Source organism: Herbaspirillum sp. VT-16-41, from assembly GCF_001994935.1.
Lineage (GTDB): Bacteria > Pseudomonadota > Gammaproteobacteria > Burkholderiales > Burkholderiaceae_D > Herbaspirillum > Herbaspirillum frisingense.
In genome coordinates, this window is sequence record NZ_MUXB01000163.1 from 1 (window position 1) to 56,277 (window position 56,277).

The window sequence follows — 56,277 nt, forward strand, 5'->3', positions numbered from 1 at the left end:
TAGTAGGACCAGTTGGTGCCGAACTGGAATTCCAGGGTGATGCCGGTGGCCACGCCCATGGCGAAGTTGATGCCGAACAGCTTGCCCCAGAAGCGGGTCATGTCCTTGTAGATCTGGTTGCCGGTCATGACGTAGACCGACTCCATGATGACCAGGATCCAGGACAGGCCTAGCGTGAGGGGAACGAACAGGAAGTGATAGAGCGCCGTGACGGCAAATTGCAGCCGTGACAGCGAGACGACTTCATCGATGGGGACCATGTTGGGTTACTCCGGTTGTTTTGTGGCTTCAGGTAATGCGGAATTGGCTGAACTTGAGGAACTGGCGGGAAGGGGGAGAGCGCCCGGCGCGGCAACCGGCGACGGGGCCAGCATGCGCTGCTCCACGCTTTGCAGCGGCATGCGCATGTGCTTGGCTTCGGGATGGGCGAAGAAGGTCTTGGCCAGGACCGTGATCAGGCCGATCTTGATGATCAGCAGGAGGGTGATCTCGACGCCCAGCGGCAGCTGGGTCAGGCGTGGCCATTGCCATTTGCGGGGTGTTTGCGTGACTTGCATGACGCTTATTCCTTCTCGTTGGCGCCGCCGACGCGGAACTTGTCGCGTACATCGAGCAGCTTCTTGACCTTGGAGCCCATCTTCATCAGTGATACCAGTGTTTCGGGCGACAGGCGCTGGACGTCGTCGAACCAGGAACTGGACAGTTCGATCAGTTCATACATCTCGCGCATGCGCTTCTGGACTTCCTTGTCGTCGCGTCCGCCGGGCGGCTCCAGCAGGGCGTCGCGCAGCATGGACAGGGTGGGTTCGATCTCGCGGCGGCGGCGTTCTTCCAGCAGCACCTTGAAGATGTCCCAGATATCGCCGGGCGGTTCGAAGTATTCACGCCGGTCGCCCGGCTTGTGCAGCAACTTCACCAGGCGCCAGGACTGCAGCTCCTTGAGGCCCATGCTGACGTTGGAGCGCGAAAAACTGAGGTACTCGGCAATCTCGTCGGCATTGAGTGCCCGCCCGCAGATGTAGAGCAGGGCGTAGATCTGGCCGACCGTACGATTGATGCCCCAGCGGCTGCCCATTTCGCCGAAATGGCTGATGAAGCGCTGCATGAGCAGGCTGAGTACGTTGTTTTCCATGTTCGTATATATCGAAATTTCAGTAATTACTGAAATTTAAAACAATTGCTTGTCCCATCGCAATGTCAGGCAGTTGCGTATTTCCTGATAACAGTCATCACGGATGAGAATGACCCGCTCCCGGCGCGGTTGTGCAGGGAGGTGGTGGTCTGCGGTGCTCGACGGGGGTGTGAACGAAACGTCACGAAAGCTTCGCGTCCTGTGGACTTCCCGGTTCCTCAAGACGCAGCCCAGTGTTGCGCTGCATGAAGTTATTTTCACGCTTTCCTACAGCTACTGAAGAATTTGGCTGATACGAAACCTGATGCGGATCAAATAAGGTGCATTTTCAGCTCATCCGTAGGACCGATGAGTCGTGCCGGGGCTGGTGCAGTCATTATGGCCAGAGGCGCAGCGTGTCGGCCGGGAGGGGTTCCATGCTGCACGGCTGTACGGCTGCATGGCCTTTCCATTTCCGAGGATGAATTTTATGCTGGGTTTCGATTTCCGCGTGGCCAGGATCGTCTGGACCGTCTTCCTGGTGGCGTTGTTGCTCTACGTCACCTACACCATTTCGGCCACCGTGCTGGTGCTGGTGTTCGCCGTCTTCTTCAGTTATCTGGTCTATCCGTTGGTGGAGCAGATCGAACGGGTGCGTCCGCCCAGGGTGCCGCGCACGGTGTCCATTGCCGTGGTGTTCGTGCTGGCCATCGGCATCGTGGCGGCGGTGGCGACCATTTTCGGTGCGCGTATCCAGGAGGAGGCGCTGCGCCTGTCCGAGCAGTTGCCGGCACTGCTGCGCTCCAATGACGCAGTGGCCAAGCTGCCCTTGCCGGGCTTCGCCGAGCCCTTGCGCGCCCGCATCCTGGGCTTCGTGCGCGACCAGTTGGCCAATGGGACCGACCAGGCCATGCCGCTGGCCAAGCAGTTCGGTGTGGGCGTCATGCACGCGGCCAGCAACCTGATCTATCTGGTGCTGGTGCCGGTGATCAGCTTCCTGTTGATCAAGGAGGCGCCGGCCATGCGCGACGAGATGCTGTCCTGGATGAACCGTTCCAACCGCAAGCTGTGGGACGGCATCATCAAGGACCTCGACGTGCTGCTCTCGCGCTACGTGCGGGCCTTGCTGTTCCTCTCCATTGCCACCTTCGTGGCCTATAGCATCGCCTTTTCGCTGATGGGCGTACCGTACGCGATGTTGCTGGCAGGTCTGGCGGCGGTGCTGGAATTCATTCCCTTCGCCGGGCCGCTGGCGGCCAGTGCGGCGGCGCTGGTGGTGGCCGGTTTCAGCGGTTATGACCACCTGCTGTGGTTGGTCGGCTTCATCGTGGCGTATCGGGTGTTCCAGGACTACGTGCTCAATCCCTACCTGATGAGCGAGGGGGTGGAAGTGAGTCCGCTGATGGTGATCCTGGGCCTGCTGGCCGGTGACCAGCTGGGTGGGGTGGCCGGTATCTTCCTGTCGGTGCCGGTGATGGCCGCGCTCAAGATCATCTTCACCCGTGCCTCGGCGGCGCAAAAGCTGCGACGTGCGGCCGAAGCCCATGAGGCCGAACTGGCGGCGCAGGCTGCGCAGGAGGCACTCAGCTCGCCACAGGCTGAAGAGGTGGTTGCAGTGGTGCCTGCGCCGCCGGCGCGAAGCTGAGGTTGAGGCGTATCCAGCCCGGTTGCGGGCTGGATACGGTGGCCGTGCCTCTGTGCAGGGCCATGATGGCCTTGACGATGGCCAGGCCCAGGCCGTTGGATTCGGTAAAGGCGCTGCGTGAGCGGTCGCCACGGTAGAAACGGTCGAACATGCGCGCCATCACCTGCGCAGTGACCGCATCGCTGCGGTTGTCCACCAGGATGCGGCTACCGTTGGCATCGCTCTCGGCGGCGATGCGGATGACGCTGTCGGCCTCGCCATAGCGCACCGCATTGATGACCAGATTGCTCACGGCGCGGCGCCACATGACCAGGTTGGCATGGCATATGCCCTGTGCCTGCAGTTCGAAGCGCATGCCGCGTTCATCGGCAATCCCTTCGAAGTAGTCCGTGATCTTGCCCAGTTCTTCCTGCAGGTCGAAGCTGGTGCAGTCCACCGCCAGGGTGGCATGGTCGGCCTGGGCCAGGAACAGGATGTTTTCGACGATGCGCGCCAGGCGCTGCAATTCTTCCACGTTCGATTCCAGCAGCTGCTCGTACTCTTCCGGCGTGCGGCGCTGGCCCAGGGCAACCTGGCTCTGGCCCATCAACACATTGATGGGGGTGCGGATTTCATGGGCCAGGTCGCCGGAGAACTGGGCCAGGTGGTCGTAGCCGGCTTCCAGCCGGTCCAGCATGGCATTGAGGGACAGGGCCACGCGCCGTAGTTCGGCTGGCATGCCGTGCTGCTCCAGCCGCGCCGACAGGTGGTCCGGGGTGATCTGGGCGGCGCGCTGGCTCATGGCTTCCAGTGGTTGCAGGCCGCGCCGCAGCAGCAGGAAGCCCAGCAGTGCGGTCAGCACGATCGCCCCGGTGGCGGCGCCGGCGATGCGCCAGCGGTAGCTGCGCATCATCTGGTCTTCCTGCACCATCACATAGGCGGCGACGATCTCGACCACTTCTCCATCCTTGCCATCCTTGCCGCCCTTGCCGACATCGGCCAGGGCCGAGACCCAGCGCACGCGCACGCCATCGGCGCGTTCACTGGTCAGCAGGCTGGCCGAGGTGACGGGCGTGCGCACCGGTAGCGGCGTCATGGTGGGCGGCGTGAGATGGTCGGGGTTGCTCTGGATGAAGGGGGCTTCACCCAGGCGCCGGAAGATGCGTACGTCCTGCTCATTGCCCATCATGCTTTCGAAGAGGGCGGGCCGTTGTTCCATCTGCTCGACGTTGTAGAGGTCGTGCATCAGGTTGCGGAAGTGTTCGACGCGACCGATCAGCGCCTGGTCGGCCCGCAGTGACAGGGCGTCGCTGGCGGCGCGGTCGAGGTAGAAACCCAGGCCGGTGACGACCAGGCTGGTCATCAGCGCGAACAAGGCGGTGACGCGGGCGGTCAGGGTCCAGCCACGGACCGGCGGCGACACCGGAGCGGCGGCGTTCATGGGTCCTCGGAGAACATGTAGCCGACGCTGCGCACGGTGTGGATCAGTTTCTTCTCGAAGGGCGCATCGATCTTGGCGCGCAGGCGCTTGATGGCGACGTCCACCACATTGGTATCGCTGTCGAAGTTCATGTCCCAGATCTGGGATGCGATCACGCTGCGCGACAAGGCTTCGCCCTGGCGCTTGATGAGCAGGTGCAGCAGCATGAATTCCTTGTTGGTGAGCGCGATGTGGATGCCCTGGCGCGTGACCTTGTGGCGTATGTGATCGAGTTGCAGGTCGGCGATCTCGTAGACTTCGGCTTCGCGGGTGACGCCACGTCGAAGCAGGGTGCGGATGCGCAGCACCAGTTCGGTGAAGGAGAAGGGTTTGACCAGGTAGTCGTCGGCGCCCAGTTGCAGGCCGCGGATACGGTCGTCGACATGGTCCTTGGCGGTCAGGAAGAGGACCGGCAGGTCGCGCCTGCTGCGCAGTGCGCTCATCACCTGCCAGCCGTCCAGGCCGGGCAGCATCACGTCCAGCACTACCAGGTCGTAATCCTGTTCCAGCGCCAGGTGCAGGCCGTCGGTGCCGGTGCGGGCCAGGTCGACAACATAGCCGGATTCGCGCAGGCCCTTGCGCAGGTAGTCTCCGGTCTTGGGGTCGTCTTCGATTACCAGGATGGCCATAGGGGGAATAGTGTACCGTGTACCGCTGCAAAGGCGGGCAAGATGCAGGAAAATGCTGTTGATTCTAGCAATGGCGGACTTTTTCTTCATGACAAAATTGTCATGAAATTGCCACCTGACTGTCACCGCCTGACTTTTACCATGGCTTCACATCGGCAAGGCCCAGACCTTGCCTCCACCCTTTTTTGCCGGAGCGCACCATGCTGATCAAGATTCGTCCCGACCAGATCGAGATTCCGACCGCATCCGAGATCACGCCCCAGGATGTCTATCTTTCGCGCCGCAGCTTCATGGCCCGCGTGGCGGCCGGTGCGGCGCTGGCCGGCGGCATGGGCGCGCTGCCGCAGGCTTTTGCCCAGCAGGGGCGCAAGCTGCCGGCCAAGCTCAATAACGCCTACGCGGTGATGGACAAGCAGACTGCCTACAAGGACGCCACCAGCTACAACAACTTCTACGAGTTCGGGACCGACAAGGCCGACCCGGCCAAGAACGCCGGCACCCTGAAGACGGCGCCCTGGACCATCGACATCGAAGGCGAGGTGAAGAAACCCTTCACCTTGGACCTTGATGCACTGACCAAACTGGCCCCGCTGGAAGAACGTATCTATCGCCTGCGCTGCGTCGAAGGCTGGTCGATGGTGATCCCCTGGATCGGCTATTCGCTCTCGGCCCTGATCAAGAAGGCCGAGCCGACCGGCAATGCCAAGTACGTCGAATTCGTCACCCTGGCCGACAAGAAGCAGATGCCCGGCATCAGCGATCCCATCCTGAACTGGCCCTACCGCGAAGGCCTGCGCATGGATGAAGCCAATCACCCGCTGACCCTGCTGACGCTGGGCATGTACGGGGAAGTGCTGCCCAACCAGAACGGTGCGCCGGTGCGCATCATCGTGCCGTGGAAGTATGGCTTCAAGTCGGCCAAGTCCATCGTCAAGATCCGTTTCGTCAAGGACGAGCCCAAGACTGCCTGGAACATGTATGCCCCCCAGGAATACGGCTTCTATTCGAACGTCAATCCGAACGTTGACCATCCACGATGGTCGCAGGCTTCCGAGCGCCGCATCGGCGAGGATGGCTTCTTCGCGCCCAAGCGCAAGACCCTGATGTTCAACGGCTATAACGACGTGGCCAGCCTCTACAGTGGCATGGACTTGCGCAAGTTCTTCTGATCCTGGACCGCCTATGCCGCTCGCTCCCGCCGTTCTCCGCAATCTGAAACCACGCAGCGTCACGCTGCTGTGGTGGGTATTCCTGGCGCTGACCCTGGTACCGCTGGCGCGGCTGGTGGTGTTCGGCTTTACCGGTGGGCTGGGGGCCAATCCGTTGGAATTCATCACCCATAGCACCGGCGACTGGACGCTATATCTGTTCTGCATCACCCTGGCCGTGACACCCCTGCGCAAGATCACCGGCCTGAACTGGCTGGTGCGCATGCGGCGCATGCTGGGGTTGATGGCCTTTTTCTACCTGTGCCTGCATTTCACGACCTTCGTCTGGTTCGATCACTTCTTCGACCTGGGCGAGATCTGGAAGGACATCGTCAAGCGGCCTTTCATTACCGTCGGCGTGCTGGCGCTGGTGTTGACGATTCCGCTGGCCATCACCAGCACCAATGGCATGGTGCGCCGTCTGGGCGGCAAGCGCTGGCAGGCGCTGCACCGGCTGGTGTACGTGATCGTGCCGCTGGGCGTGCTGCATTACTGGTGGGACAAGGCCGGCAAGAACCTGATCGCCCAGCCGCTGCTGTTTGCCGTGCTGGTCGCGCTGATGCTGGCCCTGCGTCTGTTCTGGCGCAAGGGCAGGGCGCCGGCCGGGCAGGCTTCTGCAAGTTCGCGTCCCTGAGCCGGCCTGGCTTGGGCGGCGCGGCTGCCTACAATTCTTTCTTGTCTGATCGACCGTACCGGAGATTCACCATGACCATCCTGAAACCTGCCGCCCTGGCTTCGGCCGCCTTGTGCCTGGCGCTGGCCTCGTTTGCTTGCCTTTCCAAAGCCCATGCCGCTGAGGCTGCCGTGGCAGTGCCGGCACCGGCTGGCAAGGCCGTGCTGGGCTCGACCGCCAGCAGTGAGACCGTGGTGCTTGCCGGTGGATGCTTCTGGGGCGTGCAGGGGGTGTTCCAGCATACCCAGGGCGTATTGAAGGCAGTTTCCGGCTATGCCGGCGGCAAGTCCGATACCGCCAGCTATTCCATGGTCAGCTCTGGCACCACCGGCCATGCGGAGGCGGTGCAGGTGACCTATGATCCGCGCAAGATTTCCTTCGGTCAGCTGCTGCAGATCTATTTCTCGGTGGCGCATGATCCTACCCAGCTCAATCGCCAGGGCCCGGATCAGGGCACGCAATATCGCTCGGCCATCTTCACCGCCAGTGACGAGCAGAAGCAGGCGGCCCAGGCCTACATTGCGCAGCTCAACGCGGCCAAGGTGTTTTCCGCACCGATCGTGACCCAGGTGGCGCCCCTGCAGGGCTTCTACCGCGCCGAGGATTACCATCAGGACTACGCCACCCTGCATCCCAACCAGCCCTACATCGCCTACAACGACCTGCCCAAGATCGGCAACCTGCAGAAGATGTATCCGGCCATCTACCGCGCCGATCCGGTGCTGGTGTTCAAACGCTGACATCGCCCCGCCAGCTGGCGTTCGCCCCCGTGGCGGGCAGGGATGAGACAATACGCCCGTTTGTCTCCCTTGCCCCGTCATGAATTCACACGCCACTCTCCAGCTCGCCCTCGACCATTTCGACCTGCAGGACTACGCTGCTGCCGAGCAATCGCTGTTTGCCCTGCTTGAACAGCATCCGCAGCACAAGGATGCGCTGCACCTGCTGGGCAGCGTGGCGGCGGCGCAAGGACGTTTCGAGGAGGCGGCGCTGGCCTGGCAGCAGGCGCTGCGGCTGGTCGAGCCGGACAGCGAGGAAGCACTGGCCCTGCGTTATCGCCTGGGCCGCGCCTTCTATGAACAGGGCCGCTTTGAAGATGCCTTCCTGCTCTATCGCGATCTGATCGAGGCGGGCCATCAGCAGGCCGAATTCTTCGTCGCCGCAGCGGCCGCTCTGCAGGCACTGTCACCTTCCGGCAAGAATGACCGGCAGGCGATGGCCTTGCTGGAGGAGGCCCTCCAGCGCAATCCCGAACAAGCCGACACCTGGCATCGCAAGGCATTGCTGCATGAGCGCGCCGCTCAATGGGAGGTGGCGCGCGACTGCATCCACCAGGCGCTGCGCCTGAACGATCAGTCTGCGCAGCTCTGGCTAGCCGCCGGACTGATCGAGCACGCCCTGGGCGCCTATGAGGAGGCGCTGCGCTACTACGATCAAGCCCTGATTCTGTCGCCGGAGCTGGTGGACGCCCACGTCAGCCGCGGTACCACGCTGGCCCGCCTGCGTGACCATGAGGAGGCCATCGACAGCTATCGCCGCGCCCTGCGCATCGATGCGGGAGATGCCGACGCCCACGTCAACCTGGCGCTCTCCCTGCTTGCCCTGGGCCGGCTGGAAGAGGCGCTGCCCTTGTACGAATGGCGCTGGGAAGGACGCGATGCCGACCCCTACCGGCATGCGACGATTCCGGCCTGGAACGGTGGCAGCAGCTTGCAAGGCAAGCGTCTCCTGCTGTGGGCCGAGCAGGGGCAGGGCGATACCATCCAGTTCAGCCGCTATGTGCTGCAGATGGTCGGGGCCGGTGCCGAAGTCGTGCTGGAGGTGCCGGCCAGTCTGCTGAGGCTGATGCACGGCTTGCCCTGCGCCGCAAGCATCCGCCTGGTGGCGATGGGACAGGCCTTGCCGGAGGTCGACTTCCAGTTGCCGTTGATGAGCCTGCCGCTGGTGTGCAATACCTCCCTGGCTTCTATCCCGGAAAGCTTTCCGGGTTCGTCCTACCTGGCGCCGGAGGCCGGCTTGTGCAGTCAATGGGAGACCCGCATCGCTGCGCTCGCTCCCCGTGCAGCCGGACGCGTGCGCGTCGGCGTGGTGTGTTCCGGCAACCCCGGCAACGTCAACGATGCACGTCGCTCTATCGCCCTCGAACGCTTTGCCACGCTGGAGCAGGCGCGTGGCGGACTGGATTTCTTCGTGCTCCAGCCTGACCTGCGCGACGCCGATGCCCAATGGCTGCGGCAGGCTGGTCCTCACTGGCATGAGCTTGGGGCTGACATCGGTGATTTCGCCGATACTGCCGCCGCCTTATCGTGCATGGATCTGCTGATCAGCGTCGATACTGCCGCCGCCCACCTGGCCGGTGCGCTCGGCCGGCCGGTGTGGGTCGCCTTGCCGCATGCGCCCGACTGGCGCTGGTTCCTGCAGCGACATGATTCCCCCTGGTATCCAACAGTCCGCCTGTTCCGTCAGCAGCAGGCCGGCGCCTGGGATGACGTGATCGGTATGCTGCGGGCCGCACTGGCGATCGAAAATTTCAAGGCTTGAGGATCGGCCCATGCCGGGAACGGCTGGTGTCCTTGATCCGGGCTTTCTCCGTGCGACCTGAACTTTCTTGGCATTTCTCGAAAAATTACGAGAGTGCGAGAACATTTCTGCCCCAATAGACAATTCGTCACTTCGCGCATTTCCGCGATCATCCAAGACCCATTCTTGTCCTTGTCGTCGCCCGCTACCGACCGGCTACAGTGAACCTCCGAGCGCGTTGTCGGAACCCGCTGGCCGGTCGCAATTTCCGCTTTACCGAGCGCCCGAGGCGCGCCGAGGAAGCGAACTGCGCGACATCCTGTGTGGACAAGACCAACAGGAAATGATCGCACATGAACGACCACACCAAGCAACGTGCCCCCCGCTCCCTGCAGACCGGCCCGACTACCCCGCGCAGCCGCATCACCCGACTGGCGGCCACAATCGCGCTGGCCTTTGCCGGCTGGACCAGCCAGGCCGACGCCACTACCCTGGGCGACCTGGTCAGGCAGGCAGCCTTCAACAATCCGTCCGCACTGGCACGCCAGCGGGCCGCCGAAGCGGCGGCTGACGCCGTCTCGTCAGCTCGCTGGCAATTCTTCCCTACACCTTCGCTCTCTGTGGAACGTGCCGGGATGACCAGTTCCCGTGATATCTCCTATAACGGCGACGACACCGTCGTCACGATGCGCCTGCAGCAGACCTTGTGGTCCGGTGGTCGCCTGTCCGGTCAGCTGGAGCAGGCCGGCCACAATCAGCAGTCGGCCGAAGAAGCCTTGCGCGAGCAACGTTTCCGCCTGGCCGAGCAGGTCATTTCGCAATACAGCCTATGGGTGCGCTCCGACCTGGCTGCGGCCGCCAACCAGAAGAACCTGAAAGCGCTGGAAGATTTTCTCGCACAAAGCCTGCGTCGGGAGAAGGAAGGCGCTGCCGCCCAGGTCGACGTCACGCTGGTCCGTGGTCGCCGCGACCAGGCCATCACCGATCTGCTGGGAGCCAAGTCCAGCCGCGTGTCGGCACGCCTGCAACTGGAGCAATTGGTCGGGCTACCCCTGAGCGACGAAGAACTGCGGGCCGACGTGGACAAGCAGATGATCAGTGAGGATCTGCCCCTGCTGACCGAAGCCATGCTCGACAGCAGCCCTGTGCTCAAGCGGCTGCGCGCCGATGCCAAGGTGCAGGAGGCCGCAATCAAGATCCGTAGCGCTTCCTACTGGCCGGAGGTCTATGCCCGGGTGGAGCATCAGCGCGGCAATTTCAGCGTGCGCAATCAGCCAAGCAACAATCGCGCGTTTGTCGGCATGCAGATGCAACTGGGTGCCGGCTTGTCGCTCGGGTCCGAAGTCGCAGCTGCCCAGGGGCGCTACCAGTCTGCCGTACTGGCGGTGGACGCAGCGCGGCTGGAGCTGATCGCGCAGATGGCCGCCATCTACACTGAATACCAGCAGGCCGTGGCACGGTCCAATAATCTGGATGACGTGGGATTGTCTGCCGAGGATGTGCTGGCTTCATATACCCGGCAATATCTCTCGGGCAGGCGTTCCTGGCTGGATGTGATGAATGCTGTGCGCGAGGTGGTTCAGACGGACCTGCAAAAGGCCGATGTGACCGCGCTGATCATCGCTGATGGTCGCAAGCTGCAACTCTGGGCGCACGGCCTGGAAGAGGTGCGCTGATCCTCGTTGACGCGCTCTGTCCAGGGCGCGTCGCAGGTTGTCGGCCGCCGGGGGAGACATGATCAATAAATCACAGCTGAAAAACGCGATCCGGCGCAAGGAATTCATCGTCGTCTATCAGCCCATCGTGGCCTTGGCGAGTGGCCGCTGCGCTGGTGCCGAAGTGCTGGTGCGATGGCAGCGTGAGGACGGCATGCTGCTCGCGCCAGATAGCTTCCTGCTCGCCGCGCAGCGACATGGCTGCCTGGATGCCATTACCGACCTGGTCGTCGATCAGGTGATCAACCAGACCGGTGCTTTGCTACGTGGCCATCCTGATCTGCATCTGGCCGTCAACATCCCGGCGCATGACATCAACAGCGGCAGGATACTGGACGTCATCGGACGAAAACTGGCCGGTACCGGCATTTCGCCAGCGCAGTTGTGGTTGGAGGTCACAGAGGGGCGCAGTATGGAATTGCCGTCCTGCCTGGCGAACCTGGCGCGCGCCCGAAGCGACGGCCACGTGATTGCGCTGGATGATTTCGGTACCGGTTATTCCTGCCTGCGCTACCTGCATGAATTGCCTTGTGATGTACTCAAACTGGACCGCTCCTTTGTTGCCAGCATTGGCGGCGACGCCAAGCCGCATCCGGTGACAGCCTGCATCATCGAGATGGCCAGGCAACTCAAACTCAGGATCGTCGCAGAAGGCGTGGAGACGGCGGCACAGGCACGCTATCTCAGACAGGCCGGCGTCCAGTATGCACAGGGATGGCTCTACGCTCGTGCCATGCTGGCGTCGGATTTTTTGGCGCATTGTGCATTTCCGGGGGCACTAATGCACGCGTCGCCAACAGAATCATGTTCACCGCTGGTGAAGCATGAATCAATCCCAGTGATGGGGAGCGACGGATCTTCATTGTCGCGTGATCTGTCTGGGCCGGGCGTCAGAGGCGCAGAGCGAGTGGCTGAGATTAAACATTAACGGATTGTCGCTGCAAAACAGCACTTGTTCTGCCCTAAGGAACAATTTCACAAAAAGCTATCAATCTATAAAGTTCGCTTTGCGCTGCTGTTCATGGTCATTCAGCAATGCTGTCACCAGCACCGACTCATTGTCAGTTCCACAGGTGACGAAGAGCGTCAGGCTCCCCTCGATTTCGGCAGAATTCGCGGGGAGTTTTTTTTGGGCGCGTTGAAGGAGAGAGATAGCGTCCTGATCACCAGCCTTGGGAATGCTCTCAACAATATATTTTTTCCGTTATTTGTCTCGCTCAGCGACGGGGAAAAGAATGCTTCTTCGATAGTGAAAATTCGAACAAATAGAAGCGTCATTTTTTAAGTAAATAGTGGTGAGTAAAAATATTTAATGCACTAAAAGACAATTAAATATTTATATATTTTCAAACATCATAGCCCTCAATTGACGAGCTGCCGCAGCGCAATGAAGGATGCGCTTTCATTCGGCAGTTGCCTGCATCCGCCGGCACGGCGATGCGCTATCGATAACCGGGAATCTTGATTTTTTGAGTCATCGCGGAATGCATCGTCGGAGGGACTTTCTTCCTGCTTCTGCTCTCTCTTCGATCAAACCGAGCTTGTCCTGATGACGCGTTGCGTTCCGCTCATTCCAATTAGTAAGCGGATCGTCGCGCCCGATACCACACCTAACGAATCGCCATGAGAAAGAACGCCCTTCGTCATCCTCGCCGCCGACAGCTTATGTCGCCCAGGCTGACTACACCGTCGCACGACATGTGTCGTCGAAATGTCCGCGACCCGCGAGTGCAGGGAGCCACGCAATGAGTGAACTTGCCTCCTCCCTGTCATGGGCACTGATGACCGTTGCGCGACGCCAGGGTGTCGTGATTGACAGTGTGCGACTCAATGCCGCCATCGCTGCGGCGATGAAGAAATCTGGCGGCACTGCCATTGACATCAACTCCCTATGTGGCGCGCTGAGTCTACCTAAGGCACAGCTTCTCAAAGCACCAGATCGCAGTCAGTTGCCCGTGCTGGGCGTTGTGCAGGAGCGTGGTTGGGGCATCATCGTCGATCAGCGTCCCGACGGTCGCTGGATCTTCATTAGCGAGGAAGGCCATGCACTGATCAGTGATGGCGATTTCGCTGAAGGTGTTTGCAAGATCGATTTTTCCGTTCTTGCTGCCAAAGGCGGGCAGAATGGATTCGAACGCGTCTTCAAGGAAGCCCTTGCCGAATTCCGGCCTGTTTTCCTTGAGGTCGTTCTCGCATCGGTCGTGATGAGCATCATCGCCCTGGGTGCTTCGATCTTTTCCATGCAGGTATATGACCGCGTCATTCCCACCCATGGTGTTGCCACTCTGATCGTGCTGGCCATTGGCGTCGGACTGGCCATTCTCTTCGAGCTGGGTATGAAGTTCGCCCGCTCGCACATCATGGATACCCTATCCGCTTTTTTCATCAATCCGGTACCTCTGTCCGGGGCGGTGAAATCCAAGTCTTGATGCCGAACGCTACCAGGCTGATGTTAGAGGGATTGGGCTCGTACTTGAACCCTAATATGGATCTCTACGTCCTGCAAGCTAACGAAAACCTGAGGACCCGAGGGCCAGACCTTGATGTCGGCAATATCCGCCTGTTCTATCAGGTGACGACCAACATCGAAAGTTCGGCGCCGACGATCAACGTGACCTACGACGGCACGAAGGCCAGCGAGGGTGACGCCATCGCGCTCTACGAGGGCGACAAGGAGCTGGTTCGCAGAACGTTGGGCAAAGGAGACGTCGGCAGAGCCGGGATCACGTTAGGGCTGACTGTCGAGAACAACCTGTCGTCCGGCAAGCACGTGATCACGGCCAAGTTCATCGATATGGCCGGCAATACGGTCAGCTCGAACGATGTGCCGGTCACGATTGCGGAGGGGCTGGCCGTGCCGGTGGTGACCAATCTGCGGATCACCGGTGAATCCGGAGTTCCCCAGGCCATCAATGACTCCCTGACCAAGTACGCAATGATCACTGAGCTACCGAGCACTTCCACCGGGAAAATCGCGCCGGAGCAGAATGTGATCTTCTCCGGCACGGTGGGCACGCCCGGAAGCAGCGGCGAAGAGTATGAGATTCAGGCCATCATGGGGAACAGGATCATGGCGTTCGGCAAGTTCAAGGCGGGTGATTTTTCGCTGAAGGCTCCTGCCAATACCCTCGAGCCGGGCCTTTACAAGGACGTGAGGTTCGTCGTCACCAATATTTCGGACGGCGTCAACAATGGGCAGACGCTTTGGATCAAGAACCATACCGCGGCCTGGTACTGGATCCCGCAAAGCCTAAGGGATTTGACCGGTGGGGCCGGCGATGACGTCATTCCGCTGGGTACCACCGAGAAGGGCCAGGGTACCAACATCCAGACAGGCGCCGGCAAGGACACCTTGATAGTCGGGGATTACCGTAATGCCACCGATAAGAGCAAGCTGGCCGCCACCATCACGGACTTCTACCTGGGCCAGGACAAGGTATCCATCTTCGGGCAGACGGTGACCAAGGCCAACCTCGACAGCTACGTCAAGGCATCGTCGTTTGGAGGTCTTTCCACCAAGCTGGCGATTGATCTGGATGGTGCCGGTCCCGGCACGACCATCTACAACCTGTACCTGCAGAACGTGCAGTACAACCCCAACAGCATCGCGACCATCTTTGGAGTGTGAATGTAGCAAGCATCGATAACAGGCAACCTCGCCAACGCATCGGATCGACCGGCGCGCTGGCCACACCACGGGACGGCCGCGACAGGGCAGCCGTCCACGGATTTCAATCAAGAACGTCAATCAAGACTTAGGAGAAAAAATGGCAGGCCATTCCACCGACGCAGATGATCAAAATTTCTGGCCCGGGTTCGTCGACTCGATGGTCAACATGGTCATGTACCTGCTCTTGCTGATCGCCATCCTCGCCATGGCGGTGATGTACTTCTCGATGAAGGCGCGCGACGAGGCCTACGAGAGCAAGACCGCCAAGATCGAGGCACAGGGCCAGGCTTCGGAGAAGCCGCATGCGGGTGACAAGGAAGAAAAACCGGTGGTGCCCAGCCCCGATGACCTGCATGCCCAGATCGAACGCTTGCGGCAGACACTCAACGAGAACGAAATCCGCTACAAGGCCGATGTCGCCGAACTGAAGGAAAAGCTGCGCGAGAGTGACATGCGCTTCAAGGCCAATGGCCTGTCCAAGGTCGAAAAGCCCAACCAGAAGGAACGTGGCAACAATCTCAAGTCCACCACCGAGGCCGACCTGGCCAAGGAAGGCGCCTCCGAGCGCATACTCGACGCCAGCGGTGCGGCGGGCAGCCTGGACAAGGGCGTGGAAGCGCTGGCCTTGCGTCCGAGCGTGCTGATCGTGCGTTTCCGCCCCGGTACCGTGGACCTGAACCCGCCGGAAGCCAAGCGCATGACCGATACCTTCCTCAGCCACTTCGACTGGAATGCACGTCCCGACCAGACCTTCGTCATCTCCTCCACCGCCGTGGAAGGCCTGTCGGAGTCCAACCGGATGGCCTTCTACCGGGTGGTCGCCGTGCGTAACCACCTGCTCTCCGTGGGGGTCCCGGCGGCCCGTATCCGCCAGCGCATCGAGCCGGTCCCGGCGGCGCGCCAGAGCGGCACAGAGGCGCTGGAAATCCGTATTCAGAAGGTTGAATGAGGATAGCCGATGTCAGATGCAGCAAGTTCCATCGAGGAAGCCCTGGTGGGCAAGACCACCTATACGATCGATGTGAGACAGGCCGGCACTGCGTTGCGCAAGATTCCGATCGAATCGATCAAGGATGTGCGCAGCCTCGGTATCGACCTGCTGCTGGTGCTGCGTGGCGGTGGCCAGATCCTGTTGCGGGAGGGGGCGCTGGATGCACTGGTGAACCCCAATCGCCGCATCGAATTCAGTGATGGGGTGTTGACCTTGCAGCAGATTTTCATGCAGAGCGAACACTTCGACTTTTTCAATTCGGGGTCCAGCATCGACGGCCACCTGCACTTCGTCGATGCCCACAACATGCATGCGCCCGATGCGGTGCATGCAATGTTCTACCCTTTCGGAGGATAAGAAGATGAAGCGAGAGATCGATATCGCACCCACCAAGTCCGTGACCGAAACCAAGGAAGCCATCGGTGAACGGCTCAAGGCGATCCGGTTGACCAGCGGCTTGAACCAGCGTGACTTCGCCAGTCGCCTGGGGACGTCCGGTGCGTATATCAGTTGTGTGGAGCTGGGACACAGCATGCCGGGTGGGCGCTTCCTGCGCACTTTGCATCGTGAGTTCGACGTCAACATCAACTGGCTGCTCAGTGGCATGGAAGCAGAATTGCCGCCGCGCCACGGCTTTCACGTCAAGGGTCTCATCAAGGACTATGTCCGCGCTACAGAACGCGGCAAGTCGCTGGTGATGATGGTGGCGAGTTTTCTGGTCGTCAAGCGCGGCTGAAATTAATGCCTGTGGTCTTGCCGGCGGCGTTGTCAGGCAGGCCCGGCGAGGGATACGGGCAGCGCGCATGGCCTGCCCGTATTGAGGAGAGGACATGTTCAGTGAAGAAATCGGCGGCCGCATCAAGGAGATCCGGCTCGCCAACGGCCTGAGCCAGCGTGAGCTGGGTCAGCGCCTCAATACATCCACCGGTCACATCAGCTGGCTGGAAGCCGGCAAGGCCATGCCCGGTGGCGAGTTGTTATTGCAGTTGCATCGCGAACTGGCGGTGGACCTCAACTGGCTGCTGACCGGCAGCGAGCCCGAGGTACTACCGCAGGAGGGAGACAAGGACGTACGGCTGCTGGTCGATCACTACTGCCGTTCGGACCTCCAGGGGCGGGAAATCATCCGCATCCTGGCCGGTTATGCAGGGCGGGACTGCGGCTGAAGCGTGCGGCCAGCCCCGCCGGGCGCGGTGGCGCTCAGCCACCTGCGCCCGGGGCCGCGGTCGTTGCCGTAGTCGCTGCGCTTGTAGCGGCTGCGCGCAACTGCACATCGCGGTTCAATCGCCACACCAGCAAGGAGGCCAGCAAGGTCGTGCCGACGATCACGAAACCGACCACATCGAAGTGGCGCAACTGCCCCTCAGGACCGAGCGTGACGATATGCCCGGCCACCACCGAGGCCAGACCGCCAGAGAGTTGCTGGATCGAAGCACTCACCGCATTGAACGAACCCCGCTGGGTGGGCGAAGGGATGGACGAGACCAGCGCCTGGAACGGAATCATGCGCGAGAAGATCCCCAGGAACAGCACCGCGTTGATCAGCACGATCATCGGCACCGTCACCGGCCCCAGGTGGGTATAGATCAACACCATGATGATGGACAGCACCGCCCCGAAACAGAACACGCGGAACTTGCCGACCTTGTCGGCGGCGCGCCCGATCAGCGGACCGAAAGCGATGGTGCACAGCCCGGTGACCAGATAGACCGTCGGCAGGTGGTGCAGATCGATGCCCAGGTTGCCGACCAGATAGGCACTGCTGAAGGGCATGAGCATGAAGCCACCTGTCATCAGCAAGGCCGTCGTGGCGAAGGCAATCAGGTAGCGCGGCTCGGTAATGGTGTGATACAGGTGCATCCATGCGCTGTGCTCCTGCTTGAGCTTCAGGTGACCGTCCACCGGTTGCATCTTCATGCTCACCACCAATCCCCCGATGGCGCCCAGCGCCGCCATGGCCAGGAAGGGGACATGCCAGTTCCAGGTATTGGACAGGTACAGCCCGATCGGGATGCCCAACACCTGGCTGGCCGCAAACGAGGTCTGGATGATCCCCATGACACGCCCGCGCAGATGCGGGGCGAACAGATCGGTGGCAATCGCCAGCGTGATGGAACCGATCACACCGCCGAAGAGGCCTGTCACGATGCGGGCCAGCAGCAGGCTCTCGAAGCTTTGCGCCAGCCCGCACCAGACGGTGCCGAGCACGAAGCCACCATAGAAGAACAGCAGCAGCCGCTTGCGGTCGAAGCGGTCCGCAAAGCCTGCCGTGAGCAGGCCCGAGGCCCCGGCGCTGAAGGCATAGGCTGACACCACCAGGCCGAACTGCTGCGGCGTGATCTGCATGGCCGGCATGATCACCGCGCCCAGCGGCGACATCAGCATGAAGTCCAGGATGACGGCAAATTGCAGGAAGGCCAGCAGGCCGGTCACGGTCTTCTGGTAGCGGGTGAAGCCCGCCGGGCTGGACGGAGTCGGTGGCGTAGGTGGCGTAGGTGGGCGGGCAGGGCGGTTGGCTTGGGGCTGACTCAAAAGGGGCTCCTTGGCGTATCGGTAGGGCAGTTCTGCCGTGTCTTCGCGTCCTGGCCCGCGTGAACGTGGCCTGATGCTGTGTCGTCGCTGACGGATGAGCGTGCGCGATATTGTCTCGCCGTGTCATGAACGGTGCCCATGGCAGGCGTATCGGTCGTGAGGCGGGCTTGCAAGAGTAGGCGCAAGCGGGAGCTTAGGCAAGCCTGGACCGGCCTTCTCTGCAAAGTTCGCACGATTGGTCAGGCTTTCGTCACATTCCGTATGGAAAATGTGAAGATAAAAAAGCGGAGAGGCCCGTCCTGCGGGCCTCTCCGTCCTTTTGTGCTTACAACACCGGTTAACCCTGGCTCAGGGGCCGATTTCCGTCATCTCATTGCTTGAGCAGGCTGCATTTGGATTCCGCCACGGTGGTGAAGGCCTGCTCGCCCGGGATGGTCTCCAGCAGTTTCAGGTAATCCCAGGGCTTCTTCGATTCGGCCGGCGACTTCACCTGGTACAGGTACATGTCATGGATGTTGCGGCCGTCGGCGCGGATGTAGCCCTTGTTGTAGAAGTCATCGATGCGGGTTTTCTTCAACTGTGCCATCACCTTGGTCGAATCATCGGTGCCAATCGCTTCCACCGCCTTCAGGTAGGTCATGGTGGCCGAATAGGCGGCCGCCTGGTGGGTACTGGGCATCTTCTTCATCTTCTGGAAGAAGCGCTCGGAGAACTTGCGCGAGGGCTCGTCCTTGTCCCAGTACCAGCTGTCGGTCATCATCAGGCCCTCGGCGTTGGCCAGGCCCAGGGCGTGGATGTCGTTGATCACCATCAGCAGGCCGACCAGCTTCATGGTCTTGGTGACGCCGAATTCCTTGGCGGCCTTGATCGAATTGACGGTGTCCTCGCCGGCATTGGCCAGGCCCAGGATCTGCGCCTTGGAGGCCTGGGCCTGCAGCAGGAAGGACGACAGGTCCGAGGATTGCGGCGGATGCTTGATCGAGCCCACCACCGTGCCGCCACTGGCCTTGACCACGGCACTGGTGTCGTTGGCCAGCGAATGGCCGAAGGCATAGTCGGCCACCAGGAAGAACCAGGACTTGCCGCCCTGCTTGATCACCGCGCTGGCCGTACCCTTGGCCAGGGCCACGGTGTCGTATTCGTAGTGGACGGTATAGGGCGTGCATTCCTCGTTGGTCAGGCGTGCAGTACCGGCTCCGATGTTGATGTAGACCCGCTTCTTCTCGGCCATCACCTTGTTCATGGACAGGGCCGTGGCCGAGTTCACGCCGCCGATCAACATGTCCAGCCCGCGCTCGTCGGCCCATTCGCGGGCACGGGTGGCGGCGATGTCGGCCTTGTTCTGGTGGTCCGCCGAGATCACCTCGATGGGTTTGCCCAGCACCTTGCCGCCGTAGTCGGCCACCGCCATGCGGATCGCCTCCAGCCCGCCCAGGCCATCGGTATCGGCATAGGGGCCGGACATGTCGGTGATGAAGCCGATGCGCACGGCGTCATTGGACACCTGGGCCGCCGCCGGGCCGGCCAGGCCGAAGGCGCCCGCAACGGCGCAGGTCGCGGCCAGCAGGCGCAGCTTGGTCGATGTAGTCATGTTTTGTCTCCTCGTTTTTATCGGCCGCCTGGTAGCGGCTCGTGGTTCGTGATTACCGTACTGCCCGTCAGCCCTGGCGACGTTGCGCCAGCAACTGGCGGGCATAGTCCACCCGCACGTCATGGCTGGCGACCATCTGCTGCACCAGCCAGTCCATTTCCGCCGGTTCGGCACCGGCCGCCAGTGCGATGTTGCGGGCATGCAGCGCCATGTGGCCGCGCTGTATGCCTTCGGTGGCCAGCGCGCGCAGGGCCGCCATGTTCTGCGCCAGGCCCACGGCCACGGCGACTTCGGCCAGTTCCTGGGCGCTTTGCACGCGCAGGATCTTCAGCGCTGCACGGGCCGCCGGATGGGTCTTGGTGGCACCCCCCACCAGGCCCACCGGCATGGGGATTTCCAGCGTGCCCACCAGGTCGCCGTCGGCGGCGATTTCCCAATGGGTCAGCGAAGTGTAGCGTCCCTGGCGGCAGGCATAGGCATGGGCACCGGCTTCCACCGCCCGCCAGTCGTTGCCGGTGGCCACGATCACCGGGTCGATGCCGTTCATGATGCCCTTGTTGTGGGTAGCCGCCCGGTAAGGATCGACGGCGGCGAATTCATAGGCGTCCACGATGCCGTTGATGACTTCCTCGCCACTGTATTGGTCGGTGGCCAGCACCTTGGCCGACACTTTCACCCGCGCCCGCGCCAGACGCAGGTCGGCCAGGTTGGAGAGGATGCGCAGCCGCACGCGGCCGCCGGTGATCTGCTCGATATGGCCGGCCACTGCCTCGGCCATGGTATTGACGGTGTTGGCGCCCATCGCATCGCGCACATCCACGATCAGGTGGGTCACCACCATGGCGCCGCGGCGGGTATCCGGGAAGACATGCACCTCGATGTCACGGCAACCGCCCCCCAGCTGATTGAGCAGCTGGTCGCGACTGTTGGCGATGTCGATGATGGCCTGGCGTTCCTTGAGGATGGCCAGCCGCGCCCCGTGCGGGTCGCCCACGCCGATCAGCTGGATCTGCGCCCGCATCAGTGGCGTGCTGCTGGAGGTCTGGAAGCCGCCACAGGCGCGTACCAGCTTGGCCATGAAGGAGGCGGCGGCCACCACCGAAGGTTCTTCCACGGCCATGGGCACCAGCACGTCGCGGCCGTTCAGCTGGAAGTAGCCGGCCACGCCCAGCGGCAGCTGGAAGGTGCCGACCACGTTTTCGATCATGCCGTTGGCGGTCGTCAGCGGCAGGCCGCCGGGCTGCCCCAGCAGGGCTTGCTCGGCTTCATCCAGGTGGGCCAGCCGGCTCACCTCGGCCAGGCGCTCGGCGGGAGCAAGGGAGCGGAAGCCGGGCAGGCGGGAATCCGGGGCCGCACCCGGGTGGGTGTCATTGCGCATGCGTTTGTCTCACTGGTTGTCGTTGGTATCGTCGGCCCTGGCAAGGAAGTCTTCCCCGGACCGCGCAGGCAGGATAGCAAGCGTGTACCATTGCGCATGGGTACAGTTGCGACCAACAGCAAGTGAACTGTACCCAAGACAATCCCTTTGCATTGCAGCAAGAATCTTCATATTTTTCCATCCACGGGCCCGCCGGAGACCCATTGCCATGGCTGACGCACCCACCCTCACCAGCACGCTGGTCCAGTTGATCCGCCGCCAGATTGCCGAAGGCCTGCACCCACCCGGCAGCCGGCTACCGTCGATTCGCGAGATGGCGGCGCGGCACGGCTGCGCCAAGAACACCATCGTCAACGTCTTCGATGAACTGACGGCCCAGGGCGTGGTGGAGCCCAGGCGCGGTTCTGGTTTCTTCGTCTGCGTGACACCGCCGCGCCCGAAGGAAGAAGAGGAGGGCAGCCTGAGCCGCGCCATGGACGTGGTCTGGCTCATGCGCGAGCAGTTGAAGCACGACCCCGGCCATTTGCGTCTGGGCGACGGTTTTCCACCGGTGGAATGGCTGCACGACGTGCGGCTGGACAAGTTCCATCAGAAGGTGGTGCGCACCGGCATGGGCGCGCTGTTCGGCTATGGCAGCCGTTTCGGCTACCTGCCGTTGCGCCAGCATCTGGTACAGAAACTGGCGCAGCACGGCATCGATGCGGGCACCGGCCAGATCGTCCTGACCCACGGTGCCAACCAGGCGCTGGATATCGTGATCCGCAACTTCGTGCGTCCTGGTGATCGCGTACTGGTCGACGAGCCGGGCTACTACATGCTCTATGGCAAGCTCAAGCTCTCGGGGGCGCGCATCGTCGGCATTCCGCGCCTGCCGGACGGGCCGGACGTGGATGCACTTGAGCGCGAACTTAAGCTGCCGGGCAAGCCGCCGCTGTTCTTCACGCAGTCGCTGGCGCACAATCCGACCGCCTCGGACACCTCGCCCCACAAGGCCCACAAGATCCTGCAACTGGCTGACCGCTACGATGCCCTGATCGTCGAGAACGATGCCTTCGCCGACTTCAAGCCGGCCACCGCGCCCCGTATCGCGACACTGGACCAGTTGCGCCGCACGCTCTACATCGGCAGCTTTTCCAAGTCGGTCTCGGCGGCCTTGCGGGTGGGCTTCATTGCCTGCCATCGTGACTTGGCCAGCGATCTGGCCGACATCAAGATGCTGGTCCACATGAGCAGTTCAGAATATTGCGAACGAACCCTGGACGTGATCCTCTCCGACGGCCACTTCAGCCGCCACACTGCGCGTCTGCGCGATCGCCTGACCCAGGCCACCGAAGCCGCCTGCCACCAGTTGCAGCAACTGGGTGCGCAATTGTTCTGCGCGCCGCAGCAATCCATGTACTTGTGGGCTAGGTTTCCGGCATTCCCGGATGCCAGGCAATTGGCCCAGGGCTTGATGGCGCGCCATATCGTGTTGGCGCCGGGCAGCATTTTCCATGTGGATCCCGAGCAGGATGTACCCTGGTCGCGCTTCAATGTCGGCTTGTTGTCCGATCCCCGTTTCGCGTCGGCGATGGCGGAAATGATGACGACTTCCGGCGCCATTCCCGGCGGTTGAGGCGTTTTTGATCCTCCTGGCCCGCCCGTGGGAAGTGAGGCCGCATTGTCCATGTGTTCTGCCCTTTGCTTTCTTGTCCAGCCTGATCCCCCGTGCCATAGTGCAAGGCAGCGGCAATCGGGGTTGCCGTGGTCAAAAGAATAATGAAAGCATGCTAACTAATGGGGGAGTACCTGTCAGGTGCTTCACTCGGGACGGATCTCAAATGAACATCTTAGGCAATATGAATATTGGCAAACGCCTTACGCTCGGCTTTGCCATCATCCTGGCTTTTTCCGTCGTGGTGGCGGGGATGAGCCTGTGGCGACTGGAGCAGGTCTCCTCCGCGACCCGTGAAATGATGAGCGATCCACTCAAGACCGAGCGGATCATGGGGGACTGGTACACCAATCTCTCGTCCGGCATTCGCCGCACGCTGGCCATTGCCAAGAGCAGCGACCCGTCGTTGGGACCCTATTTCGCCGCCGAGGCGGCCGAATCGACCCGTAGTTCCACCGAATACCAGAAGGCGGTAGAGAAGCTGCTGGTGACCCCTCGCGAAAAGGAGCTGTTCCAGAAGATCGGCGAGCAACGCAAGATCTACCTGTCCTCGCGCGACCAGATCGTCAAGCTCAAGGCCGAGGGCAAGGTGGATGAGGCCATGCAGTTGCTGGACAAGACCTTCGTGCCGGCCGCTGCCCTGTACCAGCAATTGATGCGCGACATGGTCGATCTGCAGCGCAAGGATATCGATGACACCGCCAAGGAAATCGACGATATCGCCGCCCAGAGCCGGGTACTGATCCTGGTGCTGGAAGGCCTGATCCTGTTGCTGGGCATCGTACTGGCACGCTACCTGACGCTGGGCATCACCAAGCCGCTGCATACGGCCGTGACCGTCTCGCGCAAGGTGGCCGAAGGCGACCTCTCGGCCCAGGTTCAGGTCAGTACGCGTGACGAAACCGGCCAGTTGCTGCAATCCCTGCGGGACATGAACGACAGCCTGCGCGGCATCGTCACCAACGTACGCACCGGTACCGACACCATCAGCACCGCCTCCTCCGAGATCGCTGCCGGCAACCTGGACCTGTCCTCGCGCACCGAACAGCAGGCCAGTTCGCTCGAAGAAACCGCCTCGGCCATGGAAGAACTCATTTCCACCGTGCGCCAGAACGCCGACAACGCCCGCCAGGCCAGCCAGCTGGCGCATTCCGCCTCGGCCGTGGCCGAGCAGGGCGGGGGCGTGGTCAACCAGGTGGTCGACACCATGGGCGCCATCAACGCCTCCTCGCGCAAGATCGTGGAAATCATCAGCGTGATCGACGGCATCGCCTTCCAGACCAATATCCTGGCCCTGAACGCCGCCGTGGAAGCGGCGCGTGCGGGTGAACAGGGACGGGGCTTTGCGGTGGTGGCCTCGGAAGTGCGTTCCCTGGCCCAGCGTTCGGCCTCGGCCGCCAAGGAAATCAAGGAACTGATCAACGACTCGGTGGAGAAGGTCGATGACGGCAGCCGTCTGGTTGAACAGGCCGGCAATACCATGCAGGAAGTGGTCAGCAGCGTGCGCCGCGTGACCGATATCGTGGCCGAGATCAGTGCCGCCAGCGCCGAGCAGACCAGCGGCATCGAGCAGATCAACCTGGCCATCACCCAGATGGATCAGGTCACCCAGCAGAACGCCGCGCTGGTGGAAGAAGCGGCCGCTGCCGCTGCGTCCATGCAGAACCAGGCCGGTCAGTTGATGCAGATGGTCAGCGTGTTCCGCCTCAGCGAGGGCGAACCGGTGGTGCGACGCGAGATCGACGTCACGCCGACCGGGCCGACGCTGCCGGGTTGAATCGCACTTCGAAGACGGCCCCGCGTGGGCCGTTGCCTGCCGTGATTTCCCAGCCATGCGCCTGGGCAATCTCGGCGCAGATGGATAATCCCAGCCCCGCCCCCTGGTCACGTCGATGTGGCCCGCGCCAGAAGCGCTCGAACAGGTGGGGCAGGGCGTCCTCCGCGATGCCCGGTCCCTCGTCACGCACCGACAGCCGTCGGGCGTTGGCATGCAACGTCACGGTCCCGCCCGGCGGGCTGTGATGCAGGGCATTCTCCAGCAGGTTCTTGCACAGCACCCCCAGCGCACCCGGATCGGCCAGGATCATGGATGGCGGCGCACTGTCGGCCGGCCCGATCACCACCTTCACCGCCATCTGCTGCGCCAGCCGCTCCAGCTGGCTGGCGGCCTGCGTCCAGGCAGCCTGCGGTGAGGTCTGCTGCATGCTGTAGTTATGGCGTTCGCTGGCTTCGGCCAGGGTCAGCAGTTGCTGTACCTGGCGCGCCATGCGATCGATATCCTGCAGCAGCATTTCGCCGTCGGCGACGTCGCCCAGTTCGACCTGGCCGCGCATGAGGGTCAGTGGTGTCTTCAGTTCATGGGCCGCAGTGGCCAGGAAATCGCGCTGCTGGCGGTAGCCCTGCTCCAGTCGATCCAGTGCCAGGTTCACCGAGTGGAACAGCGGCGTGATCTCGCGGGGTACGTCTTGTACCGACAGGCGCGCCGACAGATTGTCGATGTCGATGGTGGCCGCCGCATTGGCGGCCCGGCGCAAGGGCTTGAGCAGATGATGCAGGGTCACCGCCACGACGATGGAAAACAGCAGCGCGCAGACAATGGCGCCGACGATGATCATCCAGGTCAGGCGCTGCCCCTTGTCATCCTGGATGATGCGTAGCAGGCGCTCGCTGCGCATGACCTGGACGTAGTAGTTGCGGCCGCCATGTTCGAACTGCCGGGTGAGTACATGCAGGGTGCGACCATCGACACGCAGTTTCAGTCGGGCTGGCGCGGGTGTGAAGGGATTGCCCGGCTCGGCATAGGGCTGGGTGATGCCATCCGAGGCCAGCAGAACGCGGCCCTGCTCATCCAGGATGCGATAGACGCTATCGGCCTTGAGGATTTCGTAGGCGGCGTCGTCCTTGTCGTTGATGGCGGTGCGGTAGGGGCGGTCGTTCTGGTCGAACTGCAGGCCCTTGATGACCTGGCTGGCATTGTTCTTCAACGACATGTCGGTCAGCAGGTCCGGCCCCCAGCGCAGCATCAGCGTGATGACACCGATGATCACGGCACCGGTAACCGTGAGCACCAGCGCAGTGACCAACTGCAGGTGCAGGGCCAGGCTGCGATGGCAGCAAGCCCGGGAGGGGGCGGCGGTGGCGCCGGCCAGGTCGGTGGTTTCAGGTGTCTTCATGAGGCATTTTCAGGGCGTAGCCCAATCCGCGCTGGTTGACGATCTGCACGCAGGAATCGATCCCGGCCAGCTTGCGCCGCAGGCGATGCAAGGCCACGTCCAGCGCATTGGGTGTGACAGGCTCGGCAATGCCCCAGGCGGCAGCCTCCAGCGCGGTGCGGCGCGCCGTGGCGCCCGCTGCGCGGACCAACACCAGCATCAGTTGCAGCTCGGCCGAGGACAGGGAAATTGACTCCGCTGCGCAGACCATGCGGCTTTCCATCGGGTCGATGCGCAGGTCACCGTGTTCCGGCGCCAGGCTCTGCTGCTGCGGTGCGCGTCGCATCAGGGCGCGCACGCGGGCCACCAGTTCTTCCATCGAAAAGGGTTTGGGGAGGTAATCATCCGCGCCGGCCTCTAGCCCGTCGATACGGTCGTGCAGGGCGTCGCGCGCGGTCAGCATGAGGCAGGGGGTATCGATGCGGCGGGCGCGCAACTGGCGTACCAGTTGCAGGCCGTCGCCATCGGGCAGGTTGCGATCCAGCACCAGGGCCGGATAGCGGATCTGTGCCAGGCCGGTGGTGGCCTGGGACAGCGTGCCGTAGACATCGGTCTCGATGCCTGCCGTCGCCAGCGCCCGGCTGACCAGCGCGGCCATGCGTTCATGGTCTTCCAGCAGGGCGATGCGATTCATCATGAAGGAATGGACCCCGTCAGAAGTGGTAGAGATAACCGGCGCGCACCCCGGCAGCGCTGCTGCGATCGACCAGCGGGCTGTCGGTGATGCTGCTGCCGAAGCGGGTCACGCGCAGGTCGAGGAACAGCGACTGCGAGGATGTCATCTGCCAGTCGGTGCGCAGGCCACCCACCAGGTTGGCGGTCGAGCTGCCCTGGTAGAAGGCGCGACCGGCCCGGACCTCGTTGCTGCGTACGCCGAAGTAATAGTCCACATAGTCGCTGCTCATCCAGTTCACTCCCAGGTAGGGTACCAGCGTAAAGCGGCCGCTCTTGAAACGGTGCTCTGCGCGCAGCTTGACGGTCTGCCCATGGCTATTGCCGGATGCATCGGCCAGCCATTCCAGGGACAGGTCGGCATATGGGTTGCGCCACAGGGCGGCACCGCCCAGCCAGAAACCACCCTTGCGCTTTTCCATGCCATTCAGGATGGGCGCATCGCTGCCTTCATAGCCTTCATCGGCATACTGCGCGCGCAGAGAGAAGCCGACCGGACCGACGGCACCCAGCTTTAGGTCGGCCGTGGTGCCGAGCAAGCGGAACCGGGGGCCATTGTACATAAGCAGGGGCAGCGCCCGAGTGCGATTGCCGTAGCCGGCATAAGGACTGCGTTCTACGCCCACGCCGGCACCCAGCGCCCATTGGCTGTTGTTGGAGCTGCTGTCGGCAACGGGCTCGGTGGTGGCGGATTGCTGGCCGTGGGCCAGGAGGGGCAACATCAGTAGCGCGGCGCAGGCCAGGGGCGTGCGCGGAGAGAAGCGGATCGACATGGGGACTCCAGGGGAGGGGAAAGACGTCAAGGGGGATGCGACGCCGGCATCATCCCGCAGACAGTCTTACCGCACACTTACCTGTCACAACGGGTAACGCCTAGCGCCGCATTGCCTTCAGCGCGGCCTGGTAGCCCCACCAGCTGGCTTCTTCGAACAGGGAGAAGCCCGAGAGATCGCTATGGGCAAAGAGGATCTTGCCGTCGGCCTCGCGCAGGCGTCGTACGCCGGCATTGCTGCGCTGGCCGGGAGCGGGAATAGCCATCGCGTGAGCGCGCAAGGTGATATCCACGCGCTCGACATCGGCATTGAAACCCCGTCCGTAGGCCGCCTGCAGGTCGGCCAGTGCCAGCTCCAGCAGGTGCTGCGGGCTGGCCTGCTCCATCCAGCGCCTGGCGTCCTGTGGACGCAGGTGGCTCAGAGCGACATAGCTGGTCAATACCGTTTGGGCGGGCGGAGCTTGTCGTATGTCCTGATGCGTGGAGACCACATAACCAAGGCCCGGTTCGCGGTACACCACGTTATCCCAGGAGAGCGGCGCCTCGGGCAATTCGCGTGGAAACCGCTTGAGCAGGCAGTTGGCGACCAGCCACGGCGCCCGCGCTGCCAGGTCGGTGGTCGGCGCAAAGCCCAGTGTCCGGATCGATGGCACGACCCGCGCCGCAACGTACAAGGGCATGGCACAGACAGCCTTGCGGGCGCGCAGCCGCATGCAGCTCGGTATGCCTTGCCTGATGACCACGCACAAGGCCTCGATTCCTTGCGCGGTCTGCTCCAGGCGCAGCACCGTACCGGCCTGGCGGCGCTGGCCGAGCTTGCGCGCCAGGCCGGTCGCCAGCGTCTGCAAGCCGTCCGGCCAGGTCAGCCAGGCGCCACTGCCGGCGTTGCTGGCCTGGCCGATACGGCTACAGAAGTAATGCAGGCCGGCCCAGGCGGAGACCTGATCGTAACGTGCACCGTAGTCGTCCCGGCAGCCATAGTTGGCTAGCCAGTGCAGGGCCGGCGACGCATACCCCTCCTGATCCAGCCACTGTTTCATGGTCATGCGATCCAGGGCCTGCCATTGAGGCTCCTCCGAGGCCAGTGTCGACGGCAGCATGAAGGGCCGCCGACCCTGGGCGTCGTGGTAGTGACGCAGGTGTTCCATCTGCATGTTGAAGCGCTCCAGTTGCGCCTGTTCGCCAGCCTGCAGGGGCGGCAACAGGCCTTCGTGCCAGTGGCCGTTGACCAGGAGTCGTTCTTCGGGCGCATGCAGCAGGAAGCGCTCATCGTAATAGGGACGCTCGGCCTGGGCATCGCGCAGGAGGATGCCGAGGTCGGCCAGAATTTCGCGTACATGCATGCACTCCTGCGATGGCAACGGCAGGTAGTGCGCGCCGGTGGGGCAGGCATACTCACCGTAGCGCGCGCCGGCGGCATTGCCGTCGGCCTCGGGACCGTCGATGACGAGGAAGTCGTGATGCCCTGAGCGTTCCAGTTTCCACGCTGCCGTCAGACCGCCGATGCCGGAGCCGAGAATGGCCACATCGGTCTGCAGCGTGTGCGTGACCGGCGGCAATCGATCCGGATGGCTACCCAGGTCTCGCAGGAAATGGCCTTCCTGACGGCCGGGCGCATGTATGCCGGGTTGTATCTCGTGCCATTTCCAGCAGGTGCCGCCGATGCCGGCCGCCGCACCGGCGATGCCTGCCGTGCGCAGGAAGCTGCGCCGCTTCATCAGCGCACCACCCGATGCCAGTCTTGCTCGAAGTAACGCACCAGCGACTGGGTGTTGAGGCGGTTCGGCTCCATCTCCAGGGGCTGCATGTCCGGCGGGAAGCGGAACATTTCGGCGGTGGTCTGCGCATTCAGGTAGCGCATCGGGGCGGCGTAGGAAGCCGGTGGCGAATAGTCACGTTGCGTCGAAGCCAGGATGAATCCCCATTCGCCGAATGAAGGTACGTAGAGATGATAGGGATAGGTTTTCCAGCCGGCTTCGCGCAAGGTGGCGTCGATGGACCAGTAGGCGTGCGGCGCGAAGTAGGGCGACGTCGCCTGCACCACGATCAGGCCGTTGGCCGACACATGTTTTTTGAGCAGGCTGTAGAAGGGAATGGAAAACAGCTTGCCCAGCGCAAAGCTGGACGGGTCGGGGAAGTCGACGATGGCGAGGTCGAACATGCGGGTATTGGCTTGCAGCCAGATGGCTGCATCGGTATTGATGACCTGCACCCGTGGATCGGATAGTGCGCCCTGGTTCAGGGCCACCAGTTCGGGGCGACGTCGGAATGCCTGTGTCATCGCCGGGTCGAGGTCGACCAGCGTCACGTGGCGCACATGGGGATAGCGCAGGATCTCCCGCAGCGCCAATCCGTCACCGCCTCCCAGCACCAGCACGGATTGGGCCCATGGCTGCGTGGCCAGCGCAGGATGCACCAGTGCCTCGTGGTATCGGTACTCGTCACGCGAGGAGAACTGCAGATTACCGTTGATGTAGAGCCGCAGATCATCTTTCCAGCGCGTGACTACCAGACGTTGATAGGGCGTGCTGGTGGAGTAGATCACTTCATCGCCGTACATCCCCTGTTCGCCCCAGCGCACCAGACGGTCGGAAGCGGCAAAACCGGCCGCCAGCACGATCAGCACCAGACAGGCCCGGAGCAACTGGCGGTGCATCTGCTGCAGTTCGGCTCGGAACACGTGAATGGTCCACAGTCCCACAGCCACATTGCCCATCCCGAACAGGAAACCGGTGCGTGTGAGCCCCAGCTGCGGCGCCAACACCAACGGGAACAGCAACGACACGGCCAGCGCGCCCAGGTAATCGAAGCTGAGCACGGTACTGACCAGCTCGCGAAAGACGCTCTGACGGCCGTGTAGAAGCCGCATCACCAGCGGCACTTCCATGCCGACCAGCACACCGATCAGGAATACCACCGTGTAGAGCAACACGCGAAAGGGTGCGGCCGACCAGGAGAAGCAGAGGAACAGCAGCGCCGCCGACATGCCGCCGATCAGGCCCACCATGATTTCGATGTCGACAAAACGCGCCAGCACATCTTCGTCGCGGATGTATTTGGAAAAATGCGCACCCACGCCCATGGCGAAAAGATAGCTGCCGATGATGGTGGAAAATTGCAGCACCGAATCGCCGAGCAGGTAGCTGGACAGCGCACCGGCGATCAGTTCGTAAGCTAATCCGCACGAGGCTACAACGAAGATCGACAACACAAGAATTCTGTTGGTCATGTCATTTTCTTTGACTTAAGATGCGCGCTTTCCATGACCACCAGCGAGGCCAGACTTGCCGCCCATCCTCAACTACGTGATCCATCTGTTGCTGGCCGCCGTATTGCTGGCGGTGTTTTTCAAGGTCTATACGTGGGTCACGCCCTACGATGAAGTCGAGCTGATCCGCCGGGGCAACCGGGCAGCCGCCATGTCGCTGGGTGGTGCCATGGGCGGCTTCTCGCTCACGGTCGCGTCCTCGCTGCTGCATACCAGTGGTTATCAGGAGTTCTTCGGCTGGGCTGCTGGCGCCTTGATGGTGCAGTTGCTGGCTTATCTGGTGACCACACGCGGGCTGCGCATTTCACGCGAGCACATCGAATCCGACAATGCAGCCTTCGGTGGCCTGATGGGATGCATTGCCCTGTGTATTGGTGCCATCAATGCCGCCTGCATTTCCTGAGGCGCGAAATGCTACTTCAGGAAAGCATCTGATGAATTCTTTTGCTTCATCCAGAGGCGTTTTATCGACTTTATGAGAGCGCTCACTGTCCGGTCGTGAGGAGGGGCCGGACGGGACGCTGATCGACATTTCCTTATGCAGACAAAACTCTGCCCGACATGCGGGACATCCCTTCAATTCCACCACCTCGCTTCGGTGATGGCCGTATGTGGTCATTGCCGTACCCTGATCCATAGACATCGTCGGGCCACCGAAAAAGGGGGCATGCCGCCCGTGCAGGGCGGCCCCGGCGTGCTCCGTCTTGGCGCCATCGCTGACTTCGAGGGCCAGCCGATGGCCGTCGTAGGCCATTTGCAATGGGATACAGATGGCGCATTGTGGAATCAATGGTTTTTGCGAAGGGGGAATGACCGGTGCCAGTGGTGCCTCAGCCACCGCAATGGCCAGTATGCGTTGACTCGCGAGGTGGAGCATGCGCAGCGCCTGCTTCCTTTTGCACATCTCGGTCGTCAGTCCGAGGTGGAAATGCTCGATGGCAAGTACGCGGTCAGCGATCTGCGCAGCCTCAGATGTGTCGGTGGTGAAGGTGAATGGTCCCAACCGCAATACGCGCATCGACAAGCGAAAATGACGGAGTTGCGGGCCGGCGACCAGGTGGCCATGGTGGAGTACTCATCGGGCCGCAAGCCGTCACTGTACCGCGGTAGCCGGCTTCCCACCCAGGAGGTCGAGGCGTGGCTCGGCCAGGCCGCAGTCCGTCCCACGGAGATCGTTCGCAAGCACGTGGGCTCGGCAGAGTCGGCAAACTCGGCAAACTCGGCAAACTCGGCAGGTGACAGTGACGAGCAGCTTGGAACACTTGCTTTCGCTCACTGCATGGTCGTGTTTTATCTGATCGTGCTTGGCTTCTTCATCGCCACGGACGATTTCGTCTGGCATTTCGGTCAGGCGGTAGGCTTCGTACTTACCCTGGTCATGTTGTACGTTCCTGCGTACGCATTGAGCGAGCAGAAGGCGCTGCACCAAGGGTATGCGATGTATGCGATCGTTGTCATATTCGTTGCGCTCTTCTACAACAAGGGGGATGAAGAAAGCTACGAGCGCAGCCATTCAGGCGGCAGCACCTGGTCGTCCCGCGGCAGCGGCGTCTGGGGCGGTGCGGGGGGGCATAAGTGAGGCCGATGGTGTGTCCCGCCCAAGGTCGCCATCTGCTGGCCGATCTCGATGGCGTGGCGGCAGCGAGCTTGACCCGGCCCGCGCTGGTCGAAGCCCTGCTGCGGGAGGCCGCCGCCGCCGCCGGAGCGACGGTGCTACAGGCACACTTCCATCACTTCGGGCCGGGGCAGGGGGTGACCGGGGTACTGCTGTTGGCCGAATCCCATTTGTCCATCCATACCTGGCCCGAGGAACAGTTTGCCGCTCTCGATATCTTCCTGTGCGGTGCCGCGCAGGTGGAGCGTGCGCTGGAGGTGATCGTCTCCGGCCTGCAACCCCGGCAGGTCGGGCGGCAACTGGTGGAGCGTCGCGCGCGCCAGGCCTGAGGCTTCTTCATGTCGCCTGTTTCCAGTAATCCGGCTGGGCATATGCATGCCGCAGGAAATCCACGAAAGCGCGGATACGCAAGGGCAGGTGGCGTCGCTGTGCGAACACGGCGTAGATGGAGGGGGCCGGAGCGGCGAATTTGTCCAGCACCGTGACCAGTTCCCCGGCCTCGATGGCGGCGCCGACTTCCCACATCGAACGCCAGGCCAATCCACGGCCGGCCAGCGCCCAGTTGTGTAACACCTCACCGTCATTGCAGACCATGTTGCCGCCGACCTTGTAGATGCTGACCTTCCCCGATTGCTTCAGGGTCCAGCCGCGCTGGCTGCCTTCGCTGCTCATGGCCAGGCAATTGTGGCGCACCAGCTCATCGGGGGTCTGCGGCGTGCCATGGCGGCGCAGGTAGGAGGGTGCAGCGACGATGACGCGGTGGTTTTCCGCCAGCTTCACGCTCACCAGGTTGGAGTCGGTCAGGGTGGCGATGCGGATGGCGACGTCTATTCCTTCACCGATGACGTCGGCAATGCGATCGTTCAGGTTCAGCGTGAGCGTGACGTCGCGGTGCTCGGCCAGGAAGGAGGGGACCAGAGGCGCCACGTGCTGGCGTCCAAATCCGGCCGGGGCCGAGATCAGCAATTGCCCGCTGGCGCGGGCGCTGCGTTCGGAGACGGCTGATTCCGCATCTTCCAGGTCGGCCAGGATGCGCTGGCAGTCTTCCAGGAAGGCGGCACCTTCATTGGTGAGGACGATCTTGCGGGTGGTCCGCTGCAGCAGTTTCACGCCCAGGCGCTCTTCCAGCGCGTCCAGCCGGCGGCCTATCATGGCCGGGGCGATGCCCTCGGCGCGGGCGGCGGCCGAGAGGCTGCCACGGGTGGCGACCTCGGCAAAGGTCGAAATCTGCTTGAACTGGTCCATGCGGGTCCCTGGGAAGAGGCTGGAATCGGGGGGCAAAGCCGCGCCGGGAGTGGCACAGGCCGCATCATCACTACCTGCGGATTATCTGATCACTTATGACTAAAACGCAAAGATAAAGTGATAAAAGCTTCCACTCATAGGCATTTTGTTTAAATATACTGCGTACATAAAGTGCGTGATGCGATGCAAAAAGCGACAGCGCATCAGGCACAATCATGAAAACAAGATAAACAAGCTCACCTAGTCCATTTTTCTTTTTGAGGAGTCCAGCATGACGCAATTGAAGCTGCCCACCGGCATGGAAATCTCCGGCGAGATCAAGCCGGGTTACGAAAACGTCCTGACCTTAGAGGCCCTGTCGCTGGTCGCCAAGCTCTCGCGCGCCTTCGAAGGCCGTCGCCAGGAACTGCTGGCCGCCCGCGCCGAGCGCGTCAAGCGCCTGGACGCTGGCGAGCGTCCCGACTTCCTGAAGGAAACCGAATCCATCCGCACCAGCGACTGGAAGATCGCGCCCATCCCCGAGGCCCTGAAGTGCCGGCGCGTGGAAATCACCGGTCCGGTGGAACGCAAGATGGTCATCAACGCCTTCAACTCGGGCGCCGACAGCTACATGACCGACTTCGAGGATTCCAACTCGCCGGTCTGGGATAACCAGATCAGCGGCCAGATCAACCTGTCCGACGCCATCCGTCGCACCATCTCGCTGGAATCCAACGGCAAGAGCTACAAGCTCAACGACAAGATCGCCACCCTGGTGGTGCGTCCGCGTGGCTGGCACCTGGATGAAAAGCACGTCACCCTGGATGGCAAGCGCATTTCCGGCGGTATCTTCGATTTCGCCCTGTTCCTGTTCCACAACGCCAAGGAGCAGCTGGCCCGCGGCGCCGGCCCGTACTTCTACCTGCCCAAGATGGAGTCGCACCTGGAAGCGCGTCTGTGGAACGACATCTTCGTCATGGCGCAGAATGAGATCGGTCTGCCGCAGGGCACCATCAAGGCCACCGTGCTGATCGAGACCATCACCGCCGCCTTCGAGATGGAAGAAATCCTCTATGAGCTGCGCGAGCATAGCGCCGGCCTGAACGCCGGCCGTTGGGACTACATCTTCTCCTGCATCAAGAAGTTCAAGAACGACAAGGACTTCTGCCTGGCCGACCGCGCCAAGGTCACCATGACGTCGCCCTTCATGCGCGCCTATGCCCTGCTGTTGCTGAAGACCTGCCACAAGCGCGGCGCCCCGGCCATCGGCGGCATGAGCGCGCTGATCCCGATCAAGAACGACCCGGAAAAGAACGCCGTGGCCATGCAGGGCATCATCAACGACAAGCGTCGTGACGCCACCGACGGCTACGACGGCGGCTGGGTTGCGCACCCGGGCCTGGTCGAGGCATCGATGAAGGAATTCGTGGCGGTGCTGGGCGACAAGCCCAACCAGTTCGAAAAGCAGCGTCCGGATGTGGACGTGAAGGCGGCCGACCTGCTGAACTTCCAGCCGGAGACCCCGATCACCGAAGCCGGCCTGCGCTATAACATCAACGTCGGCATCCACTACCTGGGTGCCTGGCTGGCCGGCAACGGTTGCGTGCCCATCCATAACCTGATGGAAGATGCGGCCACCGCCGAGATCAGCCGTGCCCAGGTGTGGCAGTGGATCCGCAGCGCCAAGGGCAATCTGGAAGATGGCCGCAAGGTCAGCGCCGACATGGTGCGCGCCATGATCCCGGAAGAGCTGGCCAAGGTGAAGCAGGTGGCTGGCGACGGTCCTACCTATGACCGTGCGGCCAAGATCTTCGAAGAGATGTCCACCTCCGAGACCTTCGCCGAGTTCCTGACGCTGCCGCTGTACGAAGAAATCTGATTCAGATTCGCTTCAGGCAGAATGAACATCCCCGCCACTCGCAAGAGTGGCGGGGATTTTTCATGGGCCGGGGTGCTGTCGAGGTGATGTGCAGCTCGTCCGTACGACATATCCCGGACAGATGCAAAAGCGACAGACGAAAAAAATCCCCGACGAGTCGGGGATTTTTTTTAGCTTGAAAAGCTTAAGCAGCCGGAACGATGTTCGAAGCTTGCTTGCCCTTCGGGCCGGTGGTCACTTCGAAGGAAACGCGTTGGTTTTCCTTCAGCGACTTGAAGCCATTCGATTGAATAGCCGAGAAGTGAGCGAACAGATCTTCGCCGCCTTCGTCCGGGGTGATGAAGCCAAAACCTTTTGCATCGTTGAACCACTTGACGGTACCAGTTGCCATTACGGACTCCTAAATTTAATTGATTGGGGCTTGCGCCCGGCTCTTTATCGTTACTCGGGAGGAATGACAGCGAAGAACCGCACTACCAGCTCGAATCCTAACGACGCGACGATTATACTCATTAAATCGAGAATGCAAGCCATTTTCGGCTCGAAAGTTCAATTAAAAGTTTTAATGGTTTTTTTCGGTGCTTTAGATTTCGCTGCATGCTGGCAAATGGTGCAGGATGTCGCCCTGTATCCCTTGTCTGGTGCGGCTTTCCGGCTGTCGGACAATGTCTGACATTGTCCTGTCGGGCAGTTTCCTACAGCGCTTTTTCGGCGTTTTGGCGGTAGATCAGCACAACGGCATCAGTCGCAATCCCTTCTTCACGACCCAAAAAACCCATTTTTTCGTTGGTTTTCGCCTTGATGTTCACTTGCTGCTCAGAAATCCCCAGATCGGCCGCGACATTGACCACCATGGCCGGAATATGCGGTGCCATCTTGGGGGCCTGGGCGATGATGGTGGCATCCACGTTACCCACGACATAGCCAGCCGCTGCCAGGCGTTTGCCGGCTTCGCGCAGCAGCACGCGTGAGTCGGCGCCCTTGAATTGCGGGTCGGTATCGGGGAAGTGGCGACCGATGTCGCCCAGCGCGGCCGCGCCGAAGAGAGCGTCGGTGATGGCGTGCAGCAGGGCGTCAGCGTCGGAGTGGCCCAAGAGGCCCTTCTTGTGGGGGATGGTGACGCCGCCCAGGATCAGCGGGCGGCCTTCGACCAGGGCGTGACAGTCATAACCCTGGCCGATGCGGAAGGGGAAGGCAGTGCTCATGCGTGCGGACCTTTCAGGAAGAATTCGGCCAGCGCGGCGTCCTGCGCCAGCGTGACCTTGAGATTACGGGGGCTGCCTTCGACCAGGCGCGGGCGCAAGCCCAGCATTTCGATGGCGCTGGCGTCATCCGTGATGGCGGCCAGACGGTCCTGCTGGCGCGCCTGTTCCAGGGCGTGCTGCAGCAGGGCGTAGCGGAACATCTGCGGAGTCTGCGCCGCCCACAGGCCGGCGCGCGGCACGGTGTCCTGCGAGCGGGACTGGTCATCGCCGCGTTTGAGGGTATCCACCACCGGCAGTGCCAGCAGGCCGCCAACCTCATCATTGGCCAGCGCATCGAGCAGACGGTCGATCAGCACGGCGTCCAGGCCGGGGCGGGCGGCGTCGTGGACCAGCACCCAGTCGCCATCGGCGGTCTGGGCGCGGATGGCCTGCAAGCCATTGAAGACACTGTCCTGCCGCGTCGCCCCGCCCACGCGCAGCACCGTGGTGTGCGCCAGCAGGGCGGGGGGGAGCAGGGCGTCGATCCAGCCATCCTCTGGGCTGACCACCACGAAACTGTGGTCGATACGCGGATGCGCGGCAAAGGTCTCCAATGCATGCAGCAGCATGGGCTTGCCGGCCAGTGTCATGTATTGCTTGGGAATTTGCGCGCCCATGCGGGCGCCCACGCCGGCGGCCGGGATCAGCGCGTAATGTTGCGAGGTAGCGGGGGAAGACGACGGAGCGTTCATGCGGGCCAGACCGGCCCCGCTCACGGCCCGCCTGGCGGCGGCCTGGGATGGGACCATCGTTTATAATGAGAGGCTGAATTCTAATGCCAATCCCTTGCAAACGGCCGGCATTTTGCGGCGCCGCACGCGCGGTGGCCGCTGCTGATGCGCCTGTCCAATGAACCGAATGAGGCCGAACCAGGCCGAACCCAGTCGAGTTAAGCCGATCCCCCGATCCTGAATGTCCTTCGATCCGAAAAAATCCCTGCCCAAGACGGGTGTCCGTTTCCAGCCGCCGGCCGTGCACGGTTCGGCCGATGCCTACCTGCTGGCCCAGGCCGCCCTGGCGCTCAAGGCCGAAGGCCGCATGCTGGCCGTGGTGGTGGCCGGGGCCACCGACGCCCAGCGCCTGCTTTCCGAAATCCCCTGGTTCCAGCCCAAGGAAGGGCAGCGCCTGCGCTGCCACCTGCTGCCGGACTGGGAAACGCTGCCCTACGACGCCTTCTCGCCGCACCAGGACCTGGTCTCCGAACGCCTGGCCACGCTCTATGAAGTGCAGTCCGGCCAGTGCGACCTGCTGATCGTGCCGGCCACCACGGCGCTGCTGCGCATGGCGCCACCGCAGTTCCTGGCCGCCTATACCTTCTTCTTCAAGCAGGGCGAGAAACTCGACGAGGCCAAGCTCAAGTCCCAGCTCACCCTGGCCGGCTATACCCACGTCGGGCAGGTGATGTCGCCGGGCGAATATTCGGTGCGCGGCGGCCTGATCGACATCTTCCCCATGGGTTCGGTGCTGCCGTACCGGCTGGACCTGTTCGGCGACACCATCGAAACCATCCGCACCTTCGATGCTGACACCCAGCGCTCGCTCTATCCGGTACCGGAAGTGCGCCTGCTGCCGGGCCGCGAATTCCCCATGGACGAGGCGGCGCGCCTGGCCTTCCGCAACCGTTGGCGCGAAGTGTTCGAGGGCGATCCCACGCGCTCGGCCATCTACAAGGATATCGGCAACGGCATCGCCTCGGCCGGCATCGAATATTACCTGCCGCTGTTCTTCGACGAGACGGCCACGCTGTTCCAGTACCTGCCCGCCAACGCCATGTTCGCCACCGTGGGCGACATCGAGCAGTCCATCAAGCGCTTCTGGAGCGATACCCGCTCGCGCTGGACCTTCCTCAATGCCGACCGTGAACGTCCGGTGCTGGAGCCCAAGGCCATTTATCTGGATGATGAAGATTTCTTCACCCTCCTCAAGCCGCATGCCCGTTGGGTGCTCAAGACCGACGATGCCCCCTCGGCGATATCCGCGCCGCTGCCCAATATCGCTGTCAACCGCCGCGCTGATGATCCGCTGGTGAACCTGCGCAGCTTCTTGCTCAAGGGTGCCGAACGCGTGCTGATCTGCGCCGAGACCAATGGCCGGCGCGAAACCCTGCAGCAATACTTCGCCGAATACGACCTGCACCCGGTGCTGTGCGAGGACTGGGAGGCCTTCCTGGCCAGCGACGAACCGCTGATGCTGGGCGTAGCGCCGCTGCAGGCCGGCTTCATCACCGCCGACGGTCTGGCACTGCTGACCGAGACCGAACTGTATGCCGGCAGCGGCCGCCGCGTGGGCAGCCGCAAGCAGCAGGCGGCCACCGATGTCGAATACATGGTGCGCGACCTGTCGGAACTGAAGATCGGTGACCCGGTGGTCCACAGCAGTCACGGCATCGGCCGCTACATGGGCCTGGTCAGCATGGACCTGGGCGAGGGCGAGACCGAATTCCTGCATCTGGAATACGCCAAGGAGACCAAGCTCTACGTGCCGGTCTCGCAGTTGCACGTCATTTCGCGCTATTCCGGCGCCTCGCCGGAAGATGCGCCGCTGCATGCGCTGGGCTCCGGCCAGTGGGAAAAGGCCAAGCGCAAGGCCGCCCAGCAGGTGCGCGATACCGCCGCCGAATTGCTGAACCTGTACGCCCGCCGGGCGCTGCGGCAGGGTCATGCGTTCCAGTATTCGGCGCATGACTATGAAGCCTTTGCCGACAGTTTCGGTTTCGAGGAAACGGCTGACCAGGCCGCCGCCATCAACGCCGTCATCAAGGACATGACCGGCGGCAAGCCCATGGACCGCCTGATCTGCGGCGATGTCGGCTTCGGCAAGACCGAGGTCGCCCTGCGTGCCGCCTTCGTGGCAGTGATGGGCGGCAAGCAGGTAGCCATCCTGGCACCGACCACGCTGCTGGCCGAACAGCATGCGACCACTTTCGCCGACCGCTTCGCCAACTGGCCGGTGAAGATCGCCGAACTGTCGCGCTTCCGTACCGGCAAGGAAGTCACACAAGCCATCAAGGGCCTGGCCGATGGCACCATCGACATCGTCATCGGCACCCACAAGCTGCTCTCGGATGAAGTGAAGTTCTCGCGCCTGGGCCTGGTCATCATCGACGAGGAACACCGCTTCGGCGTGCGCCAGAAGGAAGCGCTCAAGTCCCTGCGCGCCGAGGTCGATGTATTGACGCTCACCGCCACCCCCATCCCGCGTACGCTGGGCATGGCGCTGGAAGGGCTGCGTGATTTTTCGGTCATCGCCACGGCGCCGCAGAAGCGCCTGGCCATCAAGACCTTCGTGCGGGGCGAGAGCGAATCCACGATCCGCGAAGCCTGCCTGCGCGAATTGAAGCGGGGCGGCCAGGTCTATTTCCTGCACAACGAAGTGGAGACCATCGCCAACCGCAAGGCGGCGCTGGAAGCGTTGCTGCCCGAAGCCCGCATCGCCGTGGCGCACGGCCAGATGCACGAGCGCGACCTGGAAAAGGTGATGCGCGACTTCGTGGCGCAGCGGTTCAACATCCTGTTGTGCACCACCATCATCGAGACCGGCATTGACGTGCCCACCGCCAACACCATCATCATGCACCGCGCCGACAAGTTCGGCCTGGCGCAGTTGCACCAGTTGCGCGGTCGGGTCGGCCGTTCGCACCACCAGGCCTATGCCTACTTGCTGGTGCAAGACGTGCAGGGGCTGACCAAGCAGGCGCAGCGGCGCCTGGAAGCGATCCAGCAGATGGAGGAACTGGGCAGCGGCTTCTACCTGGCCATGCACGACCTGGAAATCCGTGGTGCCGGCGAAGTGCTGGGCGACCACCAGTCGGGCGAGATCCACGAGATCGGTTTCCAGATGTATTCCGACATGCTGAACGAAGCCGTGCGCGCCCTGAAGGATGGTCGCGAGCCCGACCTGGCCGCGCCGCTCTCGACCACCACCGAGATCAACCTGCACGCGCCGGCCTTGCTGCCCAATGATTATTGCGGCGACGTGCACGAGCGTCTGTCGCTCTACAAGCGCTTCGCCAACTGCGAGAAGTCCGACGCCATCGACGCCCTGCAGGAAGAACTGATCGACCGCTTCGGCAAGCTGCCCGACCCGGCCAAGGCGCTGATCGAAACGCATCGCCTGCGCATCGCCGCCAAGCCGCTGGGGATCATCAAGATCGATGCCCATTCCGAGGCGGCCTTGCTGCAGTTCGTCCCCAATCCGCCGATCGATGCCATGCGCATCATCGAACTGGTGCAGAAGAACCGCCAGGTCAAGCTCAACGGCCCGGACAAGCTGCGCATCACCGCCAGCATGCCCGACCTGGCGGCGCGGGTGCAGCAGGTCAAGACCACCATGAAGGCGCTCACCGGCTGATCGCCTGAGCCCGGCTCACCAGCGCTTTTACAACGAATCACGCATCAACGACATCACCCGAAGAACATGAACCTGATCCTGCAAGCCCCCAAGCAACACGCTGTCTCCACCGCCGACATCGACGCCATTGCCGCCCTGGCCGGTGGTCGCGCCGAACGCATTGACCCCAGCCGCGTGGCCGACGCCGACGCCTGGCGTGTGGCCGGCGTGAGCCTGAGCGATACGCTCAAGGCCAGCATCGATGGCGCCTGCCTGAAGGCCCATTTGGACTACGCCTTCATCGAGGAAGGTCGCAAGCTGGCCGATTTCCGCCTGGTCGCGATGGACATGGATTCGACCCTCATCACCATCGAATGTATCGACGAGATCGCCGACATGCAGGGCCTGAAGCCCCAGGTGGCCGAGATCACCGAGGCCGCCATGCGCGGCGAGATCGAATTCAACGAAAGCCTGACCCGCCGCGTGGCGTTATTGAAGGGCCTGGATGCCGGCGCCCTGCAACGCGTCTATGACGAACGCCTGCAACTCTCGCCGGGGGCGGAACACATGCTGAAGGCCGTGCAGGCGGCCGGCCTGAAGACCTTGCTGGTCTCAGGAGGCTTCACTTTCTTCACCGACCGCATGAAGCAACGCCTGGGCCTGGATTACACTCACGCCAATACCCTGGAAGTGGCCGACGGCAAGTTGACCGGCAAGGTGGTCGGCGGCATCGTCAATGCGGATGAAAAGCGTGCCACGGTCGAACGCATCTGCCGCGAGATCGGCGCCGAGCCGTCCCAGGCCATCGTCATGGGCGACGGCGCCAATGACCTGCGCATGATGGGCATCTCGGGCCTGTCGGTCGCTTTCCGCGCCAAGCCGGTGGTGCGCGCCCAGGCCAGCGTGGGCTTGAATTTCGTCGGACTGGACGGCATCTTGAACTTGCTGGCCTGAATCCAGGACCAGCCAACCGACCCACTTCAGGAGACACGATGAACCAGGAACTGGTATTGGATTCGCAAACGCAGTCGGGCCGCGACCTGGTGTGGTGGCTTTATCTGGCCCATGCTGCCTGCCTGGTGTTTTCGCTGGGCATGCTGTCTTGCCTGCCGCTGATCGTCAATTACCTCAAGCGCGGCGATGTCCGCGATACCTTCCTTTATACCCATCATCGCTGGCAGATCCGCTCGTTCTGGTGGTACCTGTTCTGGCTCATCGCCGGTGGCGTGCTGTGGGCGACCGTGATCGGCATCCCGCTGGCGGTGCTGGTGTTCGCCCTGGCCTGGATATGGAAGGCCTACCGGCTCATCAAGGGTTTCCTTGATCTGCAGGACAACAAGCCCATGCCGGCGTGATCCGGCCGGCCGCTCCGGCTGATCTCATCACTGCCACGGCGCCCGCGATGGGCGCCGTTTTCATTGCAGTGAAGCAAAACTGTCGGCTGCAAGGGATAATAGTGATATTGAAACGTTTCAATGATAATCTCGAATTATTACTAGACAGCATGATGCGGTTTCCTGCCTTTCGTCCGGCACTGGCCCGAGCGAGTAGGGAGGAAAGCCGTTTCCATCCAAAGGAAAGCCTGCGCATGAAGAACTGGACGATCAAGCAACGCATACTGGGTAGCTTTGGGCTCATCCTGCTGCTGATGGCCTTGATGGCGGGCATTTCCGCGGTCAATCTGGGCCGCATCGAGAAGAGTGCCACGGCGCTGCGCCAGGATTCGACCCCCGGCCTGTACTACAGCACCATGATCAATGCTGCCTGGTACGAAAACCTGCTGATGACCCAGCAGATCGCCCAGATCGATACCAGCGAGGCCGAACGCCAGGCCAATCTGGCCCTCTTGCGCCGCAACGGCGAGCGGCTGGACCGCCTGCAGGAAGACTACGAAAAGACCATCTTCGCCGACGGCGATCGCAAGCTCTTCGAGCAATTCAAGGAAACCCGCCAGAAATACCGCGCCCTCGTCAGCGAGGTGCTGAAGATGGACTTCAGCCAGCGTCCGCCCATCGACAAACTGTTCAATGAGCAGATCCGTCCGCAGTGGCGCCTGGGTTATCAGTTCACCCAGCGCATGGTGGAAGTGAACAAGGGTATCGCCGATGATGCCGCCAGCCGCATCAACGATGCGGTCACCTCGGCCCAGTTCGCCATGCTCACTTCGCTCATGGCGGCCTTGCTGGTGGCGCTGGTATGCGGCTTCTTCCTGATGCGCGCCATCAATGAGCCCTTGCAGAAACTCATGCGCATCCTCGACGTGATGCGCTCGGGTGACTTTTCAAGCCGTGTGGCTTTGAACCGCAAGGATGAGTTCGGCGTCTTGGGGAGCGGCTTCGACCGCATGACCGATGAACTGACCGCACTGGTCTCGCAGGCCCAGAAATCCTCGGCGCGGGTGGCCACCTCGGTCACCGAGATCGCCGCCACCGCCCGCCAGCAACAGGCCACGGCCGCCGAGACGGCTGCCACCACCACCGAGATCGGCGCCACCTCGCGTGAGATCTACGCCACCTCGCGCGACCTGGTGCGCACCATGAACGAAGTCTCGGTGGTATCGGACCAGACCTCGTCGCTGGCCGGCAATGGCCAGGCCGGCCTGACCCGCATGGAAGACACCATGCAGAACGTGATGGACGCGGCCGGTTCGGTCAGCGCCAAGCTGGCCATCCTCAACGAGAAGGCGGGCAACATCAATCAGGTCGTCACCACCATCACCAAGGTGGCAGACCAGACCAACCTGCTGTCGCTGAACGCCGCCATCGAAGCCGAGAAGGCCGGCGAACACGGGCGCGGTTTCTCGGTCGTGGCCACTGAAATCCGCCGCCTGGCCGACCAGACGGCTGTGGCGACCTACGACATCGAAGTCATGGTCAAGGAAATCCAGTCCGCTGTGGCGGCTGGTGTGATGGGCATGGACAAGTTCTCCGACCAGGTGCGACGCGGCATGCAGGACGTGCAGACCGCCGGTAGCCAGTTGTCGCAGATCATTGCCCAGGTGCAGGCGTTGGCACCGCGCTTCCAGACCGTCAATGAAGGCATGCAGGCCCAGGCCAACAGCGCCGAGCAGATCAACCAGGCCCTGGTGCAACTGTCCGAGGCGGCGCAGCAGACCGTGGAGTCGCTGCAGCAGTCGGGCCAGGCCATCGAGGAACTGAACGTGGTCTCCAACGAATTGCGCAATGGGGTTTCGCGCTTCAAGGTGATGGACTGAGCCGCAAGGCGGATCGCCTGACCATGAGCGAGTCTTTGTTTCTGCTGTTTTCGCTGGGCGCCGAGCGCTATGCACTGTCTACCGCCGAGGTGGCGTCGGTGCTGCCGCTCTCGCCTTGCAAGGCCCTGCCCGGGGCACCCCCCTGGGTGGCCGGTCTGCTGCCCCACGGTGATGGCCACGTGCCGGTGATCGACCTGTCGCATCTGGCGCTGGGCCGTGCTGCCGCGGCACGCGTGAGTACCCGCCTGGTGCTGCTGCACTACCACGCTGGCCTGCCCGCGCCGCAGTTGCTGGGCCTGATCCTGGAGCAGGCCACCGAGACCTTGCGCTGTGATCCTGCCGGGTTTGTCCCGGCGGCCGTGCGTAATGAGGGCGCGCCTTATCTGGGCCCGGTGCGGCCCTATCAGGGTGGATTGCTGCAGCGGGTGCAGGTCGAGGACCTGCTGGACCCGGCCACCCGCGCACTGCTCTTTCCGCAGGAGCCGGCATGAAGGCCCTGCCGCACATCGCCGACAAGCTCAAGCTTGCGATGGGCCTGGACATGGCCACGGTGGGTGCCAGCCTGATCGAACGCGTGGTGCGCGAGCGCATGACGGCCTTGGAAATCAGCGATGACAGCCTCTACCTCGCGCTGCTGCAGACATCGGCCGCGGAGTTGCAATCCCTGATCGAACTGGCGGTGGTGCCGGAGACCTGGTTCTTCCGCGATCGCGAAGCCATACTCGCGGCTGCCCGCCTGGCCCGCGAGCGCCTGGCCGCACAGCCTGCGCTCCCGGTGCGCATCCTCAGCCTGCCGTGCTCCACCGGCGAAGAACCGTATTCCCTGGCCATGGCCCTGCTCGATGCCGGCCTGCTGCCAGGCCAGTTCGTGATCGACGCCTACGATATCCGCACCCGCTCGCTGGAGATCGCCGCTGCTGGCATCTATGGGCGCAACTCCTTCCGGGGGCGCGACCTGGGCTTTCGTGACCGCTATTTCACTGCGCATGACGGCCAATGGCACCTGCAGCCACACATCCGCGAGCAGGTGCGCTTTGCCCCCGGTAACCTGCTGGCACCGGATTTCCTGCGGCATGCCGCCCCTTACGATTTCATTTTCTGCCGCAACGTGCTGATCTACTTCGAACGCGACGTGCAGCACGCCGTGGTGAACCTGCTGGAAGGCCTGATGAAGCCGGATGCCGTCATCTTCGTCGGTCCGGCCGAGGGCGGCATCCTGTTGAGTCCGCGCCTGGAGTCGGCTGGCATCGCCCTGGCTTTCGGGTTTCGCAAGCGCCCTGTACAGCGGGCCGGCGGCCATGTGCCGGCCTGGGCCGCGCCAGCCAAAACCGCGGCGGTGCCACCGCCCGTTTCTGCCATCCCGATGGGCGCGCCTGCTGTCGCGGCTAAGCGCCGGCCAGCCGTGCCGGCGCCGTCTGCGATGGCTTCGCCGCCGGTCGCGCTGCCATCCGGCCAGTTGGAGCGCGCGCGGCTGCTGGCCGACCAGGGCCAGCTCGAACAGGCCCAGGCCTTGTGCCAGGAGGCCATCCAGGAGCAGGGGCCGAGCGCGGCTGCCTTCTATCTGCAGGGCCTGATCCTCGACGCCGGTGGCGACCACGAGCAGGCACAACGCTGCTATCGCAAGGCGCTCTACCTGGAACCCGAGCACCAGCCCGCACTCTTGCACCTGGCCGCGCTGCTGCAGGCGCAGGGCGATATCGCCGGCGCCGACCGCATGCGTCAGCGTGCCGCCCGCCTGAGCCCGTCACGGGAGGACGCACATGGCTGAAGTGATGCCAACCGATGCCGTGATCGATGACTGCTGGAACCGCATCGGCACCAAGGGCGATGGCACTTGCTCCGAGCTGCAGCAGCACCTGCGCTGCCTGAATTGTCCGACCTTCGCCCGCGCCGCCCTGCAGCAGCTCGATCGCATTCCGGCCTCGGCCGAGGTGGCGCAGCAGTGGATGCATTCCGCCGTGGGGACTGAGCCACCGCAGCAGGGTGCAGACGCTTCCGCGCTGGTGGTGCGCATCGGCGGCGAGTGGCTGGCCATTGCCACCACGGTGGTGCAGGAAGTGGCCGAGACCCGTCCCGTACACAGTCTGCCGCACCAGCGCAACCCGGCCATCAGCGGCGTGCTCAACATCCGGGGTGCATTGCGCATCTGTGTCTCGCTGGCGCAGTTGCTGCAATTGCAGACGGAGTCAGCGGCGGGGCAGGGCGCCTCCCATCTGCTGGTGACCGCCTACGAAGGCCAGACGCTGGTCTTCCCGGTGGAGCAGGTGGTGGGTGTGCACCGCTATGCCCCTGATGCACTGGCGCCGGTACCGACTACGCTGGCCCACGCCACGATCCAGTACACGCGGGGCATGGTGGAGTGGCGGGGTCGACAGATCGGCCTGCTGGACCATGAATTGCTGTTCTACGTACTCAACCGGAGCATGACATGAGTACGCCCGACCTGAGCCAGATGTCCATGCTGGACCTGTTCCGTTTCGAGGCGGAAAGCCAGATTGCCCAACTCAACGCCAGCCTGCTGGCGCTGGAGTTGCAGCCAACGGCGGCCGAACACCTGGAAGCCTGCATGCGTGCCGGTCATTCGCTCAAGGGCGCAGCCCGTATCGTCGGGCTGGAAACGGCGGTAAAGGTCGCCCACGTGCTGGAGGACTGCTTCGTGCTGGCCCAGCAGGGCAAGCTGCTGCTGGAGAAAAAGCACATCGATGTGCTGCTGCGCGGGGCCGATTTGCTGGGACGCATCGCCTCTCCGCCCGATGGCGACGAAGCCTGGGCCGATCATGCCGGTAGCGCAGAGGTGCAAGCCTTCCTGCTGGCCCTGCCCGCGGTGATGAGTGGTGGCGAGGCAGCTCCTTGGCCGAATACTGCTGCACCCGCTCCTGCTGCGTCCTCTGCGCCTTCCGCACCTTCCAGTGCTGCCCAGGCCGAACCCGTCGAGACCGTGGCGTCGCCCGCCCCTCTGGTGGCTGCCGTCGCTGCCGCGCCCGCGCCGACATTGTCCGCGCCTGCCTCCACGCCCGCGCCGGTCGCGGCCCCTGCCGGTACACGTTCCGTGCGGGTCAGCGCCGAGAGCCTGGATCATCTGCTGAGCCTGACCGGGGAATCCCTGGTCGAATCGCGCCGTCTCAAGCCCTTCGCGGCCAGCATGCTGCGCATGAAGCGCGTGCAGCGCGAAGCCATGCAGGCACTGGACCTGTTGCAGCAAAAACTGTCCACCGCCCAGCTGGACGAATTCACCCAGGCCACCTTGTCCGAATTGCGTACGCTGATGCAGCAGAACCAGCATCTGCTGGGCGACCAGGTCAATGAACTGGAGGCCTTCGACCGCCGCTCGGTGAACCTGTCGCAGCGGCTCTACGACGAAGCGCTGGCATGCCGCATGCGGCCCTTCGCCGATGGCACCGGCGGTTTTGCCCGCATGGTCCGCGACGTCGGCCATACCCTGGGCAAGTCGGTGCGGCTGGACATCAGCGGCAGCGTCACCCAGATCGACCGCGACATCCTGGAAAAGCTGGAAGCCCCCATCGGTCACCTGCTGCGCAATGCCGTGGACCACGGCATCGAAGACGGCACGATCCGCCGGGCGGCTGGCAAGCCGGAGCAGGGCGTGGTGCGGCTGGAGGCCCGCCATAGCGCCGGCATGCTGCTCATCGAGGTGAGCGACGATGGTGCCGGCATCGATATCGAACAATTGCGGCGCGCCGTGGTGGCGCGCGGACTGTCCAACGAAGAGACGGCGGCCCGTCTGTCCGAGGCGGAGTTGCTGGAATTCCTGCTGCTGCCCAGCTTCACCCTGCGTGACACCGTGACCGAGATTTCCGGGCGCGGCGTGGGGCTGGACGTGGTGGCCGACATGCTCAAGCAGGTGCGTGGCACGATCCGCATCACCACCCGGCCGGGGCAGGGCAGCCGTTTCCTGATGCAATTGCCGCTGACCCTGTCGGTGATCCGCAGCCTGCTGGTGGAGATTGCCGGCGAACCCTATGCATTCCCGGTGGCCTACGTCAACCGCACGCTGCGCCTGCCAGCCGAAGCCTTGCAGACGCTGGAAGGCTACCAGCACTTCAGCCACGAGGGCCGCCAGATCGGCCTGGTCAGTGCTCATCAGGTCTTGCAGAAGGGGCAGTGGCGCGCCCGTGACGGCAGCGTCTGCGTGGTGGTCATCGGCGAACAGGAGCACAGCTATGGCGTAGCGGTGGATGCATTCCTCGGCGAGCGCATGCTGGTGGTGCAGCCGCTGGATCCGCGCCTGGGCAAGATCCCCGATGTGCAAGCCGGTGCGCTGATGGAAGATGGTGCGCCGCTGCTGATCCTGGATGTGGCCGACATGCTGCGCACGGTGCAGAAGCTGACCTCGTCCGGGCGCCTGCAGACGGTGGACCAGGACGGCGCTGCGCAGGCCGCCGTGGCCGCCCGCAAGAAGGTGCTGGTGGTCGACGATTCGCTGACCGTGCGCGAGCTGGAACGCAAGATGCTTGCCAATCGCGGCTATCAGGTCACGGTGGCAGTGGATGGCATGGATGGCTGGAATGCGGTGCGCGCCGAGCACTTCGACCTGGTCATCACCGATATCGACATGCCGCGCATGGACGGCATCGAACTGGTCAGCCTGATTCGCGGCGCACCGCAGCTGCAGTCGCTACCGGTGATGATCGTGTCCTACAAGGATCGTGAGGAAGACCGGCAGCGCGGCCTGGAGGCCGGCGCCGATCACTATTTCACCAAGAGCAGTTTCCATGACGAAAGCCTGTTGCAGGCCGTCACGGATTTGATTGGAGAGGCGACATCGTGAAGATCGGGATCGTCAACGACACGCCCATGATGGTGGAAGTACTGCGCCGGGTCGTCGCCGAGAGCGGCCGGCACGAGCTGATCTGGATTGCCCGCGACGGTGAACAGGCAGTACAGATGTGCGCCTGGCAGTTGCCGGACGTGGTGCTGATGGATCTGCTCATGCCCAAGGTCGATGGCGTGGAAGCCACCCGCCGGATCATGCAGGAGACACCCTGCCCGATCCTGGTGGTGACCTCGGACATGGATACCAGTGCCGCCAAGATCTACGAGGCGCTGGGCTATGGTGCGCTGGATGCCACCCAGACCCCGGCCCTGATCGGCGCGGCCGGCAAGCGTGACGCCGCAGCGCTGATCGAAAAGATCGACAACCTCGGCCGGCTCGGTCCGGAAGTGGTGACCGCGCCGGTGCGGCCCGGCGTGCGACCACTACCGTCGGTGTCCTCGGAAGACTTGGCACCCCTGGTGGCGGTAGGGGCGTCGGCCGGCGGTCCGGCGGCGCTGGCCACCTTGCTCAAGCAGTTGCCACGCGAGTTCGGCGGCAGCATCGTGATCGTGCAGCATATCGATGCCGGCTTCGCGCCCGGCATGGCGCAATGGCTGCAGCAGCAGTCGCTGCTGCGGGTGCGCCTGGCCGGCGAGGGGGATCTGCCACGCCGTGGCGAAGTCCTGCTGGCCGGCAGCAACCATCATCTGGTCTTCAAGGAAAACAGCCGGCTGGCCTATGTCGAAGGTGCTGCCGCCGACGTCTACCGACCGTCGGTGGATACCTTTTTCCACAGCGTCGTCCGGCATTGGCAAGGCAAGGCCACCGGCGTATTGCTCACTGGCATGGGGCGCGATGGCGCAGCCGGCCTGAAGGCCTTGCGTGAGAACGGCTACCACACCATCGCCCAGGACCAGAAAAGCTGCGCGGTCTATGGCATGCCCAAGGCGGCGGTGGCCCTGAATGCCGCCGTCGAGGTGCTGTCCGTGACGGCCATCGCCGCGCGGTTGCAGGCCATCGTGGCGTCAACATGAAGAATAGAAGGAAGAAACAATGAGCTCGGTGCAACCTACCGACATCCAGACCGGTGGCCCCGTGCCACCGAGCGACGAATACAAGATCATGGTGTTGCTGGTGGATGACCAGGCCATGGTGGGTGAGGCGATCCGCCGCGCCCTGCTCAACGAAGAGCACATCGATTTCCATTTCTGCACCCGCGCCGAGGAGGCGCTGGCGGTGGCGGAGAAGACACGGCCCACCGTGATCCTGCAGGATCTGGTGATGCCGGGCGTGGATGGCATGACCCTGGTGCGTCAGTATCGCGCCAGCGCCGCCCTGGCCAATGTGCCGATCATCGTGCTGTCCTCGCGAGACGATCCGGAGATCAAGCGCGATGCCTTTGCCGGGGGGGCCAATGACTACATGGTCAAGCTGCCGGATGTGATCGAACTGGTGGCGCGCCTGCGCTACCACTCGCGCTCCTACATCAACCTGCTGCAGCGGGACGCCGCCTATCGTGCACTGCGCGAGAGTCAGCAGCAGTTGCAGAAGACCAATTTCGAACTGCAGCGCCTGACCAATACCGATGGCCTGACCGGCATCGCCAACCGCCGCTATTTCGATGATTATCTGGGCGCCGAATGGCGGCGTGCGCGGCGCGACGGTCTGGACTTGTCGCTGCTGTTGATCGACGTGGATTTCTTCAAGCTCTTCAACGATACCTACGGTCACGTGGCCGGGGATGCCGTCCTGCGCCGGGTGGCGCAGACGCTGGACAACAGCATCCAGCGGCCGGCCGATCTGTCGGCCCGTTTTGGTGGCGAGGAATTCGCCATGATCCTGCCGCGCACGCCGCTGGCAGGCGCGCAGACCATCGCCCATAAGGTGTGTCAGCTGATCGAGGCGAACCAGATCGCGCATGAACGCTCCAATGTCAGCTCCTGGCTCACCGTCAGTGTGGGTGCGGCCTGCGTGGTCCCGGGCCAGGCGCAGGACATCAGTGAGCTGATCGAGATGGCCGATCGCCGCCTGTACCTGGCCAAGCAGCAGGGACGCAACCGGGTGGTCTGGCAGGATGGCTGAGTGAGCGCCGACGTAGCGCACCCCGATGACGACAACAAGGAGAAGACCAGCATGCGCAGCATCGCCAGCCTGGAAGAACTGAAATCGCTGGCCGGCCAGGAAGTGGCCACCAGCGCGTGGATCACCATCACCCAGGAGCAGGTCGACCGGTTCGCCGATGCCACCGGCGACCACCAATGGATTCACGTCGACCCGGCGCGCGCGGCGCGGGAATTGCCCTCTGGCGGCACGGTCGCGCATGGCTTCCTGACGCTGGCCTTGTTGCCGCGGATGCTGTCTGAATCCATCAGCATGGGCCCCGAGGTGCGCATGCTGCTCAACTATGGCCTGAACCGGGTACGTTTCCCGGCACCGCTGCCGGTAGGACGCCAGGTGCGCGGCCTCATCACGCTGCAGGCGGTGGAGGAAGTCCCGGGTGGCCTGCAGCTCACCTGGCAAATCACGGTGCAGTGCGAGGGGCTGGAAAAGCCGGTGTGCGTGGCTGAATTTCTCGTGCGCTGCTACTGAGCGCAGGGTCGACGATCCGCTCTGGTTCGCTCCACGGGGCGGGCCATCTGCTTTCTCGCAGAAGCTCACCTACTTTGTCGCCTGGACGCATCGCAGGGTCCGGGCAGGATTGATTTGCGTGCAATGTGCTCGCGTATGGTGCTAAGGTAAAGGCCCGATAAGGCGGCCTTCCACGGTGGCCAGCGCGGCCGTTGCTCGAACCGCCAAGTCATAGCCGAACATGCTTTCATGATGTCAGAACAAGCGCCAAAAATGGACGCGGCCCCCTTGGCCGCCGTTGCCGCCGAGCATAACCGCGATTGCGACTTTGCGCGCAAGGCACTCGCTTTCAATAACCTCACGCTCTCCTATATCGCTCGCGGCGCTCCGCTGGATCAGTTGCTTGATCGTATCGCCAGCGGTTTTTCTTGCGCCACCCCACAGCGCATGTTGGCGATCTTCCTGTTCGACTCCCAGGCGCGCCGCATGCGCATAGGCGCCGCACCACGCATGGCGCCGGCCTTCCTGGCCGAGGTGACGGCACTGGAGGTAGATGATCCTGACACCCCCGGTTTCTGGAGTGGATTGTCTGCGCTGGGCGCAGCATACGGCCTGCGCCTGCGGGAGATGCTGCCGCTGCGCTCCTTCGCCGGGGAAGTGGCGGGGGTGCTGGTGGTATGCGCCGACGGGCAGGTGGCGGTCGATGACAGTGTGGAGCGCGATCAGGGCTACCGCGGCAGTGTCGGGGCGGCAGTATCGATGGCCATGCTGGCCATCGAGCGCTCGCTGGTACCGGTCCATGTGAGGGTCAAGGGCGAGCCGCCCGGGGTGGCTGACGAGCGCATGGCGCTGGCCATCGAAGGCAGCGGTACCGGCATCTGGGACCGCAATGCCGTCACTGGCGAGATGTATTATTCGCGCGGCTGGAAAGCCATCCTCGGATACGAGGACTGGGAGCTCTCCAGTCACCTGGAGGACGCCTACCAGCGCATCCACCCGGATGACCTGGCCTATGTCCAGGAGACCGTGCGCCAGCACTTCGAGTCGCGCTCCGACAGTTACCAGGTCGAGCATCGCATCCGCTGCCGCGATGGCAGCTACAAGTGGATCTGCAGTCGCGGCAAGGTGGTGGCACGCGATGCCGAGGGCAATGCACTACGCATGATCGGTACCACTACCGACATCACCGAGATCAAGCGGCTCACCGAAAAGCTGACCAAGAGCAGCCGCATGCTGGACTACCTGACCCACGAGATTCCGGGGATGGTGTTCCAGTTCAAGGTGCCACCGGACGGGCGCGGGTACTTCACCTATGTCAGCGAAGGTGCGCGCGAGACTTATGGCCTGGCGCCCCAGCAGTTGCTGGAGTCGCCGGCGGTGATCAAGAGCGTGATCCATCCGGAAGACATGCCGCTCTACGAAGCGGCGCGCCAGGCGGTGCTGGCCGGTGCCTCTCACTGGATACTGGAGTTCCGGGTCATGCCACCGGGCCAGTGCGTGCGCTGGCTGCGCGGTGAGGCCCGGCCACGGCGGCTGGCCGATGGCACCATCCTGTGGCATGGCTTCATCAGCGACATCAGCCAGAGCAAGGCCATCGAGCTCGAACTGCAGGAATTCGCCCTGACCGACTACCTCACGCAGTTGCCCAACCGTCGTCACTTCATGCAGCGGCTACAGGAAGAGTACAACCGCATCCAGCGCGGCATCGCCGGCACGGCGGCGGTGCTGATGTGCGATCTGGATCATTTCAAGCGCATCAATGACAGCCTGGGGCATGCCGTGGGGGATCAGGTGCTCAAGCACTTTGCCGACGTGCTCATGAGCCAGTTGCGCAAGACCGATGCCGCCGGGCGGCTGGGTGGAGAAGAGTTTGCCGTGATCCTGTCCGGGGTGGACCTGCAGGCGGCAGCCGAATTCGCGACGCGTCTGCAAAACTGCTTTGCCGGCCAGCCGCTATGGCATGACGGGCATAAGGTGGAGGTGACGCTGTCCATCGGGATCGCCCTGATGCAGGCAGACAGCGCCGGCCAGGAGCAGGTCTTGCGGGCCAGTGACGATGCTCTCTATCGCGCCAAGGAAAAAGGGCGCAACCGCTTCGAATTCGCGCCCCTGGCCTGCGTACCACGGGGCTGAGCGCAACAGCTCCGTGGTGCTGAGGGCCCAGTGCCCGGTGCCCGGTGCCCGGTGTTCAGCGTTTCTGGTACTGGCTGGCGCCGAAGAGCAGTTCCCGGGCCTTGTCATCCTGCAGCGGCTTGCGCTTGTCGGCCAGCACGGTCACGCCGCGTTGCACGGCCGGACGGGCGCTGATGGCATCGAACCAGCGCTTGACGTTGGGGAAGTCCGCCAGATCGATGCCCTGGTTCTTGTGCGAACGGGTCCAGGGGAAGCAGGCGATATCGGCAATGGTGTACTGCTCGCCAGCCAGGTAGGCGTGCTGGCCCAGTTGCTTTTCCATCACCTGGTACAGGCGACGCGCTTCATTGGTGTAGCGATTGACGGCGTATTCGATCTGTTCGGGCGCATAGAGGCGGAAGTGGTGCGCCTGTCCCAGCATCGGCCCCAGGCCACCCATCTGGAACATCACCCATTGCAGCACTTCATACTTTTCGCGATCGGTTTCGCCGAGGAAACGACCGGTCTTGCCGGCCAGGTAGATCAGGATGGCGCCCGATTCGAACAGCGAGATCGGCTGGCCGTCCGGACCATCGGGATCGACGATGGCGGGGATCTTGTTGTTGGGCGAAATCTTCAGGAATTGCGGTGTGAACTGGTCGCCGGCGCCGATATCGATGGCGTGCGCGGTGTAGGGCAGGCCGCATTCTTCCAGCATGATGTGGACCTTGTGGCCGTTGGGTGTGGCCCAGCTGTATACGTCGATCATGGATGTCCTCTGTAGGTGTCGGGGTGGAGTCCGGGCAATGCCGGGCGATGCACTAACGCTATAAAAGAGATAAAGGATTTACAGACTGGCCAGGCGATCCAGCGCCAGTTGCAGGGTCTCGTCCTTCTTGGCGAAGCAGAAGCGCACGATGCCGGATTCGCGTGGCGTGTTGTAGAAGGCCGAGACCGGGATGGCGGCTACGCCGATCTCGGTGGTGAGCCACTTGCAGAACTCGGCTTCGGGCAGGTCCGAAATGGCGTCGTACTTCACGCACTGGAAATAGGTGCCCTGCGAGGGCAGCAGTTCGAAACGGGTCGCGGCCAGGCCGGCGCGGAACAGGTCGCGCTTCTTCTGGTAGAAGGCCGGCAGGTCCAGGTAGGGGGCCGGGTCCTTCATGTAGGCCGCCAGCCCGTATTGCACCGGGGTATTGACGGTGAACACGTTGAACTGGTGCACCTTGCGGAATTCGGCCGTGAGGGCGGCGGGTGCGGCCACGTAGCCGACCTTCCAGCCGGTGACGTGGTAGGTCTTGCCGAAGCTGGAATTGATGAAGCTGCGCTCGGCCAGTTCGGGGTGACGCGCCAGGGACTCATGGGGCTGGCCGTCGTAGACCATGTGCTCGTAGACTTCGTCGGAGAGGATCAGGATGTCGGTGCCGCGCACGATATCTGCCAGGGCCGCCACGTCGGCGGCACGCATGACGCTGCCGGTCGGGTTGTGGGGCGTGTTGACCATGATCATGCGGGTCTTGGGGGTGACTGCGGCCTTGACCTTGTCCCAGGGGATGCTGTAGCCGGCCGCGCCCACTTCCATCTGCACGAACACCGGCACGCCGCCGGCCAGTTCGATGGCCGGTATATAGCAGTCGTAGACCGGTTCGATGACGATGACTTCATCGCCGGCATGCACCGCGCACAGTACCGAGGTCAGGATGCCCTGGGTGGCGCCGGCGGTGACGGTGATCTCGGAGACCGGATCGTAGCGATGCCCGTAGAGCTGTTCGACCTTGTCGGCAATGGCTTCGCGCAGCGGCAGCACACCGGCCATGGGCGGGTACTGGTTCAGGCCTTCCTGCATGGCCTGGGTGACCGCGTTGACCAGCGTCGGGTCGCAATGGAAATCGGGGAAGCCTTGTCCCAGGTTGACTGCGCCCTTTTCGGAGGCCAGTGCGGACATGACGGTGAAGATGGTGGTGCCGACCTTGGGCAGCTTGGTGACGATAGTGGGGGTGCTCATTGCAGCGGGCTCGTTCTTGTGATGATCGCAAGCCCGTTATTCTAGCCGCATTCGCCGGCCGGTTCAGGCAGGCATCGCAAGGAAGGCGTCCGGCCGCCAGTGCTGGGGCTGCACGATGGCGAACATGCCACGCTTGAGGGTGCGCTTGCCCAGCTTGAGCACGGCCTTGTCCTTGCTCACCAGCACATGGGCGCGGCACTGCAGGGCCAGTTCCAGGAATTTCTGGTCGTCGCGGTCGGTGCAGAGGGGCAGGCCGAAGGTATTGACCTCGGCCAGCGGCAGGCACTGCAGCAGGCGGTCGAATTGGGCGCAGATAGACGGCTTGTTCTCGGGCGTGACCGGCAGGTGGGGATAGTCCAGCACCGCCAGCCATTCATTGCGGCAGTCCTCGCGAGTGTAGGCCTCCACGCTGCCGTCTTCGAGTGCCTGCAGCAGGGGCGCCCAGCGCGGGTCGCGGAACACGAACAGGTCCAGGCAGACATTGGTGTCCAGCACCAGCCGCTGGCGCCCACTGGGGGAGGCGGTGGCCAGGGCGGCAGCGGGTTCGGAAGAAAGCGGGGAAGGGAGAGGGTGTGTTGCCGGATTGCTCATTGAATGGAAAAGCTAGTTGTCG

The 56,277-nt window shown here is 63.0% G+C and carries 53 protein-coding genes (1 of these 53 only partly in view); 32 read left to right on the forward strand and 21 right to left on the reverse strand.

Annotated features, from left to right (window positions below; translation table 11 throughout):
- The 3 genes from BTM36_RS24115 to BTM36_RS24125 all read right to left on the reverse strand — a co-directional run.
- A partial coding sequence (locus BTM36_RS24115) for a cytochrome ubiquinol oxidase subunit I (protein WP_174616912.1) occupies window positions 1–260 on the reverse strand: 260 nt, incomplete at its 3' end.
- Window positions 261–266: 6 nt separating this feature from the next.
- A complete protein-coding gene (locus BTM36_RS24120; protein WP_077238254.1) occupies window positions 267–557 on the reverse strand; it encodes a hypothetical protein in 291 nt (96 codons plus the stop codon).
- Window positions 558–562: 5 nt separating this feature from the next.
- Window positions 563–1,132, reverse strand: coding sequence for a GbsR/MarR family transcriptional regulator (locus BTM36_RS24125; protein ID WP_077238255.1), 570 nt, complete (start codon window positions 1,130–1,132; stop codon window positions 563–565).
- 469 nt (window positions 1,133–1,601) lie between these two features.
- Here BTM36_RS24125 and BTM36_RS24130 point away from each other — a divergent pair, with 469 nt between their 5' ends.
- Window positions 1,602–2,756 (forward strand): AI-2E family transporter, encoded by a 1,155-nt coding sequence (locus BTM36_RS24130; protein WP_077238256.1) that lies wholly within the window; start codon window positions 1,602–1,604, stop codon window positions 2,754–2,756.
- Here BTM36_RS24130 and BTM36_RS24135 read toward each other — a convergent pair.
- Window positions 2,695–4,176 (reverse strand): heavy metal sensor histidine kinase, encoded by a 1,482-nt coding sequence (locus BTM36_RS24135; protein ID WP_077238257.1) that lies wholly within the window; start codon window positions 4,174–4,176, stop codon window positions 2,695–2,697. The two genes, BTM36_RS24130 and BTM36_RS24135, sit on opposite strands and share 62 nt — an antisense overlap.
- Window positions 4,173–4,844, reverse strand: a complete 672-nt coding sequence (locus tag BTM36_RS24140; protein ID WP_077238258.1) for a heavy metal response regulator transcription factor — start codon at window positions 4,842–4,844, stop codon at window positions 4,173–4,175. The genes BTM36_RS24135 and BTM36_RS24140 overlap by 4 nt, the downstream gene beginning before the upstream one ends.
- A gap of 200 nt (window positions 4,845–5,044) precedes the next feature.
- Here BTM36_RS24140 and msrP point away from each other — a divergent pair, with 200 nt between their 5' ends.
- The 12 genes from msrP to BTM36_RS24205 all read left to right on the forward strand — a co-directional run bounded on the left by msrP (window position 5,045) and on the right by BTM36_RS24205 (window position 16,787).
- Window positions 5,045–6,013 (forward strand): protein-methionine-sulfoxide reductase catalytic subunit MsrP, encoded by a 969-nt coding sequence (gene msrP / locus BTM36_RS24145; protein WP_006464430.1) that lies wholly within the window; start codon window positions 5,045–5,047, stop codon window positions 6,011–6,013.
- Window positions 6,014–6,026: 13 nt separating this feature from the next.
- The gene (locus tag BTM36_RS24150; RefSeq protein ID WP_006464431.1) at window positions 6,027–6,686 is read left to right on the forward strand and encodes a sulfite oxidase heme-binding subunit YedZ; all 660 of its coding nucleotides are present in this window, start codon (window positions 6,027–6,029) and stop codon (window positions 6,684–6,686) included.
- Window positions 6,687–6,757: 71 nt separating this feature from the next.
- Window positions 6,758–7,465 (forward strand): peptide-methionine (S)-S-oxide reductase MsrA, encoded by a 708-nt coding sequence (gene msrA, locus BTM36_RS24155; protein WP_139347274.1) that lies wholly within the window; start codon window positions 6,758–6,760, stop codon window positions 7,463–7,465.
- A 79-nt stretch (window positions 7,466–7,544) separates the two neighbouring features.
- Complete coding sequence (locus tag BTM36_RS24160) at window positions 7,545–9,266, forward strand: lipopolysaccharide assembly protein LapB (RefSeq protein WP_077238259.1); 1,722 nt, start codon at window positions 7,545–7,547, stop codon at window positions 9,264–9,266.
- 332 nt (window positions 9,267–9,598) lie between these two features.
- Window positions 9,599–10,921 (forward strand): TolC family protein, encoded by a 1,323-nt coding sequence (locus BTM36_RS24165; protein WP_077238260.1) that lies wholly within the window; start codon window positions 9,599–9,601, stop codon window positions 10,919–10,921.
- A gap of 58 nt (window positions 10,922–10,979) precedes the next feature.
- Window positions 10,980–11,888, forward strand: coding sequence for an EAL domain-containing protein (locus BTM36_RS24170; protein ID WP_077238261.1), 909 nt, complete (start codon window positions 10,980–10,982; stop codon window positions 11,886–11,888).
- Between the two features lie 817 nt (window positions 11,889–12,705).
- On the forward strand, window positions 12,706–13,389 hold the full coding sequence (locus BTM36_RS24180; protein WP_254427085.1) for a hypothetical protein: 684 nt from the start codon (window positions 12,706–12,708) through the stop codon (window positions 13,387–13,389).
- Between the two features lie 56 nt (window positions 13,390–13,445).
- Window positions 13,446–14,588, forward strand: a complete 1,143-nt coding sequence (locus BTM36_RS24185; protein WP_139347275.1) for a hypothetical protein — start codon at window positions 13,446–13,448, stop codon at window positions 14,586–14,588.
- A 139-nt stretch (window positions 14,589–14,727) separates the two neighbouring features.
- On the forward strand, window positions 14,728–15,579 hold the full coding sequence (locus tag BTM36_RS24190; RefSeq protein ID WP_006464435.1) for a hypothetical protein: 852 nt from the start codon (window positions 14,728–14,730) through the stop codon (window positions 15,577–15,579).
- Between the two features lie 9 nt (window positions 15,580–15,588).
- Window positions 15,589–15,978, forward strand: coding sequence for a hypothetical protein (locus tag BTM36_RS24195; RefSeq protein ID WP_006464436.1), 390 nt, complete (start codon window positions 15,589–15,591; stop codon window positions 15,976–15,978).
- A 4-nt stretch (window positions 15,979–15,982) separates the two neighbouring features.
- Complete coding sequence (locus BTM36_RS24200; RefSeq protein WP_006464437.1) at window positions 15,983–16,357, forward strand: helix-turn-helix domain-containing protein; 375 nt, start codon at window positions 15,983–15,985, stop codon at window positions 16,355–16,357.
- A gap of 94 nt (window positions 16,358–16,451) precedes the next feature.
- Entirely contained in the window at window positions 16,452–16,787 is a 336-nt protein-coding gene (locus BTM36_RS24205) for a helix-turn-helix domain-containing protein (protein ID WP_006464438.1), read from the forward strand.
- A gap of 34 nt (window positions 16,788–16,821) precedes the next feature.
- Here the strand turns inward: BTM36_RS24205 and BTM36_RS24210 are convergent, their stop codons facing one another.
- From BTM36_RS24210 to BTM36_RS24220, 3 genes are all read right to left on the reverse strand, one after another.
- Window positions 16,822–18,054 carry an MFS transporter gene (locus tag BTM36_RS24210; RefSeq protein WP_006464439.1) on the reverse strand — a complete coding sequence of 411 codons (1,233 nt, stop codon included), beginning with the start codon at window positions 18,052–18,054 and terminating at the stop codon, window positions 16,822–16,824.
- Window positions 18,055–18,523: 469 nt separating this feature from the next.
- Window positions 18,524–19,744, reverse strand: coding sequence for an ABC transporter substrate-binding protein (locus tag BTM36_RS24215; RefSeq protein WP_077238264.1), 1,221 nt, complete (start codon window positions 19,742–19,744; stop codon window positions 18,524–18,526).
- Window positions 19,745–19,811: 67 nt separating this feature from the next.
- Window positions 19,812–21,122 carry a hydroxymethylglutaryl-CoA reductase, degradative gene (locus BTM36_RS24220; RefSeq protein WP_077238265.1) on the reverse strand — a complete coding sequence of 437 codons (1,311 nt, stop codon included), beginning with the start codon at window positions 21,120–21,122 and terminating at the stop codon, window positions 19,812–19,814.
- A gap of 208 nt (window positions 21,123–21,330) precedes the next feature.
- On the opposite strand from BTM36_RS24220, the gene BTM36_RS24225 reads away from it, so the two are divergent.
- Both BTM36_RS24225 and BTM36_RS24230 read left to right on the forward strand, forming a co-directional pair.
- Complete coding sequence (locus tag BTM36_RS24225) at window positions 21,331–22,737, forward strand: PLP-dependent aminotransferase family protein (RefSeq protein ID WP_077238266.1); 1,407 nt, start codon at window positions 21,331–21,333, stop codon at window positions 22,735–22,737.
- A 205-nt stretch (window positions 22,738–22,942) separates the two neighbouring features.
- Window positions 22,943–24,553, forward strand: coding sequence for a methyl-accepting chemotaxis protein (locus BTM36_RS24230; protein WP_077238267.1), 1,611 nt, complete (start codon window positions 22,943–22,945; stop codon window positions 24,551–24,553).
- Here BTM36_RS24230 and BTM36_RS24235 read toward each other — a convergent pair.
- From BTM36_RS24235 to BTM36_RS24255, 5 genes are all read right to left on the reverse strand, one after another.
- On the reverse strand, window positions 24,522–25,949 hold the full coding sequence (locus BTM36_RS24235) for an ATP-binding protein (RefSeq protein WP_077238268.1): 1,428 nt from the start codon (window positions 25,947–25,949) through the stop codon (window positions 24,522–24,524). The genes BTM36_RS24230 and BTM36_RS24235 overlap by 32 nt on opposite strands.
- Window positions 25,936–26,622, reverse strand: a complete 687-nt coding sequence (locus BTM36_RS24240; RefSeq protein WP_039876089.1) for a response regulator transcription factor — start codon at window positions 26,620–26,622, stop codon at window positions 25,936–25,938. Before BTM36_RS24240 ends, BTM36_RS24235 begins: the two co-directional genes overlap by 14 nt.
- 19 nt (window positions 26,623–26,641) lie before the next feature.
- A complete protein-coding gene (locus BTM36_RS24245) occupies window positions 26,642–27,433 on the reverse strand; it encodes a MipA/OmpV family protein (protein ID WP_077238269.1) in 792 nt (263 codons plus the stop codon).
- A gap of 100 nt (window positions 27,434–27,533) precedes the next feature.
- Window positions 27,534–29,150: an FAD-dependent oxidoreductase gene (locus BTM36_RS24250; protein WP_077238270.1), complete on the reverse strand. Its 1,617-nt coding sequence runs from the start codon at window positions 29,148–29,150 to the stop codon at window positions 27,534–27,536.
- On the reverse strand, window positions 29,150–30,661 hold the full coding sequence (locus tag BTM36_RS24255) for a polyamine aminopropyltransferase (protein ID WP_077238271.1): 1,512 nt from the start codon (window positions 30,659–30,661) through the stop codon (window positions 29,150–29,152). The genes BTM36_RS24250 and BTM36_RS24255 overlap by 1 nt, the downstream gene beginning before the upstream one ends.
- Before the next feature lie 55 nt (window positions 30,662–30,716).
- Here BTM36_RS24255 and BTM36_RS24260 point away from each other — a divergent pair, with 55 nt between their 5' ends.
- The 3 genes from BTM36_RS24260 (at window position 30,717) to speD (ending at window position 32,644) form a co-directional block, all read left to right on the forward strand.
- Complete coding sequence (locus BTM36_RS24260; protein WP_077238272.1) at window positions 30,717–31,103, forward strand: DUF350 domain-containing protein; 387 nt, start codon at window positions 30,717–30,719, stop codon at window positions 31,101–31,103.
- Window positions 31,104–31,367: 264 nt separating this feature from the next.
- Entirely contained in the window at window positions 31,368–32,279 is a 912-nt protein-coding gene (locus BTM36_RS24265) for a DUF4178 domain-containing protein (protein ID WP_168189836.1), read from the forward strand.
- 5 nt (window positions 32,280–32,284) lie between these two features.
- Window positions 32,285–32,644 carry an adenosylmethionine decarboxylase gene (gene speD, locus BTM36_RS24270; protein WP_077238274.1) on the forward strand — a complete coding sequence of 120 codons (360 nt, stop codon included), beginning with the start codon at window positions 32,285–32,287 and terminating at the stop codon, window positions 32,642–32,644.
- Window positions 32,645–32,651: 7 nt separating this feature from the next.
- Here speD and BTM36_RS24275 read toward each other — a convergent pair whose 3' ends face one another.
- Window positions 32,652–33,560: a LysR family transcriptional regulator gene (locus tag BTM36_RS24275; RefSeq protein ID WP_077238275.1), complete on the reverse strand. Its 909-nt coding sequence runs from the start codon at window positions 33,558–33,560 to the stop codon at window positions 32,652–32,654.
- Between the two features lie 271 nt (window positions 33,561–33,831).
- Between BTM36_RS24275 and aceB the strand changes: the two genes are divergently transcribed.
- Window positions 33,832–35,418 (forward strand): malate synthase A, encoded by a 1,587-nt coding sequence (gene aceB, locus BTM36_RS24280; protein WP_077238276.1) that lies wholly within the window; start codon window positions 33,832–33,834, stop codon window positions 35,416–35,418.
- Between the two features lie 184 nt (window positions 35,419–35,602).
- Here the strand turns inward: aceB and BTM36_RS24285 are convergent, their stop codons facing one another.
- Entirely contained in the window at window positions 35,603–35,809 is a 207-nt protein-coding gene (locus BTM36_RS24285; RefSeq protein WP_006464465.1) for a cold-shock protein, read from the reverse strand.
- A gap of 132 nt (window positions 35,810–35,941) precedes the next feature.
- Between BTM36_RS24285 and BTM36_RS28475 the strand changes: the two genes are divergently transcribed.
- Entirely contained in the window at window positions 35,942–36,091 is a 150-nt protein-coding gene (locus BTM36_RS28475) for a hypothetical protein (RefSeq protein WP_168189837.1), read from the forward strand.
- A 22-nt stretch (window positions 36,092–36,113) separates the two neighbouring features.
- Here the strand turns inward: BTM36_RS28475 and ispF are convergent, their stop codons facing one another.
- Window positions 36,114–36,623 (reverse strand): 2-C-methyl-D-erythritol 2,4-cyclodiphosphate synthase, encoded by a 510-nt coding sequence (ispF, locus tag BTM36_RS24290; RefSeq protein ID WP_077238277.1) that lies wholly within the window; start codon window positions 36,621–36,623, stop codon window positions 36,114–36,116.
- A complete protein-coding gene (gene ispD / locus BTM36_RS24295; protein WP_077238302.1) occupies window positions 36,620–37,354 on the reverse strand; it encodes a 2-C-methyl-D-erythritol 4-phosphate cytidylyltransferase in 735 nt (244 codons plus the stop codon). The genes ispF and ispD overlap by 4 nt, the downstream gene beginning before the upstream one ends.
- Window positions 37,355–37,574: 220 nt before the next feature.
- On the opposite strand from ispD, the gene mfd reads away from it, so the two are divergent.
- The 12 genes from mfd (at window position 37,575) to BTM36_RS24355 (ending at window position 53,680) form a co-directional block, all read left to right on the forward strand.
- Window positions 37,575–41,012, forward strand: coding sequence for a transcription-repair coupling factor (gene mfd, locus BTM36_RS24300; RefSeq protein ID WP_006464468.1), 3,438 nt, complete (start codon window positions 37,575–37,577; stop codon window positions 41,010–41,012).
- 66 nt (window positions 41,013–41,078) lie between these two features.
- Window positions 41,079–41,945 (forward strand): phosphoserine phosphatase SerB, encoded by an 867-nt coding sequence (serB, locus tag BTM36_RS24305; RefSeq protein WP_077238278.1) that lies wholly within the window; start codon window positions 41,079–41,081, stop codon window positions 41,943–41,945.
- A 38-nt stretch (window positions 41,946–41,983) separates the two neighbouring features.
- A complete protein-coding gene (locus BTM36_RS24310) occupies window positions 41,984–42,346 on the forward strand; it encodes a hypothetical protein (protein ID WP_077238279.1) in 363 nt (120 codons plus the stop codon).
- A 233-nt stretch (window positions 42,347–42,579) separates the two neighbouring features.
- Window positions 42,580–44,205, forward strand: coding sequence for a methyl-accepting chemotaxis protein (locus tag BTM36_RS24315; protein ID WP_077238280.1), 1,626 nt, complete (start codon window positions 42,580–42,582; stop codon window positions 44,203–44,205).
- Between the two features lie 23 nt (window positions 44,206–44,228).
- Complete coding sequence (locus BTM36_RS24320; RefSeq protein ID WP_077238281.1) at window positions 44,229–44,696, forward strand: chemotaxis protein CheW; 468 nt, start codon at window positions 44,229–44,231, stop codon at window positions 44,694–44,696.
- The gene (locus BTM36_RS24325; protein ID WP_077238282.1) at window positions 44,693–45,973 is read left to right on the forward strand and encodes a protein-glutamate O-methyltransferase CheR; all 1,281 of its coding nucleotides are present in this window, start codon (window positions 44,693–44,695) and stop codon (window positions 45,971–45,973) included. Before BTM36_RS24320 ends, BTM36_RS24325 begins: the two co-directional genes overlap by 4 nt.
- Window positions 45,966–46,637 carry a chemotaxis protein CheW gene (locus BTM36_RS24330; protein WP_077238283.1) on the forward strand — a complete coding sequence of 224 codons (672 nt, stop codon included), beginning with the start codon at window positions 45,966–45,968 and terminating at the stop codon, window positions 46,635–46,637. Before BTM36_RS24325 ends, BTM36_RS24330 begins: the two co-directional genes overlap by 8 nt.
- Window positions 46,634–48,994 carry a hybrid sensor histidine kinase/response regulator gene (locus tag BTM36_RS24335; RefSeq protein ID WP_077238284.1) on the forward strand — a complete coding sequence of 787 codons (2,361 nt, stop codon included), beginning with the start codon at window positions 46,634–46,636 and terminating at the stop codon, window positions 48,992–48,994. The genes BTM36_RS24330 and BTM36_RS24335 overlap by 4 nt, the downstream gene beginning before the upstream one ends.
- Window positions 48,991–50,013: a chemotaxis response regulator protein-glutamate methylesterase gene (locus tag BTM36_RS24340; RefSeq protein ID WP_077238285.1), complete on the forward strand. Its 1,023-nt coding sequence runs from the start codon at window positions 48,991–48,993 to the stop codon at window positions 50,011–50,013. Before BTM36_RS24335 ends, BTM36_RS24340 begins: the two co-directional genes overlap by 4 nt.
- Before the next feature lie 19 nt (window positions 50,014–50,032).
- On the forward strand, window positions 50,033–51,061 hold the full coding sequence (locus tag BTM36_RS24345; RefSeq protein WP_006464477.1) for a diguanylate cyclase: 1,029 nt from the start codon (window positions 50,033–50,035) through the stop codon (window positions 51,059–51,061).
- A gap of 51 nt (window positions 51,062–51,112) precedes the next feature.
- A complete protein-coding gene (locus tag BTM36_RS24350; RefSeq protein ID WP_077238303.1) occupies window positions 51,113–51,568 on the forward strand; it encodes a MaoC family dehydratase in 456 nt (151 codons plus the stop codon).
- Window positions 51,569–51,820: 252 nt separating this feature from the next.
- Window positions 51,821–53,680 (forward strand): sensor domain-containing diguanylate cyclase, encoded by a 1,860-nt coding sequence (locus BTM36_RS24355; RefSeq protein ID WP_077238286.1) that lies wholly within the window; start codon window positions 51,821–51,823, stop codon window positions 53,678–53,680.
- Window positions 53,681–53,735: 55 nt separating this feature from the next.
- On the opposite strand, the gene BTM36_RS24360 is transcribed toward BTM36_RS24355, so the two are convergent.
- The 4 genes from BTM36_RS24360 to BTM36_RS24375 form a co-directional block, all read right to left on the reverse strand.
- Entirely contained in the window at window positions 53,736–54,428 is a 693-nt protein-coding gene (locus tag BTM36_RS24360) for a glutathione binding-like protein (RefSeq protein WP_077238287.1), read from the reverse strand.
- A 78-nt stretch (window positions 54,429–54,506) separates the two neighbouring features.
- The gene (locus BTM36_RS24365; RefSeq protein WP_077238288.1) at window positions 54,507–55,664 is read right to left on the reverse strand and encodes a pyridoxal phosphate-dependent aminotransferase; all 1,158 of its coding nucleotides are present in this window, start codon (window positions 55,662–55,664) and stop codon (window positions 54,507–54,509) included.
- A gap of 63 nt (window positions 55,665–55,727) precedes the next feature.
- The gene (locus BTM36_RS24370) at window positions 55,728–56,255 is read right to left on the reverse strand and encodes a putative toxin-antitoxin system toxin component, PIN family (RefSeq protein ID WP_077238289.1); all 528 of its coding nucleotides are present in this window, start codon (window positions 56,253–56,255) and stop codon (window positions 55,728–55,730) included.
- A gap of 12 nt (window positions 56,256–56,267) precedes the next feature.
- Window positions 56,268–56,277, reverse strand: the 3' portion of a protein-coding gene (locus BTM36_RS24375; protein ID WP_077238304.1) for a hypothetical protein. Its footprint extends 275 nt past the window's final position; only the last 10 of its 285 coding nucleotides appear in the window; the start codon falls outside the window, past its right edge; it ends in the stop codon at window positions 56,268–56,270.

Excerpts from the sequence above, each read along its gene's own strand:
- BTM36_RS24120 (WP_077238254.1), bottom strand. The coding sequence starts at position 557 with ATGCAAGTCACGCAAACACCCCGCAAATGGCAATGGCCACGCCTGACC.
- BTM36_RS24125 (WP_077238255.1), bottom strand. The coding sequence starts at position 1,132 with ATGGAAAACAACGTACTCAGCCTGCTCATGCAGCGCTTCATCAGCCAT.
- BTM36_RS24130 (WP_077238256.1), top strand. The coding sequence starts at position 1,602 with ATGCTGGGTTTCGATTTCCGCGTGGCCAGGATCGTCTGGACCGTCTTC.
- BTM36_RS24135 (WP_077238257.1), bottom strand. The coding sequence starts at position 4,176 with ATGAACGCCGCCGCTCCGGTGTCGCCGCCGGTCCGTGGCTGGACCCTG.
- BTM36_RS24140 (WP_077238258.1), bottom strand. The coding sequence starts at position 4,844 with ATGGCCATCCTGGTAATCGAAGACGACCCCAAGACCGGAGACTACCTG.
- msrP (WP_006464430.1), top strand. The coding sequence starts at position 5,045 with ATGCTGATCAAGATTCGTCCCGACCAGATCGAGATTCCGACCGCATCC.
- BTM36_RS24150 (WP_006464431.1), top strand. The coding sequence starts at position 6,027 with ATGCCGCTCGCTCCCGCCGTTCTCCGCAATCTGAAACCACGCAGCGTC.
- msrA (WP_139347274.1), top strand. The coding sequence starts at position 6,758 with ATGACCATCCTGAAACCTGCCGCCCTGGCTTCGGCCGCCTTGTGCCTG.
- BTM36_RS24160 (WP_077238259.1), top strand. The coding sequence starts at position 7,545 with ATGAATTCACACGCCACTCTCCAGCTCGCCCTCGACCATTTCGACCTG.
- BTM36_RS24165 (WP_077238260.1), top strand. The coding sequence starts at position 9,599 with ATGAACGACCACACCAAGCAACGTGCCCCCCGCTCCCTGCAGACCGGC.
- BTM36_RS24170 (WP_077238261.1), top strand. The coding sequence starts at position 10,980 with ATGATCAATAAATCACAGCTGAAAAACGCGATCCGGCGCAAGGAATTC.
- BTM36_RS24180 (WP_254427085.1), top strand. The coding sequence starts at position 12,706 with ATGAGTGAACTTGCCTCCTCCCTGTCATGGGCACTGATGACCGTTGCG.
- BTM36_RS24185 (WP_139347275.1), top strand. The coding sequence starts at position 13,446 with ATGGATCTCTACGTCCTGCAAGCTAACGAAAACCTGAGGACCCGAGGG.
- BTM36_RS24190 (WP_006464435.1), top strand. The coding sequence starts at position 14,728 with ATGGCAGGCCATTCCACCGACGCAGATGATCAAAATTTCTGGCCCGGG.
- BTM36_RS24195 (WP_006464436.1), top strand. The coding sequence starts at position 15,589 with ATGTCAGATGCAGCAAGTTCCATCGAGGAAGCCCTGGTGGGCAAGACC.
- BTM36_RS24200 (WP_006464437.1), top strand. The coding sequence starts at position 15,983 with ATGAAGCGAGAGATCGATATCGCACCCACCAAGTCCGTGACCGAAACC.
- BTM36_RS24205 (WP_006464438.1), top strand. The coding sequence starts at position 16,452 with ATGTTCAGTGAAGAAATCGGCGGCCGCATCAAGGAGATCCGGCTCGCC.
- BTM36_RS24215 (WP_077238264.1), bottom strand. The coding sequence starts at position 19,744 with ATGACTACATCGACCAAGCTGCGCCTGCTGGCCGCGACCTGCGCCGTT.
- BTM36_RS24220 (WP_077238265.1), bottom strand. The coding sequence starts at position 21,122 with ATGCGCAATGACACCCACCCGGGTGCGGCCCCGGATTCCCGCCTGCCC.
- BTM36_RS24225 (WP_077238266.1), top strand. The coding sequence starts at position 21,331 with ATGGCTGACGCACCCACCCTCACCAGCACGCTGGTCCAGTTGATCCGC.
- BTM36_RS24230 (WP_077238267.1), top strand. The coding sequence starts at position 22,943 with ATGAACATCTTAGGCAATATGAATATTGGCAAACGCCTTACGCTCGGC.
- BTM36_RS24235 (WP_077238268.1), bottom strand. The coding sequence starts at position 25,949 with ATGAAGACACCTGAAACCACCGACCTGGCCGGCGCCACCGCCGCCCCC.
- BTM36_RS24240 (WP_039876089.1), bottom strand. The coding sequence starts at position 26,622 with ATGAATCGCATCGCCCTGCTGGAAGACCATGAACGCATGGCCGCGCTG.
- BTM36_RS24245 (WP_077238269.1), bottom strand. The coding sequence starts at position 27,433 with ATGTCGATCCGCTTCTCTCCGCGCACGCCCCTGGCCTGCGCCGCGCTA.
- BTM36_RS24250 (WP_077238270.1), bottom strand. The coding sequence starts at position 29,150 with ATGAAGCGGCGCAGCTTCCTGCGCACGGCAGGCATCGCCGGTGCGGCG.
- BTM36_RS24255 (WP_077238271.1), bottom strand. The coding sequence starts at position 30,661 with ATGACCAACAGAATTCTTGTGTTGTCGATCTTCGTTGTAGCCTCGTGC.
- BTM36_RS24265 (WP_168189836.1), top strand. The coding sequence starts at position 31,368 with ATGCCGCCCGTGCAGGGCGGCCCCGGCGTGCTCCGTCTTGGCGCCATC.
- speD (WP_077238274.1), top strand. The coding sequence starts at position 32,285 with ATGGTGTGTCCCGCCCAAGGTCGCCATCTGCTGGCCGATCTCGATGGC.
- BTM36_RS24275 (WP_077238275.1), bottom strand. The coding sequence starts at position 33,560 with ATGGACCAGTTCAAGCAGATTTCGACCTTTGCCGAGGTCGCCACCCGT.
- aceB (WP_077238276.1), top strand. The coding sequence starts at position 33,832 with ATGACGCAATTGAAGCTGCCCACCGGCATGGAAATCTCCGGCGAGATC.
- BTM36_RS24285 (WP_006464465.1), bottom strand. The coding sequence starts at position 35,809 with ATGGCAACTGGTACCGTCAAGTGGTTCAACGATGCAAAAGGTTTTGGC.
- BTM36_RS28475 (WP_168189837.1), top strand. The coding sequence starts at position 35,942 with ATGCAAGCCATTTTCGGCTCGAAAGTTCAATTAAAAGTTTTAATGGTT.
- ispF (WP_077238277.1), bottom strand. The coding sequence starts at position 36,623 with ATGAGCACTGCCTTCCCCTTCCGCATCGGCCAGGGTTATGACTGTCAC.
- ispD (WP_077238302.1), bottom strand. The coding sequence starts at position 37,354 with ATGAACGCTCCGTCGTCTTCCCCCGCTACCTCGCAACATTACGCGCTG.
- mfd (WP_006464468.1), top strand. The coding sequence starts at position 37,575 with ATGTCCTTCGATCCGAAAAAATCCCTGCCCAAGACGGGTGTCCGTTTC.
- serB (WP_077238278.1), top strand. The coding sequence starts at position 41,079 with ATGAACCTGATCCTGCAAGCCCCCAAGCAACACGCTGTCTCCACCGCC.
- BTM36_RS24310 (WP_077238279.1), top strand. The coding sequence starts at position 41,984 with ATGAACCAGGAACTGGTATTGGATTCGCAAACGCAGTCGGGCCGCGAC.
- BTM36_RS24315 (WP_077238280.1), top strand. The coding sequence starts at position 42,580 with ATGAAGAACTGGACGATCAAGCAACGCATACTGGGTAGCTTTGGGCTC.
- BTM36_RS24320 (WP_077238281.1), top strand. The coding sequence starts at position 44,229 with ATGAGCGAGTCTTTGTTTCTGCTGTTTTCGCTGGGCGCCGAGCGCTAT.
- BTM36_RS24325 (WP_077238282.1), top strand. The coding sequence starts at position 44,693 with ATGAAGGCCCTGCCGCACATCGCCGACAAGCTCAAGCTTGCGATGGGC.
- BTM36_RS24330 (WP_077238283.1), top strand. The coding sequence starts at position 45,966 with ATGGCTGAAGTGATGCCAACCGATGCCGTGATCGATGACTGCTGGAAC.
- BTM36_RS24335 (WP_077238284.1), top strand. The coding sequence starts at position 46,634 with ATGAGTACGCCCGACCTGAGCCAGATGTCCATGCTGGACCTGTTCCGT.
- BTM36_RS24345 (WP_006464477.1), top strand. The coding sequence starts at position 50,033 with ATGAGCTCGGTGCAACCTACCGACATCCAGACCGGTGGCCCCGTGCCA.
- BTM36_RS24350 (WP_077238303.1), top strand. The coding sequence starts at position 51,113 with ATGCGCAGCATCGCCAGCCTGGAAGAACTGAAATCGCTGGCCGGCCAG.
- BTM36_RS24355 (WP_077238286.1), top strand. The coding sequence starts at position 51,821 with ATGGACGCGGCCCCCTTGGCCGCCGTTGCCGCCGAGCATAACCGCGAT.
- BTM36_RS24360 (WP_077238287.1), bottom strand. The coding sequence starts at position 54,428 with ATGATCGACGTATACAGCTGGGCCACACCCAACGGCCACAAGGTCCAC.
- BTM36_RS24365 (WP_077238288.1), bottom strand. The coding sequence starts at position 55,664 with ATGAGCACCCCCACTATCGTCACCAAGCTGCCCAAGGTCGGCACCACC.
- BTM36_RS24370 (WP_077238289.1), bottom strand. The coding sequence starts at position 56,255 with ATGAGCAATCCGGCAACACACCCTCTCCCTTCCCCGCTTTCTTCCGAA.